Source organism: Paenibacillus farraposensis (assembly GCF_020736845.1).
GTDB lineage: Bacteria > Bacillota > Bacilli > Paenibacillales > Paenibacillaceae > Paenibacillus > Paenibacillus farraposensis.
In genome coordinates, this window is sequence record NZ_JAFFQR010000029.1 from 1 (window position 1) to 57,671 (window position 57,671).

The 57,671-nt window shown below is 48.7% G+C and carries 47 protein-coding genes, 2 pseudogenes and 3 riboswitches (1 of these 52 running past the window's edge); of the genes and pseudogenes, 24 read left to right on the top strand and 25 right to left on the bottom strand.

The features are described 5' to 3' along the window. The coding region (locus JO375_RS05305; protein ID WP_229523469.1) for a hypothetical protein at positions 1–197 on the bottom strand (197 nt) is incomplete at its 3' end. 496 nt (positions 198–693) lie between these two features. On the opposite strand from JO375_RS05305, the gene JO375_RS05310 reads away from it, so the two are divergent. The 4 genes and pseudogenes from JO375_RS05310 to JO375_RS05325 all read left to right on the top strand — a co-directional run bounded on the left by JO375_RS05310 (position 694) and on the right by JO375_RS05325 (position 5,984). Next, positions 694–2,025, top strand: coding sequence for an extracellular solute-binding protein (locus JO375_RS05310; RefSeq protein ID WP_229523470.1), 1,332 nt, complete (start codon positions 694–696; stop codon positions 2,023–2,025). Between the two features lie 375 nt (positions 2,026–2,400). Continuing rightward, positions 2,401–2,993, top strand: a pseudogene (locus JO375_RS05315) (carbohydrate ABC transporter permease). Between the two features lie 29 nt (positions 2,994–3,022). Next, positions 3,023–4,819 (top strand): sensor histidine kinase, encoded by a 1,797-nt coding sequence (locus JO375_RS05320; protein WP_229523471.1) that lies wholly within the window; start codon positions 3,023–3,025, stop codon positions 4,817–4,819. Next, positions 4,800–5,984 (top strand): response regulator, encoded by a 1,185-nt coding sequence (locus tag JO375_RS05325; protein WP_229523472.1) that lies wholly within the window; start codon positions 4,800–4,802, stop codon positions 5,982–5,984. The genes JO375_RS05320 and JO375_RS05325 overlap by 20 nt, the downstream gene beginning before the upstream one ends. A gap of 66 nt (positions 5,985–6,050) precedes the next feature. On the opposite strand, the gene JO375_RS05330 is transcribed toward JO375_RS05325, so the two are convergent. Next, complete coding sequence (locus JO375_RS05330; RefSeq protein WP_229523473.1) at positions 6,051–6,248, bottom strand: type 2 periplasmic-binding domain-containing protein; 198 nt, start codon at positions 6,246–6,248, stop codon at positions 6,051–6,053. Between the two features lie 57 nt (positions 6,249–6,305). Between JO375_RS05330 and JO375_RS05335 the strand changes: the two are divergent. The 6 genes and pseudogenes from JO375_RS05335 to JO375_RS05360 all read left to right on the top strand — a co-directional run. Then, positions 6,306–6,788 (top strand): annotated as a pseudogene (locus tag JO375_RS05335) (UbiX family flavin prenyltransferase); the annotation flags it as partial. 28 nt (positions 6,789–6,816) lie between these two features. Next, positions 6,817–8,235, top strand: coding sequence for a non-oxidative hydroxyarylic acid decarboxylases subunit C (locus JO375_RS05340; RefSeq protein ID WP_229523474.1), 1,419 nt, complete (start codon positions 6,817–6,819; stop codon positions 8,233–8,235). A 35-nt stretch (positions 8,236–8,270) separates the two neighbouring features. Next, on the top strand, positions 8,271–8,507 hold the full coding sequence (locus JO375_RS05345; protein ID WP_229523475.1) for a non-oxidative hydroxyarylic acid decarboxylases subunit D: 237 nt from the start codon (positions 8,271–8,273) through the stop codon (positions 8,505–8,507). A gap of 57 nt (positions 8,508–8,564) precedes the next feature. After that, on the top strand, positions 8,565–9,026 hold the full coding sequence (locus tag JO375_RS05350; RefSeq protein ID WP_229523476.1) for a pyridoxamine 5'-phosphate oxidase family protein: 462 nt from the start codon (positions 8,565–8,567) through the stop codon (positions 9,024–9,026). 21 nt (positions 9,027–9,047) lie between these two features. Further along, positions 9,048–9,266, top strand: coding sequence for a hypothetical protein (locus JO375_RS05355; RefSeq protein ID WP_229523477.1), 219 nt, complete (start codon positions 9,048–9,050; stop codon positions 9,264–9,266). A 277-nt stretch (positions 9,267–9,543) separates the two neighbouring features. Next, on the top strand, positions 9,544–11,880 hold the full coding sequence (locus JO375_RS05360; protein ID WP_229523478.1) for an Ig-like domain-containing protein: 2,337 nt from the start codon (positions 9,544–9,546) through the stop codon (positions 11,878–11,880). A gap of 124 nt (positions 11,881–12,004) precedes the next feature. On the opposite strand, the gene sdaAA is transcribed toward JO375_RS05360, so the two are convergent. Both sdaAA and sdaAB read right to left on the bottom strand, forming a co-directional pair. Continuing rightward, the gene (gene sdaAA / locus JO375_RS05365) at positions 12,005–12,898 is read right to left on the bottom strand and encodes an L-serine ammonia-lyase, iron-sulfur-dependent, subunit alpha (RefSeq protein WP_229523479.1); all 894 of its coding nucleotides are present in this window, start codon (positions 12,896–12,898) and stop codon (positions 12,005–12,007) included. Then, complete coding sequence (gene sdaAB, locus JO375_RS05370; RefSeq protein WP_229523480.1) at positions 12,888–13,577, bottom strand: L-serine ammonia-lyase, iron-sulfur-dependent subunit beta; 690 nt, start codon at positions 13,575–13,577, stop codon at positions 12,888–12,890. Before sdaAB ends, sdaAA begins: the two co-directional genes overlap by 11 nt. Positions 13,578–13,787: 210 nt before the next feature. Next, positions 13,788–13,906, bottom strand: a riboswitch (glycine riboswitch). A gap of 209 nt (positions 13,907–14,115) precedes the next feature. On the opposite strand from sdaAB, the gene JO375_RS05375 reads away from it, so the two are divergent. After that, positions 14,116–15,765: a DUF6359 domain-containing protein gene (locus tag JO375_RS05375; protein ID WP_229523481.1), complete on the top strand. Its 1,650-nt coding sequence runs from the start codon at positions 14,116–14,118 to the stop codon at positions 15,763–15,765. Between the two features lie 315 nt (positions 15,766–16,080). Here JO375_RS05375 and JO375_RS05380 read toward each other — a convergent pair whose 3' ends face one another. The 4 genes from JO375_RS05380 to JO375_RS05395 form a co-directional block, all read right to left on the bottom strand. Next, positions 16,081–16,731 carry an amino acid ABC transporter permease gene (locus tag JO375_RS05380; protein WP_229523482.1) on the bottom strand — a complete coding sequence of 217 codons (651 nt, stop codon included), beginning with the start codon at positions 16,729–16,731 and terminating at the stop codon, positions 16,081–16,083. A gap of 14 nt (positions 16,732–16,745) precedes the next feature. Next, positions 16,746–17,405 carry an amino acid ABC transporter permease gene (locus JO375_RS05385; protein WP_229523483.1) on the bottom strand — a complete coding sequence of 220 codons (660 nt, stop codon included), beginning with the start codon at positions 17,403–17,405 and terminating at the stop codon, positions 16,746–16,748. A gap of 123 nt (positions 17,406–17,528) precedes the next feature. Then, positions 17,529–18,359 (bottom strand): transporter substrate-binding domain-containing protein, encoded by an 831-nt coding sequence (locus JO375_RS05390; RefSeq protein WP_229523484.1) that lies wholly within the window; start codon positions 18,357–18,359, stop codon positions 17,529–17,531. Positions 18,360–18,401: 42 nt separating this feature from the next. Next, positions 18,402–19,160 (bottom strand): amino acid ABC transporter ATP-binding protein, encoded by a 759-nt coding sequence (locus tag JO375_RS05395; protein ID WP_322098698.1) that lies wholly within the window; start codon positions 19,158–19,160, stop codon positions 18,402–18,404. A 203-nt stretch (positions 19,161–19,363) separates the two neighbouring features. Here JO375_RS05395 and JO375_RS05400 point away from each other — a divergent pair, with 203 nt between their 5' ends. After that, positions 19,364–19,831, top strand: a complete 468-nt coding sequence (locus JO375_RS05400) for a cupin domain-containing protein (protein WP_229523485.1) — start codon at positions 19,364–19,366, stop codon at positions 19,829–19,831. Between the two features lie 114 nt (positions 19,832–19,945). Here JO375_RS05400 and JO375_RS05405 read toward each other — a convergent pair whose 3' ends face one another. The 3 genes from JO375_RS05405 to JO375_RS05415 form a co-directional block, all read right to left on the bottom strand. Continuing rightward, positions 19,946–20,611 carry a class D sortase gene (locus JO375_RS05405; RefSeq protein WP_229523486.1) on the bottom strand — a complete coding sequence of 222 codons (666 nt, stop codon included), beginning with the start codon at positions 20,609–20,611 and terminating at the stop codon, positions 19,946–19,948. A 110-nt stretch (positions 20,612–20,721) separates the two neighbouring features. Continuing rightward, positions 20,722–24,300 (bottom strand): collagen binding domain-containing protein, encoded by a 3,579-nt coding sequence (locus JO375_RS05410; protein ID WP_229523487.1) that lies wholly within the window; start codon positions 24,298–24,300, stop codon positions 20,722–20,724. 222 nt (positions 24,301–24,522) lie between these two features. Beyond that, a riboswitch (cyclic di-GMP riboswitch) is annotated at positions 24,523–24,603 on the bottom strand. A gap of 50 nt (positions 24,604–24,653) precedes the next feature. Then, a complete protein-coding gene (locus JO375_RS05415) occupies positions 24,654–25,532 on the bottom strand; it encodes an AraC family transcriptional regulator (RefSeq protein WP_229523488.1) in 879 nt (292 codons plus the stop codon). Positions 25,533–26,180: 648 nt separating this feature from the next. Between JO375_RS05415 and JO375_RS05420 the strand changes: the two genes are divergently transcribed. Beyond that, positions 26,181–27,437 carry a DUF445 domain-containing protein gene (locus JO375_RS05420; RefSeq protein WP_229523489.1) on the top strand — a complete coding sequence of 419 codons (1,257 nt, stop codon included), beginning with the start codon at positions 26,181–26,183 and terminating at the stop codon, positions 27,435–27,437. Between the two features lie 153 nt (positions 27,438–27,590). Here the strand turns inward: JO375_RS05420 and JO375_RS05425 are convergent, their stop codons facing one another. From JO375_RS05425 to JO375_RS05450, 6 genes are all read right to left on the bottom strand, one after another. After that, on the bottom strand, positions 27,591–28,265 hold the full coding sequence (locus tag JO375_RS05425) for an NAD(P)H-dependent oxidoreductase (protein ID WP_229523490.1): 675 nt from the start codon (positions 28,263–28,265) through the stop codon (positions 27,591–27,593). Between the two features lie 395 nt (positions 28,266–28,660). After that, positions 28,661–29,908: a stalk domain-containing protein gene (locus JO375_RS05430; RefSeq protein WP_229523491.1), complete on the bottom strand. Its 1,248-nt coding sequence runs from the start codon at positions 29,906–29,908 to the stop codon at positions 28,661–28,663. Positions 29,909–30,104: 196 nt separating this feature from the next. Further along, positions 30,105–30,854: a YcnI family copper-binding membrane protein gene (locus JO375_RS05435; protein ID WP_229523492.1), complete on the bottom strand. Its 750-nt coding sequence runs from the start codon at positions 30,852–30,854 to the stop codon at positions 30,105–30,107. 57 nt (positions 30,855–30,911) lie between these two features. Further along, the gene (locus JO375_RS05440; RefSeq protein ID WP_229523493.1) at positions 30,912–32,627 is read right to left on the bottom strand and encodes a copper resistance CopC/CopD family protein; all 1,716 of its coding nucleotides are present in this window, start codon (positions 32,625–32,627) and stop codon (positions 30,912–30,914) included. Positions 32,628–32,890: 263 nt separating this feature from the next. Next, on the bottom strand, positions 32,891–34,741 hold the full coding sequence (locus JO375_RS05445) for a bifunctional diguanylate cyclase/phosphohydrolase (RefSeq protein WP_229523494.1): 1,851 nt from the start codon (positions 34,739–34,741) through the stop codon (positions 32,891–32,893). Between the two features lie 278 nt (positions 34,742–35,019). Next, the gene (locus JO375_RS05450; RefSeq protein ID WP_229523495.1) at positions 35,020–35,613 is read right to left on the bottom strand and encodes a DUF5317 domain-containing protein; all 594 of its coding nucleotides are present in this window, start codon (positions 35,611–35,613) and stop codon (positions 35,020–35,022) included. Between the two features lie 218 nt (positions 35,614–35,831). Between JO375_RS05450 and JO375_RS05455 the strand changes: the two genes are divergently transcribed. From JO375_RS05455 to nfsA, 5 genes are all read left to right on the top strand, one after another. Continuing rightward, entirely contained in the window at positions 35,832–37,058 is a 1,227-nt protein-coding gene (locus JO375_RS05455) for a multidrug effflux MFS transporter (protein ID WP_229523717.1), read from the top strand. A gap of 132 nt (positions 37,059–37,190) precedes the next feature. Further along, positions 37,191–37,541, top strand: coding sequence for a metal-sensitive transcriptional regulator (locus JO375_RS05460; protein ID WP_229523496.1), 351 nt, complete (start codon positions 37,191–37,193; stop codon positions 37,539–37,541). A gap of 57 nt (positions 37,542–37,598) precedes the next feature. Further along, a complete protein-coding gene (locus tag JO375_RS05465; protein WP_229523497.1) occupies positions 37,599–37,799 on the top strand; it encodes a copper ion binding protein in 201 nt (66 codons plus the stop codon). A 116-nt stretch (positions 37,800–37,915) separates the two neighbouring features. Next, complete coding sequence (locus JO375_RS05470) at positions 37,916–40,381, top strand: heavy metal translocating P-type ATPase (protein WP_229523498.1); 2,466 nt, start codon at positions 37,916–37,918, stop codon at positions 40,379–40,381. Between the two features lie 267 nt (positions 40,382–40,648). Beyond that, complete coding sequence (gene nfsA / locus JO375_RS05475; RefSeq protein WP_229523499.1) at positions 40,649–41,392, top strand: oxygen-insensitive NADPH nitroreductase; 744 nt, start codon at positions 40,649–40,651, stop codon at positions 41,390–41,392. 184 nt (positions 41,393–41,576) lie between these two features. On the opposite strand, the gene JO375_RS05480 is transcribed toward nfsA, so the two are convergent. The 5 genes from JO375_RS05480 to JO375_RS05500 form a co-directional block, all read right to left on the bottom strand. Further along, positions 41,577–42,398 (bottom strand): TatD family hydrolase, encoded by an 822-nt coding sequence (locus JO375_RS05480; protein WP_229523500.1) that lies wholly within the window; start codon positions 42,396–42,398, stop codon positions 41,577–41,579. Further along, complete coding sequence (locus JO375_RS05485) at positions 42,391–43,344, bottom strand: ABC transporter ATP-binding protein (RefSeq protein WP_229523718.1); 954 nt, start codon at positions 43,342–43,344, stop codon at positions 42,391–42,393. The genes JO375_RS05480 and JO375_RS05485 overlap by 8 nt, the downstream gene beginning before the upstream one ends. Before the next feature lie 48 nt (positions 43,345–43,392). Next, positions 43,393–44,169, bottom strand: a complete 777-nt coding sequence (locus tag JO375_RS05490) for an ABC transporter permease (protein WP_229523501.1) — start codon at positions 44,167–44,169, stop codon at positions 43,393–43,395. Then, entirely contained in the window at positions 44,166–44,459 is a 294-nt protein-coding gene (locus JO375_RS05495) for an MTH1187 family thiamine-binding protein (RefSeq protein ID WP_229523502.1), read from the bottom strand. The genes JO375_RS05490 and JO375_RS05495 overlap by 4 nt, the downstream gene beginning before the upstream one ends. A gap of 491 nt (positions 44,460–44,950) precedes the next feature. Beyond that, positions 44,951–45,997 carry an ABC transporter substrate-binding protein gene (locus JO375_RS05500; protein ID WP_229523503.1) on the bottom strand — a complete coding sequence of 349 codons (1,047 nt, stop codon included), beginning with the start codon at positions 45,995–45,997 and terminating at the stop codon, positions 44,951–44,953. A gap of 191 nt (positions 45,998–46,188) precedes the next feature. Next, a riboswitch (TPP riboswitch) is annotated at positions 46,189–46,299 on the bottom strand. A gap of 241 nt (positions 46,300–46,540) precedes the next feature. On the opposite strand from JO375_RS05500, the gene JO375_RS05505 reads away from it, so the two are divergent. The 5 genes from JO375_RS05505 to JO375_RS05525 all read left to right on the top strand — a co-directional run bounded on the left by JO375_RS05505 (position 46,541) and on the right by JO375_RS05525 (position 53,274). Further along, positions 46,541–48,553 carry a bifunctional 2',3'-cyclic-nucleotide 2'-phosphodiesterase/3'-nucleotidase gene (locus tag JO375_RS05505; protein WP_229523504.1) on the top strand — a complete coding sequence of 671 codons (2,013 nt, stop codon included), beginning with the start codon at positions 46,541–46,543 and terminating at the stop codon, positions 48,551–48,553. 266 nt (positions 48,554–48,819) lie between these two features. After that, positions 48,820–49,863, top strand: coding sequence for an EAL domain-containing protein (locus JO375_RS05510; RefSeq protein WP_229523505.1), 1,044 nt, complete (start codon positions 48,820–48,822; stop codon positions 49,861–49,863). Between the two features lie 403 nt (positions 49,864–50,266). Continuing rightward, on the top strand, positions 50,267–51,280 hold the full coding sequence (locus JO375_RS05515) for a zinc-dependent alcohol dehydrogenase family protein (RefSeq protein ID WP_229523506.1): 1,014 nt from the start codon (positions 50,267–50,269) through the stop codon (positions 51,278–51,280). A 29-nt stretch (positions 51,281–51,309) separates the two neighbouring features. Then, complete coding sequence (locus JO375_RS05520; protein WP_229523507.1) at positions 51,310–52,467, top strand: SMP-30/gluconolactonase/LRE family protein; 1,158 nt, start codon at positions 51,310–51,312, stop codon at positions 52,465–52,467. An 18-nt stretch (positions 52,468–52,485) separates the two neighbouring features. Beyond that, on the top strand, positions 52,486–53,274 hold the full coding sequence (locus JO375_RS05525; RefSeq protein ID WP_229523508.1) for an SDR family oxidoreductase: 789 nt from the start codon (positions 52,486–52,488) through the stop codon (positions 53,272–53,274). A 155-nt stretch (positions 53,275–53,429) separates the two neighbouring features. On the opposite strand, the gene JO375_RS05530 is transcribed toward JO375_RS05525, so the two are convergent. Further along, the gene (locus JO375_RS05530) at positions 53,430–54,521 is read right to left on the bottom strand and encodes a hypothetical protein (RefSeq protein WP_229523509.1); all 1,092 of its coding nucleotides are present in this window, start codon (positions 54,519–54,521) and stop codon (positions 53,430–53,432) included. Between the two features lie 149 nt (positions 54,522–54,670). Between JO375_RS05530 and JO375_RS05535 the strand changes: the two genes are divergently transcribed. Continuing rightward, positions 54,671–56,371 carry a glycoside hydrolase family 13 protein gene (locus tag JO375_RS05535; protein ID WP_229523510.1) on the top strand — a complete coding sequence of 567 codons (1,701 nt, stop codon included), beginning with the start codon at positions 54,671–54,673 and terminating at the stop codon, positions 56,369–56,371. Between the two features lie 116 nt (positions 56,372–56,487). Here the strand turns inward: JO375_RS05535 and pdaA are convergent, their stop codons facing one another. Together pdaA and JO375_RS05545 are read right to left on the bottom strand one after the other, a co-directional pair. Beyond that, positions 56,488–57,285 carry a delta-lactam-biosynthetic de-N-acetylase gene (gene pdaA, locus JO375_RS05540; RefSeq protein WP_229523511.1) on the bottom strand — a complete coding sequence of 266 codons (798 nt, stop codon included), beginning with the start codon at positions 57,283–57,285 and terminating at the stop codon, positions 56,488–56,490. Between the two features lie 376 nt (positions 57,286–57,661). Further along, positions 57,662–57,671: the 3' end of an alpha-glycosidase gene (locus tag JO375_RS05545; RefSeq protein ID WP_229523512.1), read on the bottom strand. The gene runs 1,793 nt beyond the window's last position; 10 of the gene's 1,803 nt are visible here — the last part of the coding sequence; the start codon falls outside the window, past its right edge; its stop codon occupies positions 57,662–57,664.

The window sequence follows — 57,671 nt, forward strand, 5'->3', positions numbered from 1 at the left end:
ACCGTTAAGCCCTCCAGCGCCGATGGTACTTGGACCGCAGGGTCCTGGGAGAGTAGGACGTTGCCAAGCACAACAAAAAGAGCACACCCATAAGGGTTGTGCTCTTTTTCCTTTACCCGACCTATTGATTTTCCATATACAAAGTTTATCGGGGGTTTCAGGCTAATTGCTTTTTGGGAACCTGATTTCCTTAGCATAGGGGCTTGCCAGCCTTAATGAACAGCGGTATAGTAATATTTGGAAGGATCCTAATCTATCTCAACCTGTTCTGTTTGGGGAACAGTTAAGGCTTGGAGTTTTCGTGTGATTTCCTTTTGCCACTTGGCATCTCCGACTTGTACAGCAAGATTAAGAAGATCCAAATAATCGTATGCAGGGGGTTTTACTAAAAGCTTCTTTCACTGCGGTCCTGCCTCCTTTGAAGTCTATATGTCATTATTATTAAATAATTATAATTATTACCAAATGATATTATTATTCATATTATGCCTACATTCTAGATAAATTGTAAGTTTTGATATGAATGAATTTTGGAGCAGCGCAAATGAGTAGCTTAAAAAACAAACCTTTCTCCTTAAGTTCACGCATTGTTCGTGACTTTTATATGGAACATAATGAAAAAACAAGCGGGGATTGAGTATCCACCAGTAGAATGCAGATTGCGTATGCTTCAACAAGAGGAGGAAAAAGGGCATGGGCAAAGCAAAAATGAAAGCGTTTGCCGTTGTGATGACAAGCGCTCTGACATTGACGCTGGCAGCTTGTAATAACGGACATGGCGCTAGTCCGGGGAATTCCAAGAAGCAGGGAGGAGACGCCGCAACGAAAGATGTGACGATTACCTTTCAGAACATTAATCCTGACCCGAGCACCCCTTCTTACAAAATGATCAAGGAAATTGTACGTCAATATGAGCGAGACCATCCTCATATCAAAATCGAATTGGATTCACTAAATACAGATCAGCAAAAATTAAAGCTGAAAACACAAGCAGCAGCGAAGGAAGTACCGGACATTACGATTGTGAACCCGGCCGCACAGATGAAGCCTTTCGTGGATGCCGGACTGCTGGCTCCACTAAACGATGTAGCTGATAAAGACGGCCTAAAAAATACATTTCAGGAAGGCCTGCTAGATTACTATAGCTTTGATGATAAGCTCTATGCATTTCCAGACGGTAACAATATAGAAGTGGTGTTTTATAATAAAGAACTGTTCGCAAAGGCGGGAATTCAAAAACTGCCGAGTACCTTTGATGAATTGATTACGACGGTCAAGGCGCTGAAGGTGAAGGGAATTACCCCGATTGCGATTGGAGAAAAGGATTCATGGACTGGTTCACTGCTTTTCATGAATATCCTGCTCCGTACGAATGAAGGCCCAAATTTCCTCAAGGATGTGCTGGACGGCAAAAAGACGTTTAACGATCCGGCTTTTGTGGAAGCGGTAGATGCCTTTCAGGAGCTAATTCAGGCAGGAGCTTTTCCGGATGAAGCTTCATCTATTGACTATAACGCAGGCGGTAATATTTTTAAAACCGGAAAAGCGGCCATGTATATTATGGGTACGTGGGAAACAGGGTCTATTGATTCATCCTCGGTAGCAGGCAAAGTGGGAGTATTCCCGTTCCCTACAGTGAATAGCAAAGGTGATGTCAATGAGTACGTGATTGCCCCAGGCAGTGGATTTGCAGTTTCTGCGAATAGTGAGCATTTGCAGGAGACGAAGGACTTTTTGCATTATTTTATTACAGAGATGCCCAAAGTTCAGTTTGATTTGAAAAATACGATTGGCAGTGGTCAGAAAGTGGAAGGCGATTTGAAGGAAGCCGGTTACTCCGAACTGGCGATTAATCTCAATGAGCTATTTCAAAAAGTAAAGGGGGGCGACCTCGCTTTTGATAATACGATGAATCCGGCCATTGCGCAGGCACATCTAAGCAGCATCCAAAACCTGTTCGTGCAAAAGGAAGACGCGGCACAAGTTGCCAAGGAACATCAGAGCGCTTTTGAGGCTAACCAATAAGCAGCAAACAACATGGGAGAGAGAGGAAAAGTTTCTCCACCTGATTTTACTCAATCGATATGCACGGAAAGCCTATACACTCGGTATAATATATTTCTTGCCGGTCATTCTATCGGTTGTCTGCAATTGTCCGATTTGATTTGGGTGATGGCGGACGGAGGTTCCAGTCTATCTCGACGGATACGGTACCCGCGTACATATACAAAATATTCCCTTTTTTGTCGATATAATATGGAGATGGCATTGGTAGTGTATCGACAACATTTTTCGTTACCATTTGCTCCCATTTTGCAGTTGTGATATTGTTTTTCGAATAATTTGAAAATAAGTTAAAATAAAGGAGTTAGAGCTGTTGAACGCTATAAAAAAGCAGGGCTGCTTTCCCTGCCAGCCGTATTAGTGATCACACAGTTGTATCCACTCCTTTGGCTACTGACCTATTCGTTGATTACGATGCCATTTGTCATTCTGCTAAGCTCGATGGCTGCTTATGGGATTACGCGCTTTTCACTGATGATGATGTTTAAAAAGTCCCTTATCTAAATACGTGCTTCTCGCTGATCTTACCCTATATGCTTTTCAGACACCGATTGCGGTCTTCATCCTATCTGGCTTTATGCAGTTCATCCCCCACGAAATTGAAGAATCCCGCTTATATTGACGGAGCGAGTATTTATCGTATTTTTCCGCAGTATAATTCTACCGATCTCGATTCCACTCATCATGATGGTATAGATATTAACTTTTATTAATATCTGAAATGAATACATTATGGCTGTCGCCTTTATCTCATCTTAGAAGCTCAAAACTCTCCCGTTTGGCGTCTATACGTTTGTCGTCAGTATGCTGTGAATTACGTCAATGTTGGTGCTTTTCTGGCCATGGGGGCCTTACCGGTCATTATTATTTATTTTGTCCTGTCCAGAAAGATTACCAAGGGCATGCTAGCAGGAGTAGTTAAAGGATAGCGGCCGAGGCGAGAGGAGCGCACAGAGGTATGCTGCGCCGTTTTCAATCCATTCAATACCGTTTGTTTGTACTGTTTCTATTGAGCATGTCTGGTATTGTCCTGGCGATCAGTCTGCTGTTTTACAACCGTACTGCCGCGCAGTTCCATGATAAGGTCAGCGAGCTGGCACAAAAAAATGTTTCCCAGACAGCAGGGCTGTTCGAATTGCTGCTTGGCAGCTACAACAGCCTGTCCAAATCGATGAGCAACAACATGGATTTAGTTCGTCTGCTAACGACGAGTACGAGTGACTTACCTGCTGTGAACTACATCAATGAACGTACGATTACGAATATATTAGGGGCCATCTATTATTCACGAGAGGACCTGATCGGCATTCATGTCATTACAGACACAGGCAAGGTATACAACTATGGCAATTATATGAATGTCATTGATACCCATTACGATCATACGGAATGGTATAAAGAGATTCGAAAGTCGGCAGGCAAAATTGCATGGTTGGGCGTGTATCCCCACTCGATTATTGATCAGGTGGAAACCAGACCGGTGTTTGCGTTCAGACGGCAGCTCTATGATCTGGATGAACACAAGCCGATCGGTATTGTCCTAATTGAAGCCGAACCACGTTCTGTGCTGTCTGCTCTTCATAACTTGCGATTAGGCAGCAATAGCCAGGTATATCTGTTGGGGAGTGAAAACCGGATTGTATCGGCTACTTCCTCTGACCCGCCACCCGATTTGCAAAATCTGAAACAGCAGGTACCGGAGGATGACGTCATTGTAAATCGGAACAAAGAAAATGTAATAATCGCTTCCAAATTGCCGTTTGCGGATTGGTCAGTCATTAGTGTGACACCCAGTAAGGATCTGAACGTGGAACTGGTGCAAAACCAAAGATACTTGCTGGTTGTGGCGCCTGTACTCATTATTGTGTCCGCATTAATCGCATCTATCATCTCCAGAGGGATTTCATTTCCGCTCAAGCGGGTCATCCGGGAAATGAATCGGGTAGAGACAGGGAATTTTCGTCACACAGTAACCATTAAGTCATATGAAGAAATCAACCAGTTGGCTACCTCTTTCAACCATATGGTAGGACGGATTGCAGAACTGATTGAGTTGGTCCGCATCTCATCAGTCAGTGAAAAAAATGCGGAGCTGCATGCGCTGCAGACGCAGGTTAATCCGCATTTTCTATACAATACGCTGGATATGATTTATTGGATGCTGGATGAAAAGGGACAGGATCAGCTTGGAGAGGTAGTACTCTCTTTATCCCATATGTTCCGTTACAGCAGCCATTGGGAAGAGGGGGCTGATGCAAGCCTTCGTGAGGAGGTGGAGCAGATTGGTCATTACCTTACAATTATCCAAGCCCGGCTGGAGGGCAGGGTATCTGTAGACATCAGCATTGATGAGCAGTGGATGGATATTCGTCTACCGAAAATGATCTTGCAGCCATTGATTGAAAATGCAGTAAAGCATGGACTGGAGCCGCTGCATGCGAATACAGGCGGCAAGCTGCTCGTTCGTGCGGAGGAACATGACGGTGTATTAAGCCTGCACATTATCGATAACGGTGTAGGGATAGAGTACCAACAATGGGAGGTGGTCCAGGCAGCTTTGGCAAGTCCCGGCAAGCAGACGGGCATCGGGCAGGCGCGAGGCATCGGCCTGCAAAACCTAAATTTACGATTGCGGCACATGTTCGGAGAGAAGTTCGGCCTACGGATCTCCAGTACACCTGGGGCCGGAACGACAGCTACTGTAAGTGTGCCTCTGCCACAGAAGGAGGAAAATTATGAATATTCTAATAGCTGACGATGAAAGTATGATTCGGCAGGGAATTCACCGTACTATTGGACAAGCTCTGCCAACCTACGGCATTCATCTCGCTGCTTCCACCGAAGAAGCAGCAGGCATTCTAGCGGAGCATCCGGTGGATATTGTGTTGACTGATATTCTCATGCCCGGTATGGATGGTTTGGAATTTATGCGTATTTCCAAGCGGAAGCATCCTCATCTACAGTGGGTCGTCATCTCGGCCCATTCCGAATTCCAATACGCGCAAAGAGCAGTGAAGCTGGGAGCCAAAGACTACCTGTTAAAGCCAATCGGCAAAAAGAAGCTGCTGGAATGCATTGAAATGCTGGCTGCCGAAGCGCTTGTCGCCTCACAGCAGGCTAACGAGGGCAGGCTTCTCAAATCCAATATGGTCTATTTGCGTGAGGCTGTTTTCCAGCGCTTTGCACTTGGACTGGACACGGGAAAACTGGATATACAGCCTTTTATCGAAAATTATCCGGAGTTTCACCTCTTTATGGTTCGCATGGAGCCTGATCATAAGCAGACGCATCTGGAGCATTTTATGATTGAAAATGTCCTGTCCGAGCTTATTGAGGCGGGTGGCAGCGGTTTTGTCGTCAGCCTCGACCGTCACAGTCTGCTGGGCATTGCACGTCTGCGGGATGAAGCAGAGGCCGCACGGCTGGAGAAGCTGCTCAAATCTCATCTAAAACGGTACGTGAAAGTGCCTCTGCAAATTACGCGTTCAGGCGTTCATCACAATTTTGCCTATATACCTGAAGAGGTGGCGCGGTTAAGACGGACGCCAGAGGAGATTGCAGCGGCAGTGACCGATACCGGAGAATGCCTTCGTAAAGGTATGCATACGGTAGACGTTGCATTGCAGTATATTCAGACTCATTTTACAGAGGAGCTGTCGCTCGAGAAGGTCGCTTCGGTCGTCTTTTTAAACCCGGTCTATTTCAGTCAGTTGTTCAAGCAGAAAACGGGACAAGGTTATAAGGATTATGTCATTTGTTTGCGTATGGAGGAGGCGAAGCGGCTGCTCAGTGATCCTCATCTGCGGCTGGCTGAAATTTCGGAGCGGATTGGTTATCAGGATATGCGGCATTTTACACAAGTATTCCGGCGTAAATGTGGAATGACTCCGACTGAGTATCGACATCAGGGAGTCAAGTAGGGCGGGATATACAATCTGAACATGAGGTGACTGTGTAATATAGGCTGCCTTGTGAGTGAAGTTTTTCTACTCTGGGGCAGTCTTTTTTGTGTCTCCAGTTTGCAGGTATTCAACTAATTTGCGAGCTGCATTGGACAAATAACGATCCTTGCGCCATACGACGGCTGGCTGGGTTAAGGAGAAGGGCTCCTTAATAGATAGTGTACAGAATCTGTCGCCATACTCTTGTCCCAATCCAGCGTCTGGAATGATAGTAATCCCCATGCCCTATTTTAATATACACATCCAGGTAATCCTGATGAAATAGGCCAATATTTTTAGAACATTCCCTATGAGACAGGCTACACGGTAAAGGAAGTGGAGGTAAAGGAAGTGGAGGTAATGGCAGATGTGGTTTACTCGTACAAGGAACAGGCTGCGCCCATTTCCAGCGGCTCCTTTCGGGTAGACGGTATGATTGTTGCTCCTTGCAGTATGAAGACGCTCGCCTCCATTCGCATTGGAATGGCGGACAACCTGCTCACTCGATCAGCGGATGTGATGTTGAAGGAATGCAGGAAGCTGCTGCTTATGACAAGGGAAACACCATTAAGCAGTATCCATCTGGAGAATATGCTGGAGCTATCACGCATGGGCGTGACGATCCTGCCGCCGATGCCTGCTTTTTATAACTATCCTGCAACGATTGGAGAAATGGTGGATCATATTGTATTCCGCGCATTGGATCAGTTCGACATCGTTACAACCGTAGCCAAACGTTGGGATGGAATGAAGCAGACTGAATCCGCACTGCACCAAAATTGAAAAATAGGAAGACAAAGGAGAATGAACGATGGCCTATAAAGATTTGCGTGATTTTTTGCATACTCTGGAGAAAGAGGGACAATTGCTCAAGATTAGCGATGAGGTAAAGCCGGAGCCGGATATTGCAGCAGCAAACAGAGCATTAAATAACCTTGGAGATAAGACGCCAGCCCTATTCTTCAACAATATTTATGGCTATACGGATGCTCGTATTGCAATGAATGTGATGGGTTCCTGGCCCAATCATGCTCTTATGATGGGAATGCCAAAGAACACTCCGCTCAAAGAGCAGTTTTTTGAATTTGCCAGACGCTATGAACAATTCCCGGTGCCTGTGAAGCGGGAAGAAACAGCTCCTTTTCATGAAGTGGAGATTACAGAAGATATTAATTTGTTTGATATTTTACCGCTGTTTCGTTTGAACCAGGGAGACGGGGGATTTTATCTGGATAAAGCTATTCTGATCTCGCGCGATCTGGATGATCCGGTTACGTATGGCAAGCAAAATGTCGGTTTATACCGAATGCAGGTGAAAGGTAAAAACCGCTTGGGCATTCAGCCTGTACCGCAGCATGATATAGCGATCCATATCCGTCAAGCTGAGGAACGCGGAGAAAATTTGAAGGTGGCGATTGCCCTGGGATGTGAGCCTGTTATTACGACGGCTGCTTCTACACCGCTGTTGTACGATCAATCCGAATATGAGATGGCAGGTGCCATTCAGGGTGAGCCTTACCGTGTAGTTAAAGCCAAGGATGCGGACCTAGATCTGCCTTGGGGGGCTGAGGTCATTCTGGAAGGTGAAGTGTTAGCGGGCGTGCGGGAATATGAAGGTCCATTCGGTGAATTCACAGGTCACTATTCTGGTGGCCGCGCAATGCCGGTCATTCAGATTAATCGTGTATATCACCGTAAGCAGCCCATCTTTGAGCATTTGTACATCGGAATGCCTTGGACGGAAACGGACTATATGATTGGCGTGAATACAAGTGTACCATTGTTCCAACAGCTCAAGGATGCATATCCTAATGAAATCGTAGCCGTTAATGCCATGTATACACATGGGTTGGTCGCTATTATTTCTACGAAAACCCGGTATGGAGGTTTTGCGAAGGCTGTCGGGATGCGTGCTTTAACGACTCCGCATGGATTGGGGTATTGCAAGCTGGTCATTGTGGTGGATGGGGATGTCGATCCGTTCAATCTGCCGCAGGTCATGTGGGCTTTATCCACCAAGCTGCATCCGAAGCATGATACTGTGATCGTCCCAGGCTTGTCTGTTTTACCACTTGACCCCGGCTCCGATCCGGCAGGCATGACACACAAAATGATACTGGATGCGACGACACCAGTAGCACCGGATACCCGAGGTCATTATTCACAGCCGCTTGATTCTCCGCTGGGTGTAGCAGATTGGGAGAAAAAGCTGAGCCAAATGCTTCGTTGAATATATTCAAAAAAATATTAAAGGAGTGCTGACAGATGCATATTTGTCCCCGTTGTGATTCCAATCGTTCAGAAGTTGTTTCCCATTCGCCGGTTGCAGGTGCCTGGGAGGTTTTGTTGTGTCCTGTATGTATGTTCACATGGCGAACCTCGGAACCAGATAGCATTACCGATCCGGCAAAGTATAAATCAGCGTTCAAGGTCGATCCCCGGGATATTCCGAATGCGATCCACGTACCCCTGATTGCAGAACGGAAGCAGGTTCGTTCGTAACCGGATAAATTGTGGTATTTTGAGTATATGGGCCGAATGTAAAGGGGGTTATACTTTATGCAGACACCAAGGATTGGCAAGGAGCTATTTATGCTGCTGGACGGCAAGACACTGGAGAACAAGCAGCATGAAGCGATGATGCTGCTGACGGTCACAGAGGATCAGTGGCCGCACATTGCAATGATTAGCGTAGGTGAGATTGTTGCGCTGGACGAGGGGAATTTGCGGCTGGCATTATGGCCAGGAACGACCACGACGGGCAATATGATCCGTACCGGGAAGGCAACGCTTGCGGTGTTCATCGGTGGAAAAGCGCATTATGTACGGTTGTCACTGGAGCATCTGCCGATGTTGCCCGGAGCCAAGCATGTGCGCGAGCGATTTGCGGCACGGGTGTTTGCAGCCCGAGAGGATTCGGCCCAATATGCTGATATTGTGGCAGGAGTTACGATCCGACTTAAGGAGTCGGAAGCGGTGCTGAATCGCTGGAAAGAAACGGTGACAGAACTGTTAATGTAGAACAGGAGGGGGAAATATGATTTGCGCACAGAAATTGAAGCGCTTTCTGAAGTTCCGCTCGCATTTAATGCGGACAAATCATCTGAATCAGCCCAATTATCCGATTTTACGAATTCATATCATACGGATTATGGTTATGGGATGGGCGTTCGCACGTTAATGGATCAAGTGGCCGGGCATGCAAACAGCTCTATTGGAGAGTTCGGCTGGTCGGGAGCAGAGGCACTTGGGTCTCTATAGATTCAAGCGAGCAGTTCTCGGTCGTATATATGCATCAGCTTGATCCCAATATGGAAGAATACCATCATTTGGGGGTTAGTGCATCATATTACAGCTGTTTGTAAAAGAGAAGTTGCATTTAACGGCTTCACTTTTGTCCGTACTGATTTTAGTTAATAAGGACCAAATTCTCTTTAAAGCCTAAACTATTCTTTTCCAAATGTCGACATAAAACGTATGCATAAGGATTTTGCGGAATCCTTTATATTAAGTTTTACAAATGGGAGGGAATTTGATTTTGAAGAATAGGTGGTCCGGTTTTCTGGCGTTGGTCATCCTAATCGCAAGTTTTACATCATATGCAGGATTCGCTTCCGCTGCTGAAGCGGTGCTTTCCAGGATTGTCCTTTCCTCTAACGAGGTAACTTTGCAGCAGGGAGATACGTCTGCGTTGACGGCTACGGCTATTTATAACGATGGGACGACTTCAAATGTAACTGTAAGCACGGATTGGAAAAGTGATAATACAGCTATTGCTACGGTATATAACGGTACAGTTTCAGCTAAGGGTGAAGGGGAAGCGACGGTGGTTGCGACCTATAAAGATAAGATACAATCGGTTCAGGTACATGTAACAAAAAAGGTTAAGGCACTGACATCGGGCGTTCAAAGCCTGAGCCTGCGTTCGAAGGGTACCGGGCAGATTAATCTGACAGCGACTTACAGTGATAATACAACAGCTCAGGTTTCGGGTGATGCTACCTGGACGTCTGATAACCAGAAGGTAGCAACCGTAGTTAATGGACTGGTTACCGCTCAGGGAGCAGGCACAGCCAATATTAAGGCTGTATACGGCCAACAAACGGTCACGATTACCGTACAGGTGGAGCAGGTCAAACGTCTGGATGCCAGTCCGTCAGAGGTTTCCCTTTTGTTGAAGGATACAGAAAAGGTTAAGTTGACAGCGACGTTCCCAGATGGAACGGTTCAGGACGTTACAGAGTCTGCCGAGTGGAGTTCGAGCAATACAGCTGTGGCGGATGTACTGAAAGGAGCCATTACCGGCTACAGCACAGGAAAAGCGACGATTACAGGCAAATATGGCACCATGTCTGCTACTATTTCGGTGGATGTTGACCAGACAAATAAGCTGAAAGCCAGCGAATCCGAAATTTTCCTCCGTTTGGATGAATCCAAGAAAATTCAGGTTTCTGCTGTTTACCCGGACGGGACGGTAACAGATATCACAGATAAAGCTACCTGGACCACAAGCGACGAGAAAATCGCGACGGTGAATAAAGGAACAATTATGGCCATTGGAGCCGGTTCAGCTACAGTGACTGCCAAATATGGTGATAAGACTGTTTCCATCAAGACAGACGTTGAAACTTCCAGATATCTGTATTTGAGTGAGAACAAGCTGAGTCTGAATGCCAAGGAATCCAAGCAGCTCAAGCTGACCGCTACGTACGTAACAGGTGCAGAAGAGGATATTACAAGTAAAGCAGACTGGAAGTCCAGTAATGAGGATATTGCCTTTGTCAGCAAGGGTGAAGTAACAGGCTATAAAACGGGTGAGGCCACGATCACGGCTTCTTATGGCGGTAAAACGGTCTCGGCGACAGTATCCGTGAATGTGCCTGGTGATCTGGCTTTGTCCTCCAAAACAGCAACAATTGATGTTAATGAGGATTATAAGGCAACGTTGACCGCTACTTATGCCGATGGGCGTAAGGAAGATGTAACACAAGATGCAGAATGGACTTCAAGTGCGGAGGGTATTGCTTCCGTATCCAAAGGGACGATTACAGGCAAATCAGCCGGTAAGGCAGTTATTACAGCAACCTACAATGGCAAAAAACTGGCGATCAACGTACAAGTAGGCCTCGTAGACCGGTTGGAAACCGACACACGTGTCATTGCGCTCGGTGCCCAGGAAACGAAGCAGCTGAAGGTAACAGGCGTCAAGAGTGGCGATACAAAAACGGATGTAACCAAGGATGCCACCTGGACTACCGGCAATGTGAAGGTGGTCGAGGTTAGCGAGGGCTTGATCAAAGCAAATGGCAGCGGTAAGGCAACCGTTACGGCTTCATATGGCAAGCAAACCATTACGTTTACAGTGGAAGTGGATGTAGCGCAAAAAATTGAGGCAGATACGGTCGCGTTATCACTCAAATCCGGTGATCAAAAAACGATTGCAGTTGTTGTTAAATCCAGCGATGGCAAAGAAAAAGACGTGACGTCCCAAGCTGAATGGAAAACGTCCAATTACAAAGTAGCTACGGTTAAAAAAGGCCAAGTTACGGCAGTCAGCTTCGGTAAAGCTAACATTCAGGCGAAGTTCGGCGGAAAGGTGATCAGCGTCCCTGTGGATGTAGATACACTTAAATATTTGCAAACGGACGAAGTCGTACTGAATTTGAAGGTCGGACAGCTGGCGAAAGTGACGGCTACAGCTACGTACAAGGATGAGTCGGAAAAGGATGTCTCCAAACCGGCTGTATGGTCCTCGTCCAGAATTATTGTTGCCACCGTCAAAGACGGCAACATTAAGGCCCAGGGCAAGGGGAAAGCCGTGATCACGGTCAAATATGCAGACAAATTGACGAAGGTACAGGTGACCGTTCAGTAAAAGGTCCATGTTCCGTAACATAGCAAAGAGCAAGCATGCGTCCAAGGACGACAGGCTTGCTCTTTTTTATTAGGGCAGCCGCCTGAATGGATGTGCGGGGCGGCTCAGCCCACGGTATGAATACTTATTGCTCTTTAGTCGGTGCGTTGCGTGTGAGCGATTCGGTCAAACGCTTGCCGGTCGGCGTCTGGGCTAAACCGCCTTTGGCGGTCTCGCGGTGCTTCGATGGCATGGCGCTCCCAACTTCAAGCATCACGTCAATGACTTCGTCAGACGGGATGGTGCTGCGCACGCCTGCCAAGGCCATGTCCGCCGCGGCAAGCGCGGTGACAGCCCCCAGTCCGTTGCGCACGATGCACGGAATCTCCACGAGTCCGGCGACAGGGTCGCAAATCAGGCCGAGCGTGTTCTTAAGTGCGAGGCCCACGGCGTGAACGGCCTGTTCGGGCGTGCCGCCGCGCAGCTCGACCATAGCACCGGCGGCCATCCCGATGGCTGAGCCAATCTCAGCCTGACAGCCGCCCTCTGCGCCGGAAATGAAGGAGTTGTTGGCGATCACGTAGCCAATGGCTCCGGCGGCGAACAGGCCGTGCACCATATGCTTGTCATCCCAGCCAAATCGTTCCTGGGCGCTGATGAACACGCCCGGGATGACTCCACATGAGCCTGCGGTGGGAGTGGCCACGATGCGACCCATAGATGCATTAACCTCCGACACGGAGAGGGCATAGGCCATGGCGAGCGCCGAGGCTTCACCAGAGCAGGTTTCGCCTGCCCGCAAATATTCGGCCAGGCGTTTGCCGTCACCTCCCGTCAATCCGCTGCGGGATACGGTGTCTTGTGTCTGACCGCGATGAACAGCCTCCTTCATCACGTCATAATACTCAGCCATTTGGCGAAAGATTTCTTCCTCAGGGGTGTTCGTCTCTTGGGCCTGTTCTTGAATCATCAGGCGGCTGATCGTAGTGGATTCGGCAGTACATAAAGCACTGATTTCACGTAGATGGCTAAATCGCATCTGATTCAACTCCTTTTTTCAAATGAATCATTTTAATCTCGTACATATGAGGTAAGGACCGCAGATTTGTGATCAGTTCAGCCGTAGCAGGACTGTCCATTTCGATGGCGGTAAGTGCTTCACCGTCCCGGCCTTTACGATCAACGTGCATATAGGCAATATTAATGTCAGCCGCGCCGAGCGCTGAAGTTACCGCACCCAATGTACCGGGCTTATCCGAGTGGAGAAGCACCAGCGTAGGCAGCTCTCCGGTCAGATTGACCCGAAATTCGTTGAGCTGCTGGACGTGGATGCTTCCGCCTCCGATAGAGGAACCCAGCAGGGTGCGGTGATCCTCACCCTTCCACAGCTCGAAACGGACTGTGTTGGGATGAGGAGCGGGGAGGCGGCTAAAGGCGAACTCCACGCACATCCCGGCTTGCTCTGCCCACTGCTCGGCCTCCGGAATGCGGGAGTCGTCCGTATCGTAATTGAGCAGTCCTGCGATCAGCGCCAGATCTGTGCCGTGGCCTTTGTACGTATCGGCAAAAGAGCCGTACAGTGTCATGCGGGCACGGTCAGGCTGTGCGCCGAGCCAGTTCCGGGCAACGCGTGCGAGCCGCACCGCGCCTGCAGTATGTGAGCTGGATGGTCCGGTCATGGCCGGACCGATAATGGAAAATACATCTTTAAAACGCATGTGTGGCCCCCTGTATGTTCTAGCACCATAATATGTGGTATTGCCGCGTCTTTGCGCGGATATGACGTTTCCTAATGGTGACGCACGATGTAAGCACAAAAAAGGACAGGATAAGGAAATTCCCCTTATCTCTGTCCTCGTTACCTGAGAGTTTTGTGCGGTGTCGCTACCGCCTTACCCCTTGGGTGGCTTGCGCTCTCTCCAGAGTTGCGTCAGATGACGATACATGGACCTGAGAGATTATCCGTCAGCCGGGTGCTGGCGTCTTGCTCCTTCGGTGCCTCCGGGACTGTGTGTGCTCCCTGGACGGACTCTCCCGTCATCTTCATTCGCGTATACTATTCTACATTCTTAGAGTAATCTATGCTGTGCCTGCTGTCAATTACAGGGTTCGATTTTTTACATACACCAGTGCGTTTCCCCTCGAAAAAAATAAATTTTACATAATTATGGATGAAATCAGGAAGGAATTAGAAGATTGATAGCTAATCTGATAGAGGACAATACCATTTATAGATAATAGGAGGGATATTAACGTATGGCAAAAGGTTTGCACTTCACAGGTTCACGCTTGAAAAGAATGCTGCATCTGGCAGCGATGATATCATTGCTGATCGGAATTTTTGTTCCATTCGGTCTGGCCAAGGCCGAGGGAGTATTGACGGTGGCGGAGGCACTCCAGCGTCAAAGCAGTGGTGGTAAAGTGACCGTAGAGGGTTATATCGTCGGACATGCGACCGGATCGAGAACGGCCAACTTTTCCAGCCCGTTTGCGAATGATTTTAACGTATTAATTGCTGATCAGGCCAATCAGCGCAATACGTCTGATCTATTGAATGTACAGCTTACATCAGCGTACAGAGGGCAATTCGGGCTTTCAGGCCACCCCGAGCTGATCGGCAGCAAAATCCGTGTGACGGGTACGCTTGGCACCTACAACAATTTTGGCGGACTGAAAAGCCCAAGCACTGTGGAGCTGGTGAGTGGAAGCGATTCGGGGGAGCCTGGTAATCCAGGCAATCCAGGCAATCCAGGCAATCCAGGCAATCCGAGTGATCCGGGTAATCCGGACCCTGGCAGCCCGGGTCAACCCGGTACTACATTGCCGGATGGAAAAGGCAAAAAGGTGCTGTTTGATAATACACATGCACAGACGGCTGGAGCCGCGGACTGGGTCATTGATGGCGCCTTCTCCGATTTTGCGGGCGGGCTGCGTAATGCAGGCTTTACGGTGGACCAGCTGAACCGCAGCATTCCTTTTACCTATGGAGAGCAGGCTATAACTTATGACAAGCTGCGCCAGTACGATGTGTTCATCATCGGTGAAGCGAATGTTCCTTTCAAGGCATCCGAGCAGGCTGCTTTGCTGCAATATGTGAAGAACGGAGGTGGTGTCTTCTTTATCTCCGACCACTATAATGCAGACCGTAACAAAAACCGCTGGGATTCTTCCGAGGTCATGAACGGATACCGTCGCGGCGCCTATACCAATCCGGCCAAAGGCATGAATGCGGAAGAAGCGGCATCGCCGGCCATGCAGGGATTAACCAGCTCCGACTGGCTGGCGGCGAACTTTGGCGTTCGTTTCCGTTATAACGCGCTTGGTGACGTGAACGCTACGGATCTTGTAGCCGCAGATCAATCCTTTGGCATTACGAAGGGTGTGCGCTCGATAGCCATGCATGCCGGATCGACACTGGCTGTTATCGACCCGACCAAGTCCAAAGGGATTGCTTATATCCCTGCAGGCACAAAAAAATGGGGGAACGCGGTAGACCAGGGTGTCTATAACGGCGGAGGCCGTGCCGAAGGACCTTTTGCCGCGATCTCCAAGGTAGGACAGGGCAAAGCGGCATTCATCGGGGATTCTTCACCTGTCGAAGACGCCACGCCCAAATATGTGCGTGAGGAAAATGGACAGTCAAAGAAGACATACGATGGCTTCAAGGAAGTGGACGATGCGACCTTCCTGGTGCAAACCGTCCAATGGCTTGCATGGAAGCAGGACTACACGAAGCTGTCCGATGCGGCAGGTCTAACCCTTGACCAGCCGACGAAGCTTCTGCCGTTCGAGGAGCCTGCGGATTCAACGGAACCGCAGCCTGAACCTTGGTCCGCTCCGGCGGCAGGATACAAATGGTACGATTCAAAAACGTACAAGCCCGGCTCCTATGGAGCGGCTTCATAATCAGCGAAGAGCACGCGAGGCTCTGGCTAGTTCTAGCCAACCGCTTGATCCCATGGGGATTAAGCGGTTTTTACTAGACGAGTTGAGGCATTTACCTTGGACAATGCAGCTGGAATGTCATCCCGGCAGGAAGTGGATTGAGAAGTGTTTCCGTCAGCGCGGGTGTCCTTTTGCCACTGTCCTGGATACGAATTCCCTTGCGGCAGGGCTGAATCGTTGGCACTTTTGCGCTGTACCTATTTTGCGGGGAATGCCTTAGGGTCAGTTGGAGCTGATTTATCAGTCTGACCGTCATTTTGGAGAAGCCGTTAAGCTTTAATGCGTCCGAACCTCCAGCCTGCGTGCAATCAGCGACATACTGTAATTGACAGCAAAGTACAGGAAGGCAGCGAACAGCAGAGCCGGAATAACGAAGGATTGATTTTGACCGCCGACAATCTGAACGTTATGCGTCAGCTCCGGTAAACTGATAATGACAGCCAGAGAGGTATCCTTAAATAAGGAGATGAACTGGCTGACAATAGGTGGAACCATGCGGCGAAGCGCTTGGGGCAGGGCAATATGCCATAAGGTGCTGGTATAGCTCAGCCCGGAGGAGCGTGCGGCTTCCACCTGTCCTGTATGAACCGAATTGAGGCCGCTGCGGACAATTTCGGCGATCATGGCCCCCTCGAAGATCGACAGCCCCGTAATGGCGGCCCACTTGAGAGAAACGGAAAAACCGATGGATGGCAGTACCATGCCGATAAAGAAGATTATGAGCAATAATGGAAGATTGCGAATAAGATCAATGGTCAAGGCTGCAGCCTGTGAAATGACAGGTAAGCGGGTATAGCGCAGTATACCGAATACAGTACCGAGTGCGAAGCTGAACACGATAGAGTAAACGGCCACCTCCAGCGTTACCATGAAGCCATCCAGAATAAAGTGCACATTAGGCCATGCAAACAATCCACTGAAATCCATACAGGCTTCCCTCCTTAGGATGTTGGGGATAGACGACGCTCCAAATACAGTACAAGAAAGCTGAGCGGAACCGTCATTGTAAGATACAATAGCGCCGTGATCGCATAGACTGTGATGGGCAGGAAGGTATCCGAGTTAATCAGGTCCGAGTAATACATTAGATCCAATCCAGCCACAATGGCCAATACGGAAGAGTTTTTGACCAGATTGATGAATTGGTTGCCAATCGCAGGCAGTACAACTTTGATGGCTTGCGGTAAAATAATGCTGATCATCGTCTGGTTGTAGCTCAGTCCGGAGGACCTTGCCGCTTCAAATTGCCCCTTGGGAACAGATTGAATGCCAGCACGTATGGCTTCTGCAATAAAGGAGGCTGTGTATACGGTCAACCCCAGCGTTCCGGATACAAATCCGTCCAATGGGATGCCCAAGGAGGGAAGGCCAAGATAAAAAAACAGCACCACGATGAGCAGAGGAATATTCCGAATGACTTCTACATAGATGGTGCCAATCCAGTTGAGCCATTTGATAGGCGCGATTCGCAGGATAGCGATGACAGCCCCCAAAATAAAGCTGCCAATCAAGGCAATGACGCTGGCCTGAACGGTATGAAGCAAGCCTTCTCTAAACCGGTCGCCGTGATCGAACAGCACGTTGATATCAAAACTAAGCATCTGTGCATGTACCTCCTTATCCAAGGCTATGGGGTATCCGCGGGTGAATGGATTTTTGCTGGTGTGATGTCCATCAGAAAGTAAACGAAGGAGCACGCAACCTGTGGCTCCTTCACAAGAGTATTATTCGGGTTTAACCCCAAGCCATTGCTCGTGGAGCTTATCGTATTCACCGCTGCTTTTTAGTTCCTTGAGCGTATCATTAATAGCTCGGAGCAGTTCGGGCTGTCCCTTCTTCACTGCAATGCCGTAAGGTTCCTCTGTGAAGTTCCCGCCTACAAGCGTATAATTCGGGTCTTGCTGCTGCATACCGAGCAGAATGGAGTTATCGGTAGTCAGCGCTTCCCCCTTGCCAGCTTTGAGAGCGTTGAAAGCATCCTGATAGTTTTCGAACTCCAATATCGTTGCTTTAGGTGCTTTTTCGCGGATATTTTTTGCAGAGGTAGAGCCTTTAACGGCGAGTACCTTGGTATCCGGGGTCAGAGACTCCAGTCCGGTGATGGGGCTTCCTTTCTTCACGAGCAGAGATTGCCCGGCATTAAAATAAACGTCGCTGAAATCGACCTGCTTTTTACGTTCATCGGAAATGGTCATGGTTGCGATAATGGCGTCGATATCCCCGTTTTGCAGCATGGTGATGCGTGTTTTGGACGTGACTTCCTTTAATTCGAGTTTGGATGCATCACCAAAAATATGTTTGGCTACAGCCTTGGCGATGTCGATATCAAAGCCTTCTACTTTCCCGGCGGCCGGGTCTTTCAGACCGAATAGCTTGGTATCGTATTTCACACCAACGACCAGCTTGCCACGCTGCTTGATTGCTTCCAGCCCGTTGGCTGCTGCCGGCTCAGTCCCTGACGTGGCCGCTTCTTGTTTGCCTCCACAGCCCGCCAAGACGAGCAGACAGGATAATGCTACCAGCACCAAAGCACTCCATTGATATCTTTTTCTCATCAGAACCATCCCCTTTCGATTTACGCTACATTGGTAGTCTGTTTAATGATGAATCAGACGGCTCAGGAACAGGCGAGCCCGTTCTTCACCCGGATTCCGGAAAAATTCGGCAGGTCGGCTGTCTTCCAAAATCTGTCCTTTGTCCATAAAAATGACGCGATCCGCCACTTCGCGGGCAAAGCCCATTTCATGCGTAACAATGACCATCGTGATGCCCTGATGGGCGAGCGAGCGCATGACATCCAGTACCTCTCCGATGGTTTCGGGATCGAGAGCCGAGGTAGGCTCGTCAAACAGCATGATTTTCGGATTCATTGCGAGCCCGCGGGCGATCGCGACCCGCTGCTGCTGTCCACCGGACAATTGAGCGGGATAGCTCTGTGCCTTTTCCTCAATTCCGACGCGTTTCAGATAGGTGAGGGCTGTTTGGGTAGCTTCTTCCCTGGAGATACCCAGCACCTTCATGGGAGCAAGTACAATGTTCTCAATCACCCTTTTGTGGGGATACAGATTGAAATGCTGGAACACCATCCCGATATTGCGACGGAAGGCATTAATTTCAATCTTTTTGTCATGTACAGGTATTTCGTTGACGATCAGCTCCCCATCCGATATCGTCTCCAGACGATTAATGCAGCGAAGCAGGGTGCTTTTACCTGAGCCGGATGGGCCGATGATTACGACGACCTCGCCCTCCTTAATCTGAAGGTTGATGTCTTTGAGTACATGGAAGTGACCATAATGTTTGTTTACATTGCGAAACTGGATCAGAGAGCTCACCCCTTTTAGACTTGAATACATGCTTCGTAGATGGACTATCAGTTTACTTTTCTGCTAGTTAACTGCTATTTATATGTTATAATCGAATAAATATTCTCAATTTTATGTTATTAAATTTGACATAAAATGATAGTTTCCGGCATGTGAGGGCAGAAACGTGACAAAAGCAACGTTATGTTTTACAGTAGGGAGGAAGGAATTTAGGGTAAAGGAAGGTTAGTACAATGACGAAAGCTATTTCACCGCTTGTAACGGCATTGGGCATGGAGCCCCATCCAGAAGGCGGTTGGTACAAAGAGATGTGGAAGGCCCATTTTCAAATTCCAAAACCAGTACTGCCGGATATATACTCCGGTCCGCGGTTTGCAGCTTCGTCGACTTATTTCTTGCTGCATCCGGGCGAGTTCTCTGAGTGGCATGTTGTGCATTCGGATGAGCTGTGGCTTTATCATAGCGGGAGTCCTGTGGAGTTGAAGCTGGGTGGGAGCGGAGATGAGCCCGGCGAAGAAACTGTCATTATTGTCGGTGCCGATGTGGAGGCTGGACAGCACCCGCAAGCGCTGGTACCAGGAACGGTATGGCAAACGGCGCGTCCGCTTGGAGACGAACCTGTGCTGGTCACCTGTGTGGTTGCACCGGGATTCCACTTTGATGACTTCAAGCTGATTGCCAAAAATAAAACTGAATCTTGATGTACATATTGGGCGGGTGTATTGCTGTATCTCAACAGGAATCACCCGCCCGATTTATTTTTATTTGCAGGCGCAGGGATTTATGAACTTGGGTACTCATGAAGTTGGTTAAGCTCAGGTGCTTAGCTTGGCCTGAACAATGAGACGATGAGTGGGGTTTACGAGAGGATCGCATGTAATCAGAGTGAGCAGCTTTTGCTGGTTGTTGCTCTTCAGAACAGATACGTCCGTAGGGTCGACTACCCGAATACTGTAGACTCGATACACATATTGCTCCCCTTGAGCTTTAACTGCAATCTCATCCCCAAGCTTCATTTCGTTGAGCCGATTGAACAAGCGGCCGGGAGTACGGGCCCGGTGGGCAGCAATCGCAGCATTCCCCACCTGTCCCAGCGCTGCCGTTTCCGCCATATGTGCAGCCGCATGCCTCATATTTTTGCGGGTTGCGCCTTCCAGCACAGGCAGCTTCAGGTTAATCCGGCTTATGCTAATGGTTGCTATCGGAGTTTGTTCGTTGGCGTTAGCAACGGGTGCGGAAGCTGGGGAAATGCTTGATCGTGCTTCGCTAATCGGGGCTTCCGTTAGCCCGGTAGACAAGCGAGTAAAGCTATCCGCAAGATGGGGATTCCATACCATCTCGTTTGTTCCTGATGGCTGCTCTGCTGCTTTTAACAGCTCGCGCTGTTCACGATCCTCGTTCCATTCCATGGCTTTAGGGAACAAGAACAAGATTAATCCCAATAGGATCAGTACATAGGAAAGCTTATGCAGCCTCAGCAAGCTCAACACCTCCCAAGTCATATAGCGGATGAACCTATGATGAAAAAACACCCAATTTCCAGGCTCATTCTACCGGAGATAGAAAATGAGCCGAAAATCAGGTCTAGTCATCATTTATTTTTTTGCTTTACCTGTTTCAATTTCAGAAATACACCCCATACCATCATGGCTATACCTGCCCAATAGAACGGAGCGGGACTGCTTTCGCCTGTTTGGGGTAATTGATGGACCTCAGGTGTATCCTCCGGATCTATCGGCTGTTTTCCCGGGACTTTGGGGTGGGTCTTAGGTTTAGGATCCTTCGTCTCTATAGGAGGCGATGGATCTTGCTGAGACATGACGACTGGCGGCACTGGCAAAGTCTTGGGCTCATCCTGATCCGCCGGCGGCGGTACAGGTGCAGGCTCCTTCTGTGGAGGGACAATGTCCTCTGGAAGCGTAGGTCGTAACGGAGGGACATTGATTGACGGCGTATCTGGTATTTCCGGATCATTGTCATGTTTTTTACCTGGGCCTCCCGGATGGTTAGGTGTTCCCGGTTCTGTAGGGTTGGTGGGTTCTGTCGGAGTTCCGGGATCTACTGGCGGGTCAGGCTCATTTTTCTTTTCTTTTTTATTGGTGATGACAATCTGCTTCACACCGGAGTTTGGCTGGGGTGCGCCGTCTATTCTAATTTCAAGCTGGCCCCCGGTTATTTTGTAATCCTCCGGTGCTGCCAGCTCTTCCAAAATGTAATCATCATGCAGCAAGGAGGAAAAGACAATTTTGCCGTCCGCATTAGTGGTCTGAATAAGTGGTGCTCTTTTTTGGGCCTTGTCGTAGAGTGCAAACCGTGCTCCCGGCAGTACCTCGTCAGGCCTATCCTGATCCACCTTGGTCAGCTCTAGGCTTTCGGTTACTCCCTCGCCGGAGCCGGAGCCGGAAGACGTCCGCACGATGATCTCGCGGCTAGTCTCGCGCAGTTCTGTCGTCAGGCGATCTCCCTCAAAGGAAACCTTGTTGCTCACTTTGGCTTTGTCCTCAGCGTTGATGAAGGATTGATATTCCAGGATAAAAGCAGAGGAAATATCCTTGGCAAAAGTAAGCTCGAAGGTTTGCCGGCCTTGAGCGTCAGTGTTGATGGACAGCCTGTAATCCTGATCTCTGATCAGTTCGGCACCCTTGGAGGTATTTCCGTTGGCGGCAATGATTGTAGAGTACACGTGAAAAGAATCCTCTACTAGAATCTGATTGCTGCTGGGCTGATCTATAATTTTGGCATTGGACACATGTGACTGACCTTCATTGATACGGATGCTCCAATCGATCTTGTTTCCATTTTGTGCCCCCGCTTTAGATACATATTCCCCGCCATGAGGCACCGTGACTTGGGCCGTCCATGCGGAGACTGTTTTTTGTCCATCCAGCAGCAAGGCTTTATTATGGATTTCCTTTTCGATCAATTCTCCTTCCAGTGAAGTTTGAAAGGTAATCCAGTAAGGGGTTTGAATCTTTTGCTTGAACTGGATACGCAGCTCTTGGCCATTTTGCTTTGAGGGAGGGACGACAGTGTATTGATCTGCCGGGATTTCATCCCCTTTTTGTACACCATCCCACCACCCCAGCAAGGTCATATCATACACTTTTACCGAGCGGGGCACTAGCTTCTGGCCTTGCAGCAAAGGATCTCTCACTTCGGCATGGTCCAGGGCTTTGCGATTGTAGTTGGCTTTAATATCCCATGTAATGAGCTTGGAGCTTGCATTATAGCTTCCTTGCTTGGCCCCGTTTCGTTGTGTCATAAAATCTGGCCAGATTGGGCATTCCGCCTCATACGATCCTGTGTCTCCGTTTTCATACTGATAATCTATAATGGATTTATTTCGAAACTCAGGCTTGCTCGGATCGGTTTTCCAGTCGTTATTGTAGGTCGTTGAGTATTTGATCGTGTAAGCCCTCTGGATGGTTTTATGAAAAATGAGTGTAAACCCTTGTTTGTAGTCATGCGATAGCGGAACTAATTCGTAATCCGCGGGCCTATGAAGCTCTATTGTTCCGTCAACGCTTTGAATTTTTAGAGTATCCGGCAGCAGCGCCAAGCCGCCGTTAGGGAATATATCACGAATTACAATATTTTCCATGGTGTATAGATCTGTATTGATGGTAACCACCCAAGGTATGACTTTGGTGTTGTAATTAGGGGTGTCGTACACTTTAGTCATGACTCCGCTTGTGATCTCCGTGGATACGTCTCTTTCGGTTCCATCGGAGGTTACGGTGTTTGTAATTTTCTCATTTTGATAGACACGATCTCTGGGTTGAGTCTGATAGCGGATGGTGTACGCGGAGTCGACGTCGAAATTGAATTGAAGCTTGAAGCCGTTGCGGTCAGGATCGTCGACAGGGGTGACCGTGTACGCCCAAGCCGGGAGTTCCTCCAGTGTGTTCCCCTTAAATACTTTTAGGGAGCCGGACAGCAATTTTTGAGTTTTGTTAAAATAATCAATCAAGAGAGCTTTGACCTCGGGGATTTTTTTCTCACCGAAGTTATATCGTATGGCCCACGAGATTGTTTGTGTGGCGTGGTCATATTTCTCCACCTTTTTAGACAAAAATTCACCCTGCTCCACCTGAACGTTGGCGGTAGCAGAAATGTTTTTCATGCCATCTCCTGACAGAGTCGCTGTGTTGGAGAACCGGGATTCGTTGCCGGTAATGCGCGTGGAATATTGAATCTGATAGGCCGTGTTCATGCTGTCATCTTGGAAGCGAATCACCCACCCGGATTGATCTGTTTCAATGACGTATTTACTGGTATTCACAGGGTCTCGAACGACGGTTGAACCGTCGATATTGACCTGCAGATGATAGAGCCTGGTAGAGTCCTTGATGAGCTCCAGCCCGGAGGGAGTGAGGTCCGTGATGTAGGCGCGTTTGATGCTGTTAAGCTGTGTGTTTGCATCAATGGTCCAGTCGATCTGACGGACGCCGTTTACTTTCCCGTGTTTACTAAGGGTTGGCCCTGATTGAGGTTTGACATGCACGATGACCGTTTGAACTCCGCCTTTAATGGGAACCGCAATGATGATCTCGGTGCTGCCTTTTACTGTTTCTTTTGTAAATTCAGTTTTAATTTGCAGCTTGCCGCGCACATTGGAGTGATTCTCAACATATTGGCTAAAGGTCACGACAACTTTGCCCTGACGATCTACTGTGAAGTGGCCTGCGGTTCCATCGGTAGTTACTAATGGGGATGAGATATCCGTGTAGATGACAAATTGTTCCGGCAAGTGAAAGGCGAAGGTGTCTCCTGCTTTGTAGGTATTGTCAGGCAGCTCCCATTCATAGCCCAGTTGAATAGCTGATCCGATATCCAGCTGACTGTCTGGGCTATATACCGCGTCAATGACACGCCCCGCTTCATCCGTCAAAATCAGCTTGGTTAGTATGCTCTGTGAAGCGGATTCGGCCTGAGACTCAGCGCTTGCAGCGGCCTGGACGACAGGGTCCGCAGCGGAAGGGGGGGCCTCTATGGGAGGTTCAGGATTCGGAGCATCGTATACGTCATCCGTAGTCGTATGTGCAGGATCGCCAACAGTGCTTTGCGGCAGCTCCGGGGCTGAGGTATCTGCGTAAGCCAGTATTGCACCGAAAAAGCTTTGGATGATGAGCAATAAGGCAATGATCACAACATTTAATTTTGTTCCCATGCTTCAAGTCATTCTCCTATTCATCGTAATATGGCAATGCTTCAGCGGATCGGCTTCCTTCCTCTCCTCCTAGTCCGAGATTAGTATATTCAGCATGCTAGGCTGACATGACTATCCCGACAGAAAAAAGCCCTGATCGTAGAGATCAGAGCTTTTGCTCGGGAGAAACGTAGCTTTTAGTTGTAGATTTATGTAAAAAAGACATAATAAAAAGCTCGTTCATCTGGTGGCTGGCTGCCATCCGGAAGGGAAGGCCCTATAGCTTTGCGTCACTGCCTTTCGACAGTTTTGCCATTATCATGAATAGCTTGTGTGTCTATCATCTATCGAGCTGAATGAAGAGGACCTCTCATTTACTTGGAGCGATTCTCCCATTTTTTACGGAAGGAATGAGGAGTTTCCCCTATATGTTCCTTGAACAGGTTAATAAAATGGCTCGTATTGGGAATCCCTACGTGCTTCGCGATATCCACAATGGACATATCACAGGTTTTCAGCCAGGATTGAGCAGCAGTGATACGGACATTAATGAGATAATCAATGGGCGAGAATCCAATCTGCTTTTTGAAATTTTTAGCCAAATTAAACTTGTTTAATTGGAACATGTCTGCCAGCGAGTCCAATGTAATCCGTTCACTGTAGGACTGATCCAAATACTGCTGCACCCGGCGTACTTCACTAAGCGTGTCTGCATTCACATGCGGACGATCGTAGGGATGCTGTAAAATGCATGTCAGTACCTCAACAATAAGTCTGGACGTTAGCAGTTCGGCGGAAAGGCTTCTGTCAGACTGTCCATATATAAGGGAGTGCAGCTTGTCCAGTATAATATACGGATTGTGTAGGGATATTACAGGCTTATTATGATTGGCAAATTGTTCGTAAAAGTTTTCGATCAGATTGCCGTACAAATACAGGCTGATGAACTCCCAGTTTCCATGACCGAAGGTTTTGTACTGCACATATTCCCTGCAATTAATGAAAAACAAATCATGCGGATTTAGAATGTAGTTCTTGTCCCGGTATAGTAATTCTCCCTTACCAGACAACGTAAAAACAAGCAAAAAGGAGGTGAGATCTTCCCTTTCCATTCTAAAAGAAGATGATTTTTGGAAGTAGCCTAATTCCTGAATATATAAAAGGGATTGCTTGGCAAAAGCGGAGGGAGTGCGTACAATGACGACCGGATCGCCGTTCCAGGTGCCCTCGATGTTTTTTTGGTCTGTTGTCATATCCAATTCCTTTACAAAAAAGCAATTTTATCAAGCTTATCATGATTTAGTTTACCATTCATAATGGCAGATTAAATATGATTCCCTAATTATAAAAGATTATTTTATCATATTAAAGATGTTCAGACAGCAAATTATATGTGTGAGTTATACGGGCCTCGCTTCTTATAGATATTTAACTTGAAAATCCATATACAGAAGCCGAATAATGTTGAAAGAATCGGGGGATATCATGAGTGCCAATCCTTTCTGAGGTCGAATACCAGGATGACGCTAAAAAAGGTATCTTACATGCCCATTCAACTTTCTCATTCACTTCTCCTTTCGTTTTAAGAAATTTAGGACTATGTTTCGTTAAAATGGTTCGTAAGACTTATTATTGAAAATAAGATTTTCGTCCCAGTGTTGTGAAGTTTTTCACAAATATGAATGTAAAATAGAGAGATATATGCATAAAAAATTACGCAAAAAATCAGAGCTTGCTTGTCCCAAATCATCAGTTTATATGTACGCAGCTTTATAAAATGCATCTTTTTGGAAGTGGGAGATAGAGCGCTTTCAACTTTGGAAATCACACGGGCGATGATATGATAGGTAATATAGGTATCATACCTTACTTACTAGACAGTCAGTTTGGAGGATTACAGGATGGGGAAACCAAAAAATACGAAAACTGCAGCGGTCTGGTCGCTTGTTATTCTGGGGGCGGGCTTTGCGGCTATGCTGCCCTTTCAGCAATATGGCTGGGCTCGCTTGCTGGCTGGTGCTTTTGAGGCAGGACTTGTCGGGGGACTGGCAGACTGGTTTGCCGTTACCGCATTGTTCCGTCATCCGCTGGGTATTCCAATTCCGCATACGGCGCTACTTCCTAAGAATAGGGAAAAGCTCACAAATGCATTGGTAAGCACGGTGGAAAACAACCTGCTGGGCAAGGCCAGTATTGAGTCCAAAATTGCCGATATCCGTTTGGCTGATCTGATGCTGGATGGCGTGGAAAAAGGCTTGCACACGCCGGAAGCGGCGGTATCCATCGATATTCTTGCCAAACGGCTTGTCCAGTCGCTTCCGCTTGCGGAACTGACTCCGTTCATCGTGGCAGAGATTAAACGGCAGGCGACTAATTTTGACGTCGGACCGTTGCTGGAGGACTTTGCTCGCCAAACCAGCGAGAAGGGCTATGATCGCCATGCTCTGAATTACACACTGGAGCAGGCCGAGTCATGGCTTCTGAAGCCCGAAACGAGCTACACGCTGGGGGCTCTAGGAATGCAGGCTATCAGCGGTATACAGGTAAGCGGGCTGATGCAGTTTGCGTTGAATGCGTTCCTGGGTTACATGAACGAGGAGCGCATGGGTGAAATGATTCGCCATTTTCTGCTGATTCAGGTAGAAGAACTGCAAAGAGAAGAGCATCCGCGCCGTCAGGCTGTACTGGACGGTCTGAGATCCCAGTTGACTCGATTGGCGACAAAGGATACGGTCCAGGAGGGACTGAATGGCTGGAAGAACCGTCTTGTCAAAGCCTGGGAAGGCGATGCATCTGTGCTTGGTCAAATGGAGGAGCTGCGTGCACGCTTTTTAAAATATATGGAAGACGGAAGCTATGTGCCGACCTATATTTTACCGTTACTAGACCGGATGCTGGCTGATTTGAAAGAGAATACCGGGCTGTTGGACAAGATCAACTTGCGGATTGTGGAGGGAATTACCCGATTGGTGGAAGCCAACCATAGCCGGATTGGGAATCTGGTACGCGAAAATGTAGATAAAATGGATAATAAATCTCTCATTGCGTTGATGGAAGACAAGCTGGGTCAGGATTTGCAGTGGATACGTATTAACGGTGCGGTTACAGGCTTCCTGATCGGTATTGTCCTGACAGGCATCCGAATGCTGATTCATTAAAAAGGCTGTGAAACCATGAGGCTATCCATAGAAATAAAAGGGATATAATAAATCGGGCTGCGGCGTGTTCATCGTTTTAGATGAAGTGCCGCAGCCCGATTTTGTTGGATGCTTCCATACTCTCTTGTTCTAAAAGGGGTTCGAGGGATCAGATTACAGAACCCAGCGTGTGATCTTTTCTAGCGGCTGTCTGGATTTGGCCCGCTTGGGCTCCTGTGCGCGATACCCGAAGGCAGCGATAACCGAAATATCCAGTTGTCCGTCATCGAGCAGCCCTTCTTCCTCCAGGATGGCATGCACCTGATCGTAGTTAAAGCCCTCAATCGGACAGGAATCAATGCCGATCTGAGCCGCTGCCGTCATCATATTGCCCAAGGCGATATAGGTCTGTTTGGAAGCCCAGTCGAATAACGTACGTTCGTTTTCCAGCAGGCGCTGATTTTCACCCTGGAAAATTTTATAGCGGCCCGTTAGCGAAGCAAAGTCTTCCTCGGACATCCCTTTAACCTCTTTATACATATACTCCACGTAAGGAGAATCATATCGTACATCCTTGCGAGCCAAAATGAGGACGACATGGCTGGCTTGAGGAATCTGCTTTTGTCCTCCGCTGGAAACGGCAGCCAGCTTTTCTCTCAATGCCTGATTCTGTACGATCACAAACTGCCACGGTTCAAAGCCAACGGAACTTGGGGAAAGCCGCCCGGTTTCGAGAATGAATTCAAAATCCTCCTTTGGTATGATGCGTTCAGGATCGAATTCCTTGGTGGCATGTCTGAACAGAAAAGCATCCAGAATTTCCTGTTTTTTAGCTGATGTATTGGACATAATATGTACTCCTTTCAGATTGGGTTTAGTTGGTACTTCATATATTCCCTGCCAATATAATGAGAGCTGATATCGAATATATAGTCATCATATAGAAAGTTTTTTGAGAGAACAAGTACGCACATATTTGTTCCTTGTTACAGATCTGGGCTATGGATCTACATCCTAACAGAAAGAAGGGGAATAAATGATACATTAAGGCGTTGCTGGACTTTATGAGAGACTGGGGTATCTTTTATGGGGAGCACAATGGCGAACCTGTGGCAACAACGTCCAATTTTGGAAAGCATTTTTGCTAAGGTGGGATATGAGAAAGCCCGCTGATGATTTCATCCAAGATGCATGAGATCGTTAACGGGCTGAATAAGTCCAGGATTATTTTATGAAATCTACATCTATTTAAACTCGATGGCCTCGTTCATTTTCGTCCAAGCTCTTTCTCCAATGATGCCCAGCCGCCAGATGGCGATGCCTTTAAGGTTATAACGTTTGGCCAGACCAACTTTGGCGTTAACGGTGCTGTCTTTTTCGCTACCCATCGAAATCCCCAAAATCAGCTTGTCCCGTGAAGTTTCCTTCAAGGCCAGCTTTATGGCTTCGTCAACTTTGTCCAAAGGCTCAGGCGCTGCCTTTTGTCCATAATCATAAGCCATGATAATCAAATCGTCCGCCAGCTTGCCCAGTGTTTTATAATCATAACCAGCGTACGAGCTGTTCAAGGGATGCAAAACGACGGTGAGCTTGAGTCCGGCCTGATGTGCTTTGGCTGACAGATTTTGGATAAAGGCGTTGTAGTCTGAACGTGCTTTGGCTTTATCACCGCTCCAGCCCAGTCCCTCCAAATCGAGCGTGATACCTTTGAACTGCTTATCGGTGGCGGTGCTGACGATTTGGGAAATGGTCTGTTCTTGCAGCTGCGCATTTTCCAAAATCTTGGTCAGCTCATGATTGCCGTCAACCGAATAAACCATCAGGTAAGGGGAAGTACCCTGGCTGACTGCCTCCTGTACAATAGACTCTGGCGTTACGGTTCCAGCAGCTTGAGGCCATTTGTATTCTTTGCCGGTTGTCGTAAACTGTCCGTTCGTATCAATTCGGCTCCAGCCGAAGGCTACTGCGTTAAAATTCGGTATCTTGGATCGCTGGTCAAAAGAAGATAGCGCATAGAAGCCTACCGTATACATGGCCTCACGCGGCGATGTAATAGAGACCGTTCGTGTAGCCTGATTCCAGTTCACCGTGGCCCCGAACTGCTGCCCGAAGAAGCTTAACGGGATCATCGTACTGCCACGCACGGTTTGTGGTGGGGCGGACAGTTGCACCATTTGTCCGTCCACTGTGGGATTGCGGCTGCCCATTTTCAGCACCACCTGCTTGGTTGCAGAGCCTTGCGGCTTGGTAGCGATGATGCTTTGGCTGGCCGGTTCCCACTTGACAGTAATGCCGAGAGCTTCAGATATAGCCCGAAAAGGAACCATGGTCGTGCCGTTCATCACAGCGGGCTGCACAGGGAATGGCAACGGATATCCGTCCAGCATAATGCTGACCTTGCTCTCCTCTGCATGTGCCAAAGGGCTGTAAAAGCCTGCTGCGGTACTGAGAAAAATAGCGCCAGATAACAGAGCTTTACTTACGATTTTCATTCTATGATCTCCTATGCTCAGTAGATTGCAAAGCTATTATGCTAGAATCGTGAGGTATCTACCATTTTACCAAAAAAATGATAGATAGGTGAATGAGAAAAGCACAGGAAGCGTGATAAGCATAAAAAAGCTGGCAACTGAATGAACAGTGCCAGCTTTTGAATGAGCATGTAACGGATGATTACTATAATCCAGCTTATTTACGGCGCTTGAGTGCGATCCCGACAGCTACTACACCAAGCACGACTGCGATAATCGAGAGGATGAGTGCGGTCGTTTGTGCGGCAGAGCCAGCTGAAGCAGGAGCAGCAGGCGCGGCCTCGGTAGCAGGGCTTGAAGCGGGCGCAGGGCTACTGCTATCTTTAGCCGTGTCTGTGCCCGTATGGCCTGCTGCGGTGCCCGCCGAATCGTGCCCGCTGTCTGCGGCAGGACCAGGAGCTTCGGATGTCGCCTCTGCCGTTATTTTGGTAATGGAATGAGGAGTGCTGCTTCCTTCGTCGCCTGTCCATTCCACGATGCTTCCGTCATTGTAATACTGGAAGGCGTTCCAGGCAGCCTCGGTATTCTGGTCCGCATTTTGCGCGACAAAGCTGAAACGCTGGTATTGGCCTGCTTGAATCCCGGCTTTTTCCGTCGTCCAGGTGACGGTAGTTACTTTGCCGGAGCTGTCCTTTTCCGTTTCTACTTTCCAACCCGGTACAGGCTCATATTGCTTGAAAGCGACCTCTTTCGGAATCTTCAAAGCGATCTTGGTGGTTGGGATGTTTTTTTCTACAGGTACCTTCAGCGTGTATGTTTCCCACGCATTAGGCTGTGAAACGGAAGGCTTAACCGTCACGTGCGCACTGGCCATACCTGCAAAAAGCAAGGCACCTGCTGTAATCAGGCCTGCGGACGCCGCAAACCTGGAAAATCTGGATTTCATTGATTGAATCGCTGTATTCATATTTATTTCGCTCCTTTTCATGTGAGGATTTTTCAAAATCCTGAAGTCATAAAATGATTACTTTTTCCCGCCTACGTGTAGGGTAAAATCAGCATCTACCGCATCAAGAGATGCCGTCAGGGCGTGTACTTTTACAATCCATGTCCCTTTAGCGGTCATCAATTCCTGGCTGTGGAAGGGCTGCTGCTTCACAGGGAGGACGAATTCCTGATGAGTCTGGTCAGGGTCTGCCGGAACGAGCGTCAATGTAACCTGCTGAATCCCGGAAACCGCAGCCCCTTGGCTATCCTGAATCGTTACTTTAAATTCATTGCGGCCCACAGTATTGGGGCTGACCGCTAGCGTCACATGATACTCGCCTGTAGCGTGAGTCTCCTCGAATGGTACAGCAGGTGCCTGACCGGGTGACAGGTGGGTGAGCGCCGCAGCGAGCAGCATGACGAGCAGGCCAGTGCCCAGCTCCGCACGCAACCCTCCGGCGGCGCGTTTGGCCGCCGCCGCTTGTCGCGCGCTGCGGAACTGGCTGGCTGCGAAGACCAGCATGATCAGCAGCAGCGCTATTTTCCCGAGCAGAACGAGTCCGTAGGACGTGTTCAGCAGCAAGGAGGGGGCCGGGACGTACAGCACGGCCCCATATATACCGGTGGCGAGCAGCACCGCCACCATAGCTATGCCCCAGCCGGCGAAGCGGCGAAGGGCAGCTTGCTGCAGAGCTGTCCGCTCGGACACGGACAGTTCTGGCCCGGCAACGGGCAGGCACACGGCCATAACGGCAAGTGAGCCAATCCAGAAGGCCGCCGCCGCGAAATGGAGGAAATCGGCGACGATGGCTGGAGCCGGATGGGCAGCCGCTGCCGGATGGCCGACAAAGGTCTTGGACAGCACAAGACTGAGTGTTAGGATGACAGAGATGTTGCCCCAAAGACAGCGCTGACGGATGGATATGCTGTGATCCAGCGCGTAAATCAGCGTTACGCTCAGCAGCAATACGAGAATCATCTGGATAAACCAGATTTGTCCTGCCCCTGTATACTGGAGCGCTTCTCCCAGAATCGGGAGTGTAAAGCCCTCTCTGATGGAAACCCCGGCATCCCATGATGCCTGAAGCGGCAGGCTGATCAAAATCGCGGCAGACGTTATGCCGTAGCCGCTCCATAGCAGCATAGTCCAGCGGGGCAACGCTGCAGATGATCGTTGGTCAAGCTCCTGCAATGCCCTTGCATCCTTGTCCCGGCTCAAGCCGGGTAGGACGAACAAACGGAAGCAAAGCGCTCCAAAAAGGAGTGATATTCCTATGTAAAGGAACCAACGGACAGTAATTAAGTCAAGTCGTGATGCTATTGATCCTTCAGATGCGGCAGTCTCGTTTGTATATGGATTGGAGCCACTACCGACTTGAAAGGGAATCACGCCGCTCACTGGATGCCCGTCTGCGGACAAAGCTCTCCAATTGACGGTATAAATTCCATGTTTCATGCCCGGAACCAGCTGGATTTCCATGGTGTCATTGTGCTCCGGGGTGAGTTGTGCTTTTCCTGTATCGACCCGCTTGCCTGTTTCATCGGTCACCTTGATGGACATAAAGGCAGACTGCAAATCTTCATTAAAGGTGATCGTCACCTGTGAAGGCGACTTGTCCAAAACCTGATTTTCGGCCGGACTGGATTTAACGATAAATGCATGAGCCCATGTTGAATGGGGAAACAGGATCAGAAGCGGTAGACACAGTAACAGAAGACAAGCCACACGGGCCGGTCTGGACTGATACAACATGCCTGTGAAATCACCTTTCTCTCGGTTATTTGAAGCGAGGTTATCCTCATGGGTAACATTTTATACGGAAAAACCAATTTCTATTTTAATCATAGTGCAAATAGCCTGAATAGATGGGGCGAATTATGACATTTATATGAAATTTAAAATAAATCAGTATATTTCAAGTGCCACTCATATAAAAAACCCCTACCGATATAGAAATCAGGACGATCTCCAACGGTAGAGGCAATAAGGCCGAGCATCAAGCATACAAAGAATATTTAGAGGCCTGTTTCCATGGAATCCATAAAAGCAGGCTGCTTATGCTGAATATAGTGGATAAAAATAGCCGTTAGCTCGGGATCGAATTGGCTGCCTGAGCAGGCGCGCAGCTCCTCAATGGCCTCCTCAAACGTTTTGGTGGGTTGGTAAGGACGTTCGGTCGTCATTGCATCAAAAGAGTCGATAATTGTCAGCATCCGACACAGCCGGGGAATTTGCTCACCCTTAAACCCGAACGGATAGCCTCCCCCGTCATAGCGTTCATGATGCAGCTCCACAAAAGGCACCAGATCTATGAATCGCTCGTTCGCCTCGATGATTCGTTTGCCCCATGTGACATGTGCTTTCACCATCTGCCACTCCTCACAGGACAGCTTCTCTTTTTTATTCAGGATATTCCATGGGATTTCCAGCTTGCCAATGTCATGAATGAGAGCGCCCAGCGCAAAACGCCGTTTGTCCTCCGGGCCGAGCTGAAGCACTTCGCTCATGTCTGCTGCATATCTGAATACCCGTTTGGAATGCTTGAAGGTATTGATATCCTTGTGCAAAAACAGATTAAGCTGCTGCTCAATATCACGAATATCCTGTCCCAGGTCGACTTCGCGTTCCACTTCATTGAAGCTGCCGTGCATATAAACGATATTTTTCCCCTGTTTTTTGGCGTAATACAGTGCTTTATCCGCCAGATCGACCAGTTGTGATTTATCGTAGATGTCGATGCGGTTTTGTGCAATGCCTGCGGAGAAGGACAAGCAGCCGTGCGGGAAAATTTCCACGCCCTCGTAGCGGGAATCATTCAGCTTTTTTCGGATGGCATTGACCATTTCGTAAGCTTGCTCGGCGGTATATTCCGGCATAAGGAGGGTGAATTCTTCTCCGCCATAGCGGGATACAGTGATGGGAGTGCCGGCGGTTTCCTTTTTTAAAAATTCACCGAGGAATCCCAGCAGTTGGTCGCCCTTGAGGTGGCCAAAGTGATCATTGTATTTTTTGAAATCGTCAATATCAATTAAAGCCAAACTGAGCGGGGTATTTTGGGATTTGGACGTACTCAGCTCAGTTTCAAGTGTATTTTCAAAATAGCTGTGATTATAAAGTCCTGTTCTGCGGTCCATATTGGCCTTTTCCTCGATTTCGCGGTACATCGTGAACATCTGTTTGAACGCGTGAGACAGGAGCATACTTAGTCCCAGGACCAGCAGAAGCCCCAAAATGCCGTTGTAATAGATCAGTGTAGTCAACACAAGGGACAGAATGAGGGTACATAGATATACGAGCAGGGATTCAGCCAAGAAAGCCTGCTTTAGCTCATTGAAGGACCCTTTGTATGCAATATAAAAATAGATCCCCAGTGTAATTGTATTCACCGCAAAGTAGCAGATCAGCGCGAGCAGGTAGGAATTGAAGTGTTCGGCGTTCAAAGCCCCCTGTGTTCCGCCGGTTAGCTCAAATACGGTTGAAGACAGGAAAATGGAAATCGCGTAAATGGAAAAATTGACGGTATGCTTCCACCAGGACAGCTTTTTATGCCGGAACGCGGCAATGATTGCACTCAGCAGCAAAACCAGTATGGCCATTTCGATGCCATGCACAAAAATACAAGCAAGGTACACGGAGGAGTCCATGGACTGCTTGTTACTGGCCGGTGGTAGCTGGAAGGTAAAATGCTCCAGAATCAGAACTGCTCCCAATAGGGAATAGATCGTGACCCACTCTGTTGTCGAGTAGTACAAAAAGGACCAGTGGTTCGTATACAACAGGACGACCACGCCTGCCGTACATATGAGAAACACGTATATTCCCGTCGCGGTAACCCGTTCTTGCAGCTTTTTTAATAAACTCATCATTTCTTCTCCTGTCTTGTCGTATCTAGATGTCAAAACTACCAGGGGTGAGTGGATAATTTACAATATTGTAATCGAAAATTTCACATGAAAAAACAGGCCGGAATCCAGCCTGTTTTGTGGAGCCTGTGCTCCTTTTTTTTATCGGTCACTAGCCCCCAATTTTGTAACCGGAAGTCAAAGCGATTATGACAGAAGCGACGATAATAGAGTTGATAATCACACGGGAATATTTCAAGTTTTTCATTGGATTCCCTCCCTTCCTTGGAATATGGTACGCTCTAGGTGTGACGGGCATTGGTTTCTTGCTGATTATCCTTCTTCCCGTTCACGACCATAACGCTTTGGATAAACAGGAACATCCCGAAGTTCATGACGACATCTCCAACACTAATCACCTGCGTGCGGGGATAGGGCTTGGAGAGGGGGATGATATCACCGAGCAATGATAAATGCGTGCTCGCATCCATCATATAATGCTTCGAGATGACGCTTCCAGATTTAAGCATATCTGTATAATAGGGACCCAACACCTCTGAAGCGCTCAACGAGACCGGCATCCTGCCGCCATTCACCGCCATGACGATAAAATTCAACAGTACGCCGATGAAAATAAGCCAGAATCCCTTATGGTGTCTGTTCAACCAGAGAAATATCAATCCAACCACGTAGATGCCCAAAAATAAATATCCGTTAATGGACGCCAGCCAAGCCCACTTTTCCTGGGCATAAAAAATAATAAACTGCACCAGCAGCAGCAAGGGAAACATCCAGCCGGCTATGAGGCGAATTTGACTGAAACGGATCAGACTCTGCCGCCAGCCTCCTCGGATCAGACCTACAATGAGACCCAGCAGCACTCCATCATAGACCATTATCATTCTCCAGATTCCATAAATTTTTTTGTTTTTGAATTGCGTGTTTTGGATACAGTATAATTCGACCTGAAATTGGTAAATTCCTGCCTGATATATAGCAGTTTTTTTGAAAAAATTACGGATTAGCGTGTAATTATTCGAAGTAGGGCGAAATGATGATATCATAATATATTGAAGTCATATTTTTTTATATTTTGAAAAGGATGATTATTATTATAAATCGGTTTTCCAATACGATAATGGCTGCCGCGGACATGACCAAATCCCGAATTTTATGGATTGCCTTTGTCCTGGGGGCATTAAGTGCTTTTGGGCCCTTGTCTATAGATATGTATTTGCCGTCATTGCCTACATTAGCGGACAATTTGCACACGACCACTTCGTTGGCGCAGCTTAGTTTGACCGCCTGTCTGCTGGGACTGGCAGTGGGTCAGATCGTTGCTGGTCCGCTTAGTGATGTCAGAGGCCGCAGAGGGCCGCTGGTCATCTCGCTTATTCTGTACGCTGCTGCTTCGCTGCTATGCGTATTTGCGCCGAATATCGGTGTGCTTATTGCGCTTCGTTTTGTTCAAGGACTCACCGGGTCAGCGGGAATCGTAATCTCCAGAGCTGTAGCGCGTGATCTATACTCAGGCAAAGAATTGACGCGTTTTTTTTCATTGCTCATGCTGGTGAATGGCGTGGCTCCCATTGTTGCACCTGTGCTGGGCGGGGTGATATTGAACTTTGTTTCCTGGCGAGGGGTGTTCATGATGCTTTGTCTGGTCGGTGTAGCCATGCTGATTGCTGTCGTGCTGGGCTTGCCAGAGACGCTGCCTGTTAACCGCCGCTCATCTGGTGGCTTGAAGCAGACGCTGAGTACGCTCGCCCATTTGTTTGCGGATCGGCGCTTTATGGGCTATGCCTTCTCGCAGGCGCTTGTTACAGGGTCGATGTTCGCGTACATTGCTGGCTCGCCGTTTGTGCTGCAGGATATTTTCGGGGTTTCTCCCCAGATGTATAGTATTATTTTTGCGGTGAATGGCCTGGGGATTGTACTGTTTTCCCAACTCACGGGTAGGCTTGTGGGTCGCTTCAGTGAACGCCAGTTGCTCCTGTCAGGTTTGGTGATTGCTACTGTAGCTGGAATCAGCTTGTTAACCGTGGCTTTTACTGGGGGGCAATTGTTTGCTTTGCTGGTTCCGATGTTCTTTATTGTTTCCTGCGTGGGGATCGTAAGTACAACGACGACTTCACTGGCGATGCAGAGCGAGCAGCGATCCGCCGGGAGTGCGTCTGCAATGCTGGGCCTGCTGCCTCTGCTGCTGGGCTCCATCGCTTCACCGTTAGTGGGCTTGGGCAGCGGCACAACACCACCTATGGCGGTCGTCATCGCTATTGCTGAGATCGGTGCACTGTTAAGCTTTCTGGTGCTTGCGAAGGATGCACGCTCCAAAGCGTGAAATAAGGCAAACAAGTGACATTTTCCAGGAAGGTTGACATACCCCATGGGGGTATATTATGATGAGGACATATTAACAAAGCACTATGGAAATGTACTACACAGGCATATACACAACACAGGAGGCTGATGTATGGCTGAGGAGCAACCTGTTTCCCACCATGAAGTTCACGAGAACCATTGCGGAACAGACGGAGAAAAGGCAATTAGAAAAAGTCATCATTCGGCAGAATTCAAGAACAGTCTTATATCCCGATTGAACCGTATTGAAGGTCAGGTTCGCGGAATTAAGGGCCTGATCGAGAAGGATACCTACTGTGATGATGTGCTGAATCAGATTGCGGCCGTCCAGTCCGCTCTGAATGGTGTCGGCAAGCTGCTGCTGGAAGGACATATGAAAAGCTGTGTCATCGAGCGTATGCAGGCAGGGGAGCCGGAAGTAATTGATGAGCTGCTGGTTACGGTCAAGAAGCTAATTCGTTAACAGCAATACCCATATACATCATCGGGTACAGGAAGTACCCCGAAGGAGGAAAAGGAAATGGCACAAGTGACATTGAACGTAGAAGGCATGAGCTGTAATCATTGCGTGAAAGCAGTAGAAGGAGCTTTGGAGAAAGTTGGCGCCACCGGCAAGGTTAGCCTCGAAACAAAGCAAGTGGCTATAGAGTATGACGAATCCAAGTTAAACGTGGAAGCCTTAAAAAACGCGATTGAAGACCAAGGCTATGATGTTGTGTAAGTGTAAGGCGCTTCAAGTGTAAAGTGATTTTGTTGTAAAGGAGAAGCTTCCATCATAGGAGCTTTTTCTTTTGGATGATAATATACCCCTATGGGGTATTCGGGAGGAAAGCAACCATGGAAAACCGTGTGAGCGATGGTGACAAGCAGGCTACGCTTCATATTACCGGGATGTCCTGTGCGGCCTGCGCAAGCCGTATTGAAAAAGGCCTAAATCGAATAGACGGTGTAACACAGGTTAATGTTAATTTGGCTTTGGAGCAGGCGTCGATATCGTATGATCCCAAGCAGGCGGATATCCCGGATTTTCGCGATAAGATTGCTTCGCTGGGTTTTGGAACGGTAAGCGAGGAAGCCAATCTGAATGTAACGGGGATGACATGTGCGGCTTGCGCGACCCGGATCGAGAAGGGACTGAACCGTATGCCGGGTGTGACAGGCGCTACGGTAAATCTGGCGATGGAAACGGCTCATGTCGAATATACGGCAGGGAGTATTACGGTCGATGAACTGGTAAGCAAGATAGAGCAGTTGGGCTACGGGGCGATTCCGCAGAGCGCAGAGGATCATATCGCGGATGTACGCAGCAAGGATATCCAGCGTAAAAAATGGAAGTGGATTGTGTCTGCGATGTTGTCGTTTCCGTTATTGTGGGCGATGGTGGCTCATTTCTCCTTTACTTCATGGATTTATGTGCCGGAGCTGTTTTTGAACCCATGGTTCCAGCTTGCGCTGACAACTCCGATCCAGTTCATTATTGGATGGCAGTTCTATGTGGGCGCGTACAAGGCGCTTCGCAATGGCAGCTCGAATATGGATGTGCTGGTTGCATTGGGGACGTCTGCGGCTTATTTTTACAGCTTGTACCTTACACTACGACCGTCTACCGTGATGGACAGCATGGGAGGTATGGCAGGGATGCCTGTCATGAAAATGCCTGAACTGTACTATGAGACAAGCGCGGTGCTGATTACGCTTATTCTCGTCGGCAAATGGTTCGAGGCAGTAGCCAAGGGACGTTCGTCCGAGGCAATCAAAAGTCTGATGAGTCTCCAGGCAACGACGGCACGTGTAGTGCGTGACGGACAAGAGATTGACGTACCGATTGAGCAGGTACGTGTGAAGGATATTTTTATTGTACGCCCCGGCGAGAAAATTCCCGTCGATGGTGTAGTTGTGGACGGGCGCTCGGCGGTTGATGAATCCATGCTAAGCGGTGAGAGTCTGCCCGTTGAAAAAGAGGCCGGTTCCCCGGTTACGGGAGCCACGCTCAATAAAAACGGGGTACTTCGTATCCAGGCCGAGCGTGTGGGTGGTGATACGGCGTTGGCCCGTATTATTAAAGTCGTGGAGGATGCACAAAACTCCAAAGCTCCTATTCAGCGGATCGCGGATCAGATTTCCGGTATTTTTGTTCCGATCGTGGTAGCTATCGCTGTATTGGCCTTTATTGTCTGGTTTTTCTTTGTGACACCGTCTGATTTTGCAGGTTCACTGGAAAAAATGATTGCGGTGCTTGTCATTGCATGCCCCTGTGCGCTTGGGTTGGCTACCCCAACGTCCATTATGGCAGGATCGGGACGTGCTGCTGAATACGGTATTCTGTTCAAGGGAGGCGAGCATCTGGAAATGACCCGTTCCATCAATGCGGTCGTACTGGATAAGACAGGGACGGTTACGAACGGCAAGCCGGTGCTGACGGATGTTATTATCGAAGAAAACAGCCTGACTGAAGGGGATTTGCTGCGATTACTGGGTGCAGCGGAAAAAAGCTCCGAGCATCCACTGGCGGAAGCGATTGTAAAGGGCATTGTGGATCGCGGCATTGAGCTGGCTGAGCCGACAGATTTTGAAAATGTTCCGGGTTTCGGTGTGAAGGCCCATGTAGAAGGCAAGCAGATATTTGCAGGTACACGCCGATTGATGAACAGGGAAGGCATCGCGATAGCTGATTCTGCCGAGCAGCATATGAATGAGCTGGAAAGCGCAGGGAAAACAGCCATGCTTGTTGCTGTAGATGGCCTCTATGCCGGACTGGTAGCTGTAGCGGATACGATCAAGGAAACGTCACGGGAGGCGGTTGCCCGCCTGCGTGCGATGAACATTGAGGTTATCATGATTACAGGTGACAATGAGCGGACCGCGCGGGCTGTTGCCGCCGAGGCTGGAATTGAGCGGGTGCTGGCGGAAGTATTGCCAGAGGGCAAGGCCGATAAAGTAAAACGGCTTCAGGAGCGGGGGCTGATCGTAGCGATGGTCGGGGATGGCATTAATGACGCGCCCGCGCTGGCTACCGCTGATATCGGAATGGCAATGGGCACGGGGACGGATGTGGCGATGGAGGCTGCCGATATTACCCTCATGCGCGGCAACCTGAACAGCATTCCCGACGCGATCGAAATGAGCCGCCGGACGATGACAAACATACGCCAGAATCTGTTTTGGGCGCTCGGTTACAACGTTATCGGCATTCCGATTGCTGCCCTGGGCTTCCTCGCCCCGTGGCTCGCGGGAGCGGCCATGGCATTCAGCTCTGTTTCGGTTGTGCTGAATGCGCTGCGTCTCCAGCGGGTAAAGCTGTAATGGCAGTGGCCAATGAGGCAGGATACGAGTGACAAGATTGGTGTTGAAGCAAGTACGACTGATTTGGATTTCAGGGTGCTTGCTTTTTTTGCTAATATTCGGTTCTTTTTGCCCGTGCTGTTGCCCGTATCGCGCCAGGTTGCTTATCAAGCGCGAAAGTTTCATAATATTTGTAGGAGTGCCATGCAAGCATACAAGAGCTTCTTCGAATACTCACAGCTTGACGCAGATAAAGAGCCTATATTATGGATTAGGAGTGAAGCAGTCATGAATGATACGATTTCCCTGTTGATGAATCATCGGTCTGTACGAAAATTCAAGTCTGGCGCCGTTACCGATGAGCAACTCGCAGCTATTGTGGCGGCTGGCCAAATGGCCTCCTCGTCCAGCAATGTGCAGGCTTATACCGTCATTGCCGTTACAGAGCCTGCTTTGAAAACCAAGCTGGCCGAGCTGGCGGGAGGTCAGGCTTATGTTGAGCAGTGCCCGGTGTTTCTGGTGTGGTGTGCAGATTTGTATCGCCTGAAGCAGGTTGCCGTTCACCATCAGCCGGGTCAGCCTTCCTATGAGGGTTCTGTCGAAAATTACACGGTTGCGACCATTGATACCGCGTTGGCTGCACAGAATGCAGCAGTAGCCGCTGAGTCACTTGGCTTGGGCATCGTCTACATCGGGGGCATCCGTACTAAAATAGCCGAGGTATCTGAGCTGCTGGGCCTGCCTGAACTGGTATATCCGGTGTTCGGTATGTGTATTGGCGTACCGGATCAGGACACAGGCTTACGTCCGCGCCTTCCGCAGTCCGGTGTTTTGCACATGAACGGCTACGATAAAAATCAGACGATGAAGGCTGTGGAGCTATATGATCACACATCGGCTGAATATTTGAAGGAACGTACGGGCGGTCAACGCTCTACTCCCTGGTCTGAGCAAATGGCGGCGAGACTGACAGAGCCTGCGCGTTTGCAGATGAAGACATTCTTGGAACAAAGAGGATTTTTAAAGCAATAAAATAGCGAAGTCATAAAATAAAGCAGAAGCCAATATGCGATTCATGAGGCTTTCTGTCCAGGTCTGAAAATACAAAGAACCTCCGGTTACGCAGTTATGATGCGTATTTGGAGGTTCTTTGCTTATGCAGTAAAAGCGAATATTTTTTCTCTCAGGGAATAGCTGATGGCTAAATGTGGCTGTATCACTTGGATAGCGAGTAGAAGCGTCTCGTATTTTCATAAAATTCGAGGCGGACGGCAGTCTCGTCTTGCTGGGTCAGCTTGCTGTACGCGCGAATAACATCAGCAGTCATCCGAGGATGCGTCTGTTGTCCGGTAAAAGCGTCCTCGAATGGCCAAGGGCCGTCTGTCTCTGCCATGATTTGATTGGACGGATACTGTCTCGCCAGCCTGCGAATTTCTTCTTCATAGAGAAGATCGGGTGTGAAGGAGACATAGTAGCCGTTTCGGGCCATACGTTCGGCCGTGGCAGCAGAGCCCTTGAACCAGTGAAAATGCGCCTGTGTAACACTATGGCGTTCCAGAAGGTCGCAAGCGATATCGGCATCCTCATAAACGGCGTGCAGCACAATGGGCTTGTCATGCTTCCGTGCAAACTGGATAAAACGCTCCAGCAGCGCTATGTAGGGAGCATGGTCAAAGGAAGCCCCGCTCCGTAAGGTCTCCAGCCGACTGTAGTAGGGCAGGCCGACTTCGCCAACGGCGACCATCTGTTCTATATGCTTGTCCATCCAGTCGAACAACAAATCCAGCTCAGCTTGGGCTGGAAGAGGTTGTTCAGGATGAAGGCCGAAGGCTGGGCGTACCAGTCCGGGCCAACGTTCAGCCAACCGCAGATTGGCTTGGCTGGAGGCAAGATGCATGGACACGGCTATGATGGCTTCGACGCCGCTATCGGCAAGAGAAGCGAGCAATGGCTCCTGCTGCTCAGGCGGATAGCTGTCAACATGAATGTGTGCGTCGATCAATGGTGCGGATGCCGTTGAGCCCAAAATGTCATTCATACTGATCCGCTCCGTTATTCGTGGGACTCTTGCGGGCACTCTCTGTATGCTCCTCCATGCCGCCATCCAGCCTGCATCTTTCCTGACGCATCCAGTCCGTCATGGTCCGCTTCCACTCGTTAAAACGCGGATCAAGGGTGATTTCCTCCCTGCGAGGGCGGGGGAAGGGAACATCTACGACATGCACCACTGAAGCAGGCCGTGCCGACAGCACGTAGATACGGTCGGAGAGCAGCAATGCCTCTTCAATGCTGTGCGTGATGAACAGTACAGAGCGGCGGTTCCTCTCCCATATCCGCAACAGCCATTGCTGCATCTCTGCACGTGTCAGCGCATCCAGGGCGCTGAACGGCTCATCCAGCAGCATCAGCTCCTGCGGGCTGAGCAGCGCCCGCAAAAAGGCTGCCCGCTGCTGCATACCGCCCGAGAGCGTATGCGGATACGCCTTGGCGAAGGGGCCCAGTCCAACCTGCTCCAGCCATTGCCGAGCTTCTTCGCGGCGTTCGCGTTCGCTGGCGTACTGGGAGTGCGCCGCTGTATGATTGCGCGGCGCGTTTTCCTGCCCGAGCAGCACGTTATCCAGCGTGGTACGCCACGGGAAAAGAGCGGGCTGCTGCGGCATATAGCTAATATGCCCGCGTTCGCCCGTCACGTCCTGGCCGTGCATACGGATGTGTCCCTGCTGCGGCTTGAGCAGTCCGCCGATGATGTGAAACAGCGTGCTTTTGCCGCTGCCGGACGGGCCGACGAGGGAGACGAATTCTCCTGGCTTAACGGTCAGGGATACATCCTGCAATACGGGCAGCAAGCTTCGTTTTTTACGGAAAGCGAGGTGGATACCATCTACTTCTAGCGCAGGGGGAGCAGATGAAAGTTTCTGCGGTTCCCCGGTTTGTTGTTCCTCAGCCGTGTTTTGCGGTGATAAGTCAGTCGGATACAGACTCATACGGACCACGTCCTTTCCTCCTTGATATGTTTAAATTCCATTAGAGCGCTATTCCCGATCCGGCTTCCAGCGGACCAGCCACTTTTCCAGCAGTACAATCATGACAAACATGAGTAAACTGAGTGCCACAATGATGCTGATGGCAGCAAAAATCAAATCCGTGCGATAAGCCGATTTTTGCAGCATCATATAATACCCGATGCCTTCGCTGGCACCGATCCATTCGGCAATGATGGCGCCCATCACGCTGTAGGTGGCAGCGATCTTGATGCCGGAGAATACCTGCGGCAAGGAGTGCGGTAGCTCCAGCTTCATAAAAATAGCCATGCGGCCCGCGCCCGACATGCGCATATAATCCATCATCATACGGTCCGTCCGTGTAAGTCCGTCCATGGTCGCTACGGCCACAGGAAAGAAGCACACTAGCGTAATGACCATCAGCTTGGGCAGCACGCCAAAACCAAACCACACCATCAGCAATGGGCCAAGGGCTATGATAGGAATGTTTTGACTGAGGATGAGCAGTGGATACAGGGCGGACTTGAGAAAAGGAATCGTATGAAGAATGATGGCAATCAACAGTCCCGTAGCTGTTCCAATAGCAAATCCTCCAAGCGTCAGGCGAATCGTTGCCCACGTATGCGTACTCAGCAGTGCCGATTGGGACAAGCTTTCCTGCACGATCAGAGAAGGAGCTGGCAGCAGCCAGGATTCAATATGCCAATAGGAAACAGCTCCCTGCCAGGCCGCCAAAAAGAAGAGGACCGCCACAAGGGGCGGCCATACGCTTTTCCACCAGGATGCATTGTTGTCTCCGGGGCTCATGGGCGATATTTTTCGGTCAGCTTGCTCATGCTGACGCCTTGTGGGTTATGGGCAATTTTGATCTGTGAAATGATGCTGGGACTGCCCGCTTCCGTCAATGCCTTGTGCATTTCTTTAACTACGTTCAGCAACTCGTCCAGTTCGCCCTCCATTGTCGTTTCCAATGGGTTGACCTGATGTTTGACACCGGAACGTTGAATGACCTCAATTGCCTTATCTACATAAGGATAAGAATCCTCGTTATTAGGAGTTTTAGGAATCACTTGAATACTGAGCAAAGTGTTAGCCATAAGAATTCACCTGTCCTTCATTTGGAGTGTTTTTATAGAAAATATGGCAGTTTGAGGTGGTTGAGACCGCTTCGCGTTTCATTTGATCTTACGATCGCTGTTGCCGTGGGATTTTTTGAATAAATTTTAAAAGGTAAGAATCCAACGGCAAAGGCGAACACTCCGTTTCTCCAGATTCAAATGAACCGCTACGCTGCCAACCGCCTTAAAAGCACTTTATTTTTAAAGCTCGTTTGTGTAGCATTTCTAACACACTTAACACACAGCACCTACTTAGCGCTTAGATAATATGAAACTAAAGAATAAACCAAGTGGAACGGGAACGAAGTGGGCGGGATGTGCTGTACAAGCGTTAGCGTTCGCTTTTGTCCCCGGATTTCAACCTCTAGATTTTGATAAAAGAAATCCGGGGGCGGTGGCGATGGTAAGTACCATCCGACCACGCAGTAGCGCTTCGTGTGTGCCTTTAGTTCGACTTTCTAGCAAAATGCTCAACGCTTGGGCAAGAAGTCATTGGTGAAGGCTTTATCAACCTCCAAAGGTTTGCTGAGCAGCTTGCGTTCGTACATCCAATCCGAATAGTTTTGCCATACTTCCGCTTTTTGCACGCCCCATTGGGCAGCATCGTCCTGATAGCGCGGACTTAGCCATTTTTGGCTGGCGAGTACCAGCTTTTTGTCCAGTTCCGGTACGGCCTTGCTCAAGATATCCGCAGCTTCTTCCGGGTGGGCAATCGTATATTCATAGCCTTGGGCGGTAGCGTTCATGAACGCTTTGACCAGCTCCGGATCATTTTTAATGGTCTGCTCGTTGCTCACAATTACAGGCGTATAGTAATCGAGGCTTTTGGAATAGTCCTTTACATACAGCATATCCAACGGCTCGCCTCGCAGCTTTGCCTCAATTCCGGTCCATGCGTAGAAAATCCAGGCAAAATCGATATCCCGCTTCACGGCTGTAAAATAGTCGGCATTGCCCATATTCAATATTTTGACTTTGCTTACATCGGCCTTGTCTGAATCCATAATCGATTTTATGACCGCTTCTTCTACGGGCGAACCCCAGCCACCGTATTTTTTTCCTTCAAAATCTTTGGGGCTCTTAATTCCGCGATCTACCGGAGCTGCGAAGCCTGAGGTATTATGCTGAATCACGGCAGCGATGGATACGAGTGGCACGCCTTGCGTACGGGCTTGGGTGACGCCCTCTTGATAGCTGATGCCAAAAGGCGCAGCATTCGAAGCCACCATTTGATCGGCTCCGCCTGATCCGGGCTGAACAATCTGGACATTCAAGCCGGCCTTTTCGTAAAATCCTTTATCCTTGGCGACATAGAGCCCCGTATGATTCGTATTTGGTGTCCAGTCGAGCACGACTTTAACATCCTTAAGCCCCTTTGACGGGGTGGATGCTTGCGTGCCAGCGGCAGGAGCCGACTTTTGAGATGCAGAGGGGGAGTTTCCGGCGCAGGCGGTCAGTGTCAGGGCCATGAGCCATAGACTGATCAGGCCCAGGCTTAACATTTTCATGCGTTTCATTGTTGTATCTCTCCTTTTATTACCCGTCATCCGTCAAATCAGACAGCTTATGTTCCCCATTTTCAAAAAACAACATCTGCCGAAAGCTATCTTTCCAACAACGCTTAATCTCAAAAAAAAAGCATCCCAGTGTTCCGGGACGCTTGCGCTTGTCTATACCAAAGTAAGGGATGGCCCTGTGTAAAAAAGGAACATCCTCGCTTAAGCATTCCTACGCTGGCATTACCCAGATCAGGTTGTAAGGGTTAGTGTCTTGGGGACACACTCTCAGCCGGCCGATTCCAGCACCCCTGGCATGGTATGGTTTAATGGGTTGGTTTATTCGGGTTTACTACGACGATTATATGCCTTGAAGGCGGGACTGTCCAGCATTGAGAGAGAAATGACAGTACCGAAAATTAATTATTTCTTTATAAATAACTTGAGCGAATAACTACTCTTTTATCTGGAATTGGATTAAAATAGGAATGGTGGGTTCGAATCTTACATATATGTGCAAAGATATGTATGTGAACCATACATCTTAATGAGGAGGGGTATATTTTGTTAGTTCGTAAAAATTGGTTTAAAGGATTTACAGCAGCGATAGCAGCTTGCAGTATGCTTGTATTTACAGCTGCACCGTCCTGGGCAGCCAGCGATTCTCGAGACAGTGCTACAGTGAATTTGCGAATCATGGAAACAACGGATATTCACACGACATTGATGAACTATGATTACTATGCAGATAAGGAAACCAACGAATATGGCTTGATTAACACAGCCGGATTGATTCAGCAGGCACGTAGTGAAGTTAGGAACAGCATGCTGTTCGATAACGGTGATTTGCTGCAAGGGAATCCATTGGGCGATTATATGGCCAGGAACAAAACCTTCAAGAAAGAAGGCGGTGTTCATCCGGTCTACAAGATGATGAACTTGATGGGCTATGATGCGGCTACGGTCGGAAACCACGAATTTAACTATGGGCTCGACTTTTTGGAGAAATCGCTCAAGGGAGCCAGCTTTCCTTACGTAAATGCGAACGTATACTATGACAACGGGGGACAAGGGAACAAAAATTATTTTACCCCTTATCGCATTCTGGATAAAACGGTGACGGATGCGAGGGGCGAGGAGCATACGCTCCGGGTGGGTGTAATCGGCTTGGTAACCCCGCAAATTATGCAGTGGGATGAAGCCAATTTGAAGAATCAGGTCGTAACAAAGGATATTGTGGAAACGGCGAAAAAGTTCATTCCGCAAATAAAAATGGAAGGTGCCGACATTATTGTCGTGCTTGCGCACACAGGCTATGAGGATGCACCCCAAACACCGATGATGGAGAATGCTGTTAAATATTTGAGCCAGGTGGACGGAATTAATGCTATTCTGTTTGGACATGCGCATAAATCTTTCCCGGGTCCTGATTTTAAAGGGATGAGCGGGGTAGACCTGGATAAAGGAACCATTAATGGTGTACCGGCTGTTGAAGCTTCCTCATGGGGCAAGGAACTGGGCATTATTGACCTGAGCCTCGAAAAGAAAAAAAGTGAATGGACTGTCACCAATTCCCAGTCTGAAGTACGTCCGGTTGTGAATGCCAAAAATCAGGCTGTGCAGATAACCCCTGAGTTTAAACTGATGGATGCAATCAAGGATGACCATAAAGGAACGCTGGATTATGTTCGTCAACCGGTCGGAACCACCACTGCACCGATTACCAGTTATTTTGCATTGGTGCAGGATGACCCATCCATTCAGATTGTGACAAATGCCCAAAAATGGTATGTTCAAAACCATCTGAAAGGGACCAAGTACGAAAATCTTCCGGTATTGTCAGCTGGCGCCCCATTCAAGGCAGGCGGTCGCAACGGTGCCGAGTATTACACCAACATTCCCGAAGGTACGATCGCGATTAAAAACGTGTCCGACCTCTATGTGTATCCGAACACGGTTCATGCCGTAGAACTGACGGGTGCTGAAATTCAGGAGTGGCTGGAATGGTCTGCGGGCCAGTTCAACCGCATTGATCCCAGCAAAACAGAAGAACAAGCGCTGATCAACAAGGATTTTCCAACCTACAATTTTGATGTCATTGACGGTGTGACTTACCAAATCGATGTAACTCAGCCAGCACGTTATGATGCGAAGGGAACCATGATTGATTCTTCGGCTCATCGTATCAAGGACTTGCAATACAATGGGAAGGCGATTGATCCTGCGAAGAAATTTATCGTAGCGACCAATAATTATCGTGCTTCCTCCTCCAAGCTTGCCAACCCGGATGGCAAACGCATTGTGATGGCTGCGCCGGATGAAAACCGTCAGGCCATTGTTGACTATATCCGGACGAACGGAACGATTAATCCATCAGCGGATGGCAATTGGTCTATTGCTCCTTTCGGCCAGGCCAGGGTGACCTTTGAGTCCTCTCCTGATGCCAAGGATGTGCTGGCTGGAAATCAGCAAATTGCTTACCTGGGCAGTGCCGCAGACGGCTTTGCCAAATACAGCTTAAAAGCTGGCGCAAAGCCTAACGCAGCCAAAACAACCAAACCCAAGGCTTCCAAATAAGTTCCACTTTCTGGTGCCAAAGTTGATCAATAGCTAAGCAGCCAGTCTCATCACCGAGAGACTGGCTGCTTTTTTTGATTTTTCAGGATGACAAAATCAATTGAAAATTGCTGCAAAAGATTTCGGTTTTTTTGTCGATTTTTGAACTTAAGTCCTAGTTTTAGATTGTAAATAAGCCTATATTTCGTGATTTTATAGTACTTTTGCTCTAGTTATTTGTGATATAATGGTGAAAAAATCGGGAAATTGTTCCGAGGAGGACCATTATGACATGCAGCAGTTGCAGCATCATATTACCAATCAAGGATCAAGGATTACTGAAGATCAGGAATTCCAAAGTAACGCTTGATTCGGTAATAGTTAGGTTGGGTATGCCATCGGGACAATGGCGTGAGGATGCCATCGTGTTTCGGTATAACAGCCGTTCAGAGTTAGAGCAATTGGTTCATGGGTTGGCTCGTTTGCCGCAGGAATGGTTAGACCATATGGAAGCTGCGGTCATTGGGTTGAATCATACAGAAGGAGAGGATTGGCTTCAATTTGGCCAACTGCAAGCCAGACTTCAGAATCCGGATCTGATGACTATTATTAAGGATGAAAGTTTTACCAGCCACATGCAGCCTATTGTTGACCACCAGCTGAACATTATCGGGTTTGAATTTTTGCTGCGTCCGTCGCATCCGGGGCGGCCCTTTCATCCTTTTCGGCTGTTTGAAGCAGCCCGAGAAGCTGGTTTGCATGCTCATCTGGATCGTCTGGCTCGTATTTCTGCTATTGAAAAAAGTGCAAGATGCCTTCCTGCGGGGATGAAACGCTTTATTAACTTTCTTCCTTCGACGATTTATAATTCGGCCTATTGTATAAATCATACTTTTGAGACGATTAGCCGGTTGTCCATGCATACGGAAGATTTTGTGTTTGAGGTCGTAGAGACGGAAGAAATTGATGACCTGAATGTTTTGCATCATATTTTTGAACAATACCGCGAACAGGGAATTTCAATGGCGCTGGACGATGTGGGGGCAGGCTATTCTACAACAGAGCTTATGAATTGCCTCCAGCCGGATTATGTCAAAATTGATCGCAGTTTAATTGATGGCTGTCATTGTAACAGTGATCAGCAGCGGCAAATTACGGGGATCGTGGAATCGGCTTCACATTTTGGCGGCCAGGTGCTGGCAGAAGGTGTGGAACAGCTGGAGGATTTTGAATTTTGTCGTGAAGCAGGTGTGTCCCTGGCACAGGGTTATTTGTTTGGCAAGCCGGAGCCCGTTCCGCCTCCCAATTTTATACTTAGCAGGGTCGTGTAGTTATGAGTACGTTTAAATCGTTGTAGTCTATAAAATGTGGAGCTTAAATGGGTCTGTCTCATAGGCAAAATTTTAACTGTATTGGACAGTGCTTATATCACCATTTATGTAAAAAACGCGAGTTGCAGAGGTTATTCCACCTCTGCAACTCGCGTTTTTTGGTTCATGCTTGCCTACCTGAGTAAGTTATGGGCAAGCGAAAGCGACCCTGCCTCCAATTTTTACTTGGTAAGGAACGTTAAAATAACGGAGGCAGTTTTACGACACGTTTTATTTTTAAAGTAAAGATTGACGTTTTGAAGATAAAAAGATACAGTGTATTATAAAAGAAACGTTGTTTCTAGTATAATACACTGTATCGATACTAGGTAAAAAATTTAACATTGCAGGGAGGACAACCAAAATGAAAGCAGTGCAACTGAAAAACGGTTTTGGCTTTGAAGAATTAACCTTGACGGAACTCGACATACCGATGCCGGGACGGCTGGAAGTTCTGATCCGCATAAGGGCAGCATCTTTAAATTACCGAGATTTGGTAATACTTAATGGAGTAATGCCGATCGGCATTCAATTTCCCTTCATTCCGTTATCCGATGGAGCGGGTGAAATTGTAGCTGTGGGCGAAGGGGTGACAAAATTCCAGGTTGGACAAAGGGTAGCGGCAAATTTACAGCAGAAATTCATTGGCGGCAGCACGAGAGCGGAGGTATTAAAGGACAGTCTGGGAGGGCCGCTCAGCGGAGTGGCGGCTGAATATATCGTTCTACATGAAGAAGGGGTCGTCGCCATTCCGGATCACCTTACTTGGGAGGAGGCTTCCACCTTGCCAATTGCGGCATTAACCGCATGGAGCATGCTGATGGAATCCGGCGGGCTGCGAGCGGGGGATACGGTGCTCTTGCAAGGAACAGGCGGTGTCTCCATCTTTGGGCTTCAATTCTCTCTGATGGCAGGAGCACGGGTAATTATAACATCGAGCAGCAATGACAAGCTGGAGCGGGCAAAAGCTCTCGGCGCATGGCAGACAATCAACTATTCGGAAGTTCCCGAGTGGGATAAGGTGGCTCTGGAACTGACAGGCGGCGGAGTCGACCATGTCCTGGATGTGGGGGGAGCGACAACAATGGCACAATCCATCAATGCACTTCGTACCGGAGGGACTGTGAGCATGATCGGATTCTTATCGGGCTTGACCATTCCTGAGTTCGATGTCACCAGCATTTTGCAGAAGGCTGCGACGATTCGTGGCAGTCAAGTCGGTAACAGGGAACATTTCGAAAACATGAATCGTGCCATTTCCCACCATCAGCTACATCCTGTCATCGACCGGGTATTCCCGCTCAGCCGAATCGGTGAAGCCTTTGCACTTTTGGCTGAAGGAAAACAGTATTTCGGTAAAATCGTCGTTCAAATATAAATATTATTCACATCACATAGGAGGCACTCATGCCCAGTAAACCTGATTTGTCCATCAAAAATTCTCAAGGAAGAAGGAATAAGAAACCGCGTAAATGGGTACGCAGAACCGGATTATCGCTGCTGGCGGTAATCTTTCTGGGAGTGGTTATTTTTATGCTCATCCCTTCCCCTGTCCAGCCTGCAAAATGGCTTGCACCTTCGGCCCCCTCTTTTGAACAAGCGGGTCCATGGCAACAAAATAATAAACTCAGCTCCGCAGAGCTTGTTACAGATGCCCCTAAGTTTCCGGAATTTATCACCTTTGACAAGGAAGGCACTTTATATACGGGAGACTCCGACGGGAAAATTTATAAGGTTGCCTTTGATGGAAAGGGCAATCCGCAAAAGGCCCAGCTATATGCAGATACCAAAGGAACGCCCAATGGACTTATGTTTGACGCAAGTGGAAATCTGATCGTTACGGATGTCCGGAAGGGGCTGCTGTCTGTAGATCCTTCCGGGAACGTGACGGTGTTGGCCGATCAAGTCGACGGCACACCGATCTATTTGGCCAATGAGCTAGATATTGCGAAAGATGGCACTATTTATTTTTCTGACACCTCCAATTATGGCAGAGTGACCTTCAAAGAAATCGCCGAGAACAAGCCACATGGACGTTTGCTGAAATATGATCCGGCGACCAAGCAGACGACAGTTCTGTTGGAAGGCCTTTATTTTGCGAACGGGGTTGCCTTGTCTGCGGACGAAGATTTTGTGCTTGTGGCAGAGTCGTATCACTACCAATTGACCAGATACTGGCTCAAAGGGCCGAAGAAGGGGACTTCGGATATTTTTGCGGAGAATCTCGCCGGTTTTCCGGATAACATTACGCGTGATGATCAAGGCCATTTCTGGGTCGGTCTCTTCACGACACGTATTCCCTTTGTAGATCAGATGCATGGAAGCCCGTGGCTGGCTGGGATGATGGCCAAATTGCCTCAATCGCTGCTCAGCGGTGCAAGCGCACCTGTGAAGCATGGGCTTGCTGTGGAGCTTAATTCGCAGGGGAAACTCATCGGAAGCTGGCATGATCCTGCAGGCTCGCTTTATGGCGTAACTACGGCTGTAAACCATGACGGATATTTATATATAGGCACAGCTCCTGGAGGCAGCCAGGGCGTTCATCGCGTACTTTTAACCAAATAAGCTTGGGGAGGGTTTAACATGATATTGGATGAGTTGGAGTTATCCTGGAAAGGGAAGGAAAGCCTAGCTGGTAAAGTAGCTTTGGTAACAGGCGCAAGCAGCGGCATTGGGGCATCGATTGCAAGAAAACTGGCAAAGCGAGGCGCATATGTAGCTGTATTGGCACGCCGTCAGGAGCGATTGGACGAATTGATTCGCGACTTGCACCAAGAGGAATTGTACGAGGTCATGGCAATACCTGCCGATATCCAAAAAGCTGAAGATGTACAGCAGGCGGTCCATGCCATTCTTGAACACTGGGGGCGGCTTGACATTATTGTTGCCAATGCCGGCTTCGGGTATCGAAGCCCACTGGCAGAAGTGGATCTGGAACGATGGGAGGAGCTTTACAAGACGAATGTGCACGGTCTTGTCCTGACACTGAAGTATGGGCTTCAGCCAATGAGGGAACAGGCCAAGGGGGATGTTGTCATTGTCTCCTCTATTGCAGCGAAGGAAGTGGTTGCCGGAGGAGGACTATACAGCGCTACCAAGTACGGCGTTAGCGCCATAGCCTCCGCGTTGCGTTTGGAGACCAGTACGCAAGGAATTCGTGTAACTGCGATTCACCCCGGGGCGGTGGCGACGGAATTTTCGCAGGTGGCTGGATATCCCGAGCAGGAGATTCGGGCGTTTGCTTCGAGCGTTTTACCGCTGCATCCCGATGATGTTGCAGAAGCTGCCCTTTATGCACTGGAGCAGCCGGAGCATGTCAACATTCCGGAGTTGACCATTATGCCTTCGAGACAGGTCCAACGGTTCAAATAGAGCGGTATCAAGTGTGTTTGGGCAACTAAAGAACAACTATCCATAACCTGCTCAAATAGGCGATCATAATCCAAAAAGCACGAGTTATAGGGGGAAATAACCCTTGAACTCGCGCTTTTTTTACGCTAATGACGAAGGAGTCATCATGAGTATAGCTATAGCGTGATAACATACAGTCCTAGCGGCATGCTGGCACTGCCGGCAACCATAAAGCTGAGGGCATAGCTGGACTTGCCCGGCGGAACGCTGATGTCAGCCAATCTGCATACCTTGGTATTATCTTTCAGCAGCGGGATACCGTATACAAGATTGTCTATGCGTACAGCCCCGGCGAACGCACCCCCACGCGGATTCGCATAAATCCGGACGGTTCGTGCCTTGTCACTGTCATTGACGATGGGAATGGTCGCGTTGTATATAGTGCCGAATTGTCCGCGATTATCAAGTGCAGGGCCCAGCTCGCTGCGTGCCCCGGTAAACAGCAGATCGGCAGGAGTCCCGCCGTCCAGTTTTTTGGTGGCACATGCCCGATAATTGGCGATTTGCCCTACGACATATGCTGGCATCCGCGCATTCGTCTCCGAAAAAGACCACACCCCCCGTGGATGCGCCTGCGGTGGAGGTACGGGCGGAAGCGCGTCTGTATGAATCTGGCGCAGATCGCTCTGCGTGTCCTTGCTGACTACGGTTCGAATGACGTAGTCCAGCGTACCGTGGCCTTCGGCATACTCCACCGTAAAATCATAGGTGAATCCGGCCAGCGATCCTTCCGGCAGCTCGAATTCCTCCAGCAGGGCGGTGCCTCTGTCGAATTTATGATGGTCAACAGGCTTGAGCCGTTTCATCTTCCCGGCCAAACAACTTTTGGCAATGGATTGCCCGACATCTATAATCCAGTTGCCATCCTCAGGCGCAATCTCAAGAGCACGTTCTATATGACGTACCTCCAGTGCAGCATCACTTTTGTTCTCTACCGTAATGCCCAGTTTGACAGTGCTTCCGATTTTGTTGTAATGCCAGCCGAAAATACGATGCTTGACGGTCCGGGTTTTGTTTCGAACCGCATCATGCCACAGGGTGGCTTGCTCGGTAGGTACAGTCGCATGGGTAAGTGTCTCCGGGTTATCGCTGAGCATCAGGCGGCGGATTCCCCCTTCGGTGGCTGATTCTACATCCACATGGATATTTGGCGGGATTACGGCAGACTCTACAATTAGATCCCTGGGCTTCCTGGACCGATGGTTCACATGAATTCCTCCTTTGATTTAGGAATGGCGCTCACTTCTCGTTCATATATATGGGGTGGTTTAATTCCTCTAAACAACCATTCGCGTGGTATTGCATATATGTTAACAGCATAAGCTATGGGAGTACAGAGAAGCTACAGGAGGGAAACATGCTTAAAAAGATATGGTGGAAGGAAGCTGTGGTGTATCAGATATACCCCATCAGCTTTCAGGACTCTGATAGAGACGGAAAAGGAGATTTGTGCGGTATCCTGTCCAGGCTGGATTATCTGTGTGAGCTGGGTATTGATGTGATCTGGATTTGCCCGGTATACAAGTCGCCCAATCACGATAACGGGTACGATATCAGTGATTATTATGCCATTATGGATGAGTTCGGTACGATGGATGACTTTGATGAATTGCTGCGCAAGGCACATGAACGAGGGATCAGAATCATGATGGATCTGGTTTTAAACCACACATCGGATGAGCATCCGTGGTTCACGGAATCACGTTCATCCAAGGATAATCCCAAACGGGATTATTACATATGGCGAGCAGGCAAAAATGGCGGATATCCGAACAATTGGGAATCGTATTTTTCCGGTTCTGTGTGGAAATATGACAAGCTAACAGACGAATATTACATGCATTTATATTCGGAGCACCAGCCGGATTTGAACTGGGAAAATGAAGAGATGGTGGGCGAACTCTATCGCATGGTGGAATGGTGGTTAAAAAAGGGAGTCGATGGCTTTCGTTTTGACGCGATTGCCCATATTGTCAAAGCTGAAGGGCTGCCGGATGCAGATAATCCCGATAAAAGGGAATGGGTACGGGCCTACCAGTTCTTTTCCAATCTGGAACAGGTGCATGACCTTCTGCGCATGCTGAACGAAAAACTGCTGATGCGCTATCCCTTAATGACCGTCGGTGAGACCTCCGGTCTGGGTCCGGAACAGGCACTTGATTATGTGGGGGATCAGCGTCATGAACTGAATATGGTTTTCCAGTTTGAGCATATGTTTATCGATGCTGAAGGTCAAGGGACTGAAAAATGGGACCCCAAGCCGTGGACGCTGGTGGAACTGAAAAAGATTATGACCAATTGGCAGACCGTGCTTCATTTGGAAGGCTGGAACGCCAATTATTTGAATAATCATGATCAGCCGCGTGCTGTGTCCCGTTTTGGGAACGACGGGCAATACCGCGTGGAGTCGGCCAAAATGCTGGCAACCTTCACACATATGCTCGAAGGCACACCTTATATTTTCCAGGGTGAGGAAATTGGCATGACCAATATCACGTACTCGTCGATTGATGATTACCGGGATGTGGAAACGTTAAATTATTATGAGCAGCAGCGGAAGATAGGCAAGCCGGAGGAAGAGATTATGGCGGCGATTTGGAAGAAGAGCAGAGATAATGCGCGCACTCCTATGCAGTGGAATGCGGATCATGCAGCCGGTTTTACCGATGGGGACCCGTGGATAAAAATAAACGATAACTATACGCACATCAACGTGGAAGCGGAAAGAAGCAACCCTGATTCGATTTTCCACTATTACCGTAAGCTGATTGCTCTGCGCAAACAGCATGAGGTCATAGTCTATGGTGAATATAAGCTGCTGCTGCCGCTTGATACGGAGCTGTATGTGTTCACTCGCACGCTGGGACAGGAGTATCTGCTGGTCATTTTGAATTTCTTCGACCGTAATCCGGTGTTTCACTGGCCTGAGGAAGAGGGCTATCCTGCTGATAAAGCAGAGCTGCTCCTGTCTAACTACGAGCCGGTGCCAGGCGAGAATGTCCATGATTTGCAGCTGCGTCCTTATGAAGCAAGGGTGTATAAGCTCACCTTAACATAAGCATCGAATCCGCCTGCGCTCCTTACTCGCAAAAAAAAGCCCGATTCACACGCCCTACTGTAGGCAGGTGTGAATCGGGCTTTTTACTGTTGAAAACTCGTCTTCTAGAGATGTCGCTAGTGGTAATGCTTAACTTTCAGGTCGTTGAGGCTTTTGAACTCATACCCTTGCTTGCGTGCATCGTCGATGATTGAACCCAAGGCCTCAGCATTGTCCTTGGATACGGAATGAAGCAAAATGACTGCTCCAGGATGAAGCTGAGACATGACTTGGCGATAGGCGTAGTCTGTTCCCTGCTGGATATTTGGATCCCAGTCCTTGTAAGCCACAGACCAGAATACACTCGTATATCCTGCTTCCCGGCAGGAGGCTAATGCTTTTTCGCTAAAAATGCCGCGAGGCGGCCGGACATATTTCATTTCTTTTTGGCCGGTTAGCTCTGCGGATGCCTTGAGTACCCGATCCAGCTCGGACCGGATTTCTGCTGAAGAAATGGTACTCATGTCAGGGTGGCTCCACGAGTGGTTCCCGATAATATGGCCCTCACTAGCCATACGGCGCATTAAAGCTGGCTGGTCTTTCACAAAATGCCCGGTTACGAAGAAGGTAGCGGGCACTTTTTTTGCCTTTAGGACATCCAGCACTTTGGACGTATATCCATTCTCATAGCCGTTGTCAAAAGTGAGGAATAATTCTTTCTTCTTAGTATCCCCCAGAAAAATGCCGCCCTGTCTTTCAATCAGGTGCATAAAGCCCTCTTGCGCGATCGAAGGCAGCTCGCCTCCCTTGCTTTTTTTAAACCCAAAATGATAAGGCTGTTCGTCAATCGTTGGAGCGGCTAGCATGGGCTCACCCGTAACTGCTAACATCCCCATAACTGCAACACATAGCCACAGGGCAATGATTCGTTTCATGTCATTTCCTCCGCTTTTCGTCCCATCTGGGGAAGGTGTGTATGCTTCGGCATATCCCCTAGAATCTGCAATACCACGTCTATTTATGCAAAAAGGGTCGCTATTCGAGCTTCGCCAGCCTGCTGGAAAATGAGCTCGGGATAATATGCAATTGGGAGAATCATTGAAACTGATGTCAGACAATCTGCGTCTGTTCAGACTGGACAAGGCGGCAACCTGATTTCTATCAATGCTCCTGAGCCGGTCTTATGCAAAAGTCTCATCATTAACGCACAAAGACCACCAGAATGGACAGCTTTCCTGCTCCTGGTGGTCTTACTTTGTTATGACCGTGCTCGTACAATATTCCTGCCAGTATGTACCTGCACAGGCTTTTTTATGCCTTA

What these genes read in the sequence shown, in the direction of transcription:
- JO375_RS05535 (WP_229523510.1), top strand. Translation starts at nt 54,671, where the DNA reads ATGCTTAAAAAGATATGGTGGAAGGAAGCTGTGGTGTATCAGATATAC.
- nfsA (WP_229523499.1), top strand. Translation starts at nt 40,649, where the DNA reads ATGAATGATACGATTTCCCTGTTGATGAATCATCGGTCTGTACGAAAA.
- JO375_RS05520 (WP_229523507.1), top strand. Translation starts at nt 51,310, where the DNA reads ATGCCCAGTAAACCTGATTTGTCCATCAAAAATTCTCAAGGAAGAAGG.
- JO375_RS05375 (WP_229523481.1), top strand. Translation starts at nt 14,116, where the DNA reads ATGGCAAAAGGTTTGCACTTCACAGGTTCACGCTTGAAAAGAATGCTG.
- JO375_RS05325 (WP_229523472.1), top strand. Translation starts at nt 4,800, where the DNA reads ATGAATATTCTAATAGCTGACGATGAAAGTATGATTCGGCAGGGAATT.
- JO375_RS05385 (WP_229523483.1), bottom strand. Translation starts at nt 17,405, where the DNA reads ATGCTTAGTTTTGATATCAACGTGCTGTTCGATCACGGCGACCGGTTT.
- JO375_RS05480 (WP_229523500.1), bottom strand. Translation starts at nt 42,398, where the DNA reads ATGAATGACATTTTGGGCTCAACGGCATCCGCACCATTGATCGACGCA.
- JO375_RS05460 (WP_229523496.1), top strand. Translation starts at nt 37,191, where the DNA reads ATGGCTGAGGAGCAACCTGTTTCCCACCATGAAGTTCACGAGAACCAT.
- JO375_RS05395 (WP_322098698.1), bottom strand. Translation starts at nt 19,160, where the DNA reads ATGTATTCAAGTCTAAAAGGGGTGAGCTCTCTGATCCAGTTTCGCAAT.
- JO375_RS05525 (WP_229523508.1), top strand. Translation starts at nt 52,486, where the DNA reads ATGATATTGGATGAGTTGGAGTTATCCTGGAAAGGGAAGGAAAGCCTA.
- JO375_RS05420 (WP_229523489.1), top strand. Translation starts at nt 26,181, where the DNA reads ATGGGGAAACCAAAAAATACGAAAACTGCAGCGGTCTGGTCGCTTGTT.
- JO375_RS05435 (WP_229523492.1), bottom strand. Translation starts at nt 30,854, where the DNA reads ATGAATACAGCGATTCAATCAATGAAATCCAGATTTTCCAGGTTTGCG.
- JO375_RS05330 (WP_229523473.1), bottom strand. Translation starts at nt 6,248, where the DNA reads ATGGGGATTACTATCATTCCAGACGCTGGATTGGGACAAGAGTATGGC.
- sdaAB (WP_229523480.1), bottom strand. Translation starts at nt 13,577, where the DNA reads ATGCGTTTTAAAGATGTATTTTCCATTATCGGTCCGGCCATGACCGGA.
- JO375_RS05390 (WP_229523484.1), bottom strand. Translation starts at nt 18,359, where the DNA reads ATGAGAAAAAGATATCAATGGAGTGCTTTGGTGCTGGTAGCATTATCC.
- JO375_RS05410 (WP_229523487.1), bottom strand. Translation starts at nt 24,300, where the DNA reads ATGGGAACAAAATTAAATGTTGTGATCATTGCCTTATTGCTCATCATC.
- JO375_RS05450 (WP_229523495.1), bottom strand. Translation starts at nt 35,613, where the DNA reads ATGGTCTATGATGGAGTGCTGCTGGGTCTCATTGTAGGTCTGATCCGA.
- pdaA (WP_229523511.1), bottom strand. Translation starts at nt 57,285, where the DNA reads ATGAAACGAATCATTGCCCTGTGGCTATGTGTTGCAGTTATGGGGATG.
- JO375_RS05380 (WP_229523482.1), bottom strand. Translation starts at nt 16,731, where the DNA reads ATGGATTTCAGTGGATTGTTTGCATGGCCTAATGTGCACTTTATTCTG.
- JO375_RS05400 (WP_229523485.1), top strand. Translation starts at nt 19,364, where the DNA reads ATGACGAAAGCTATTTCACCGCTTGTAACGGCATTGGGCATGGAGCCC.
- JO375_RS05320 (WP_229523471.1), top strand. Translation starts at nt 3,023, where the DNA reads ATGCTGCGCCGTTTTCAATCCATTCAATACCGTTTGTTTGTACTGTTT.
- JO375_RS05425 (WP_229523490.1), bottom strand. Translation starts at nt 28,265, where the DNA reads ATGTCCAATACATCAGCTAAAAAACAGGAAATTCTGGATGCTTTTCTG.
- JO375_RS05350 (WP_229523476.1), top strand. Translation starts at nt 8,565, where the DNA reads ATGCAGACACCAAGGATTGGCAAGGAGCTATTTATGCTGCTGGACGGC.
- JO375_RS05495 (WP_229523502.1), bottom strand. Translation starts at nt 44,459, where the DNA reads ATGGCTAACACTTTGCTCAGTATTCAAGTGATTCCTAAAACTCCTAAT.
- JO375_RS05515 (WP_229523506.1), top strand. Translation starts at nt 50,267, where the DNA reads ATGAAAGCAGTGCAACTGAAAAACGGTTTTGGCTTTGAAGAATTAACC.
- JO375_RS05485 (WP_229523718.1), bottom strand. Translation starts at nt 43,344, where the DNA reads ATGAGTCTGTATCCGACTGACTTATCACCGCAAAACACGGCTGAGGAA.
- JO375_RS05445 (WP_229523494.1), bottom strand. Translation starts at nt 34,741, where the DNA reads ATGATGAGTTTATTAAAAAAGCTGCAAGAACGGGTTACCGCGACGGGA.
- JO375_RS05490 (WP_229523501.1), bottom strand. Translation starts at nt 44,169, where the DNA reads ATGAGCCCCGGAGACAACAATGCATCCTGGTGGAAAAGCGTATGGCCG.
- JO375_RS05310 (WP_229523470.1), top strand. Translation starts at nt 694, where the DNA reads ATGGGCAAAGCAAAAATGAAAGCGTTTGCCGTTGTGATGACAAGCGCT.
- JO375_RS05345 (WP_229523475.1), top strand. Translation starts at nt 8,271, where the DNA reads ATGCATATTTGTCCCCGTTGTGATTCCAATCGTTCAGAAGTTGTTTCC.
- JO375_RS05415 (WP_229523488.1), bottom strand. Translation starts at nt 25,532, where the DNA reads ATGACAACAGACCAAAAAAACATCGAGGGCACCTGGAACGGCGATCCG.
- JO375_RS05340 (WP_229523474.1), top strand. Translation starts at nt 6,817, where the DNA reads ATGGCCTATAAAGATTTGCGTGATTTTTTGCATACTCTGGAGAAAGAG.
- JO375_RS05470 (WP_229523498.1), top strand. Translation starts at nt 37,916, where the DNA reads ATGGAAAACCGTGTGAGCGATGGTGACAAGCAGGCTACGCTTCATATT.
- JO375_RS05465 (WP_229523497.1), top strand. Translation starts at nt 37,599, where the DNA reads ATGGCACAAGTGACATTGAACGTAGAAGGCATGAGCTGTAATCATTGC.
- JO375_RS05430 (WP_229523491.1), bottom strand. Translation starts at nt 29,908, where the DNA reads ATGAAAATCGTAAGTAAAGCTCTGTTATCTGGCGCTATTTTTCTCAGT.
- sdaAA (WP_229523479.1), bottom strand. Translation starts at nt 12,898, where the DNA reads ATGCGATTTAGCCATCTACGTGAAATCAGTGCTTTATGTACTGCCGAA.
- JO375_RS05440 (WP_229523493.1), bottom strand. Translation starts at nt 32,627, where the DNA reads ATGTTGTATCAGTCCAGACCGGCCCGTGTGGCTTGTCTTCTGTTACTG.
- JO375_RS05510 (WP_229523505.1), top strand. Translation starts at nt 48,820, where the DNA reads ATGACATGCAGCAGTTGCAGCATCATATTACCAATCAAGGATCAAGGA.
- JO375_RS05500 (WP_229523503.1), bottom strand. Translation starts at nt 45,997, where the DNA reads ATGAAACGCATGAAAATGTTAAGCCTGGGCCTGATCAGTCTATGGCTC.